The organism is Flavobacterium ginsengiterrae, assembly GCF_039539785.1.
Lineage (GTDB): Bacteria > Bacteroidota > Bacteroidia > Flavobacteriales > Flavobacteriaceae > Flavobacterium > Flavobacterium ginsengiterrae.
The window spans coordinates 576,713-634,383 of sequence record NZ_BAABDU010000006.1; the positions used below are offsets into that span (position 1 = coordinate 576,713).

39 protein-coding genes and 1 other RNA gene (1 of these 40 cut by a window edge) are annotated in these 57,671 nt (G+C 33.8%); 28 read left to right on the plus strand and 12 right to left on the minus strand.

Going from position 1 to position 57,671, the window contains the following annotated elements; all coding sequences use genetic code 11:
* Positions 1 to 91 carry the beginning of a tRNA (adenosine(37)-N6)-threonylcarbamoyltransferase complex transferase subunit TsaD gene (gene tsaD / locus ABD859_RS18740; RefSeq protein ID WP_345146156.1) on the minus strand. It extends 932 nt beyond the left edge of the window, so the window shows 91 of its 1,023 coding nt (coding positions 1–91); it begins with the start codon at positions 89 to 91; the stop codon falls past the left edge of the window.
* Positions 92 to 296: 205 nt separating this feature from the next.
* Between tsaD and ABD859_RS18745 the strand changes: the two genes are divergently transcribed.
* From ABD859_RS18745 to ABD859_RS18765, 5 genes are all read left to right on the plus strand, one after another.
* Positions 297 to 4,793: a translocation/assembly module TamB domain-containing protein gene (locus tag ABD859_RS18745; protein WP_345146158.1), complete on the plus strand. Its 4,497-nt coding sequence runs from the start codon at positions 297 to 299 to the stop codon at positions 4,791 to 4,793.
* A gap of 306 nt (positions 4,794 to 5,099) precedes the next feature.
* Positions 5,100 to 6,086, plus strand: a complete 987-nt coding sequence (pfkA, locus tag ABD859_RS18750; RefSeq protein ID WP_053470187.1) for a 6-phosphofructokinase — start codon at positions 5,100 to 5,102, stop codon at positions 6,084 to 6,086.
* A gap of 95 nt (positions 6,087 to 6,181) precedes the next feature.
* Positions 6,182 to 7,186, plus strand: a complete 1,005-nt coding sequence (gap, locus tag ABD859_RS18755; protein WP_276172977.1) for a type I glyceraldehyde-3-phosphate dehydrogenase — start codon at positions 6,182 to 6,184, stop codon at positions 7,184 to 7,186.
* A gap of 125 nt (positions 7,187 to 7,311) precedes the next feature.
* Positions 7,312 to 8,163 carry an N-acetylglucosamine kinase gene (locus ABD859_RS18760; protein ID WP_345146163.1) on the plus strand — a complete coding sequence of 284 codons (852 nt, stop codon included), beginning with the start codon at positions 7,312 to 7,314 and terminating at the stop codon, positions 8,161 to 8,163.
* Between the two features lie 10 nt (positions 8,164 to 8,173).
* The gene (locus ABD859_RS18765; protein WP_345146273.1) at positions 8,174 to 8,548 is read left to right on the plus strand and encodes a methylglyoxal synthase; all 375 of its coding nucleotides are present in this window, start codon (positions 8,174 to 8,176) and stop codon (positions 8,546 to 8,548) included.
* On the opposite strand, the gene ABD859_RS18770 is transcribed toward ABD859_RS18765, so the two are convergent.
* Positions 8,529 to 8,909 (minus strand): Rid family detoxifying hydrolase, encoded by a 381-nt coding sequence (locus tag ABD859_RS18770; RefSeq protein WP_345146164.1) that lies wholly within the window; start codon positions 8,907 to 8,909, stop codon positions 8,529 to 8,531. The two genes, ABD859_RS18765 and ABD859_RS18770, sit on opposite strands and share 20 nt — an antisense overlap.
* Before the next feature lie 29 nt (positions 8,910 to 8,938).
* Positions 8,939 to 11,671, minus strand: coding sequence for a putative LPS assembly protein LptD (locus ABD859_RS18775; RefSeq protein ID WP_425554260.1), 2,733 nt, complete (start codon positions 11,669 to 11,671; stop codon positions 8,939 to 8,941).
* An 82-nt stretch (positions 11,672 to 11,753) separates the two neighbouring features.
* Between ABD859_RS18775 and ABD859_RS18780 the strand changes: the two genes are divergently transcribed.
* The 7 genes from ABD859_RS18780 (at position 11,754) to ABD859_RS18810 (ending at position 18,533) form a co-directional block, all read left to right on the plus strand.
* Positions 11,754 to 12,872: an N-acetylmuramoyl-L-alanine amidase family protein gene (locus tag ABD859_RS18780; RefSeq protein ID WP_345146166.1), complete on the plus strand. Its 1,119-nt coding sequence runs from the start codon at positions 11,754 to 11,756 to the stop codon at positions 12,870 to 12,872.
* Between the two features lie 50 nt (positions 12,873 to 12,922).
* Positions 12,923 to 13,888 carry an MlaD family protein gene (locus ABD859_RS18785; protein ID WP_345146168.1) on the plus strand — a complete coding sequence of 322 codons (966 nt, stop codon included), beginning with the start codon at positions 12,923 to 12,925 and terminating at the stop codon, positions 13,886 to 13,888.
* A 5-nt stretch (positions 13,889 to 13,893) separates the two neighbouring features.
* Positions 13,894 to 15,231 carry a 4Fe-4S dicluster domain-containing protein gene (locus ABD859_RS18790; protein WP_345146169.1) on the plus strand — a complete coding sequence of 446 codons (1,338 nt, stop codon included), beginning with the start codon at positions 13,894 to 13,896 and terminating at the stop codon, positions 15,229 to 15,231.
* Between the two features lie 92 nt (positions 15,232 to 15,323).
* Complete coding sequence (locus ABD859_RS18795) at positions 15,324 to 16,115, plus strand: (Fe-S)-binding protein (RefSeq protein WP_345146170.1); 792 nt, start codon at positions 15,324 to 15,326, stop codon at positions 16,113 to 16,115.
* Between the two features lie 72 nt (positions 16,116 to 16,187).
* Positions 16,188 to 16,670, plus strand: a complete 483-nt coding sequence (locus ABD859_RS18800; RefSeq protein ID WP_345146171.1) for an ABC transporter ATPase — start codon at positions 16,188 to 16,190, stop codon at positions 16,668 to 16,670.
* A 273-nt stretch (positions 16,671 to 16,943) separates the two neighbouring features.
* Positions 16,944 to 18,080, plus strand: coding sequence for an N-acetyl-alpha-D-glucosaminyl L-malate synthase BshA (bshA, locus tag ABD859_RS18805; protein ID WP_345146172.1), 1,137 nt, complete (start codon positions 16,944 to 16,946; stop codon positions 18,078 to 18,080).
* Between the two features lie 27 nt (positions 18,081 to 18,107).
* Complete coding sequence (locus tag ABD859_RS18810) at positions 18,108 to 18,533, plus strand: protease complex subunit PrcB family protein (protein ID WP_345146173.1); 426 nt, start codon at positions 18,108 to 18,110, stop codon at positions 18,531 to 18,533.
* 212 nt (positions 18,534 to 18,745) lie between these two features.
* On the opposite strand, the gene ABD859_RS18815 is transcribed toward ABD859_RS18810, so the two are convergent.
* Together ABD859_RS18815 and ABD859_RS18820 are read right to left on the minus strand one after the other, a co-directional pair.
* Entirely contained in the window at positions 18,746 to 19,243 is a 498-nt protein-coding gene (locus ABD859_RS18815) for a hypothetical protein (RefSeq protein ID WP_073408371.1), read from the minus strand.
* A gap of 155 nt (positions 19,244 to 19,398) precedes the next feature.
* Positions 19,399 to 20,226: a UDP-2,3-diacylglucosamine diphosphatase gene (locus tag ABD859_RS18820; protein ID WP_345146174.1), complete on the minus strand. Its 828-nt coding sequence runs from the start codon at positions 20,224 to 20,226 to the stop codon at positions 19,399 to 19,401.
* Positions 20,227 to 20,414: 188 nt separating this feature from the next.
* Here ABD859_RS18820 and aroC point away from each other — a divergent pair, with 188 nt between their 5' ends.
* From aroC to ABD859_RS18835, 3 genes are all read left to right on the plus strand, one after another.
* Complete coding sequence (gene aroC, locus ABD859_RS18825) at positions 20,415 to 21,473, plus strand: chorismate synthase (protein WP_012026541.1); 1,059 nt, start codon at positions 20,415 to 20,417, stop codon at positions 21,471 to 21,473.
* A 51-nt stretch (positions 21,474 to 21,524) separates the two neighbouring features.
* Positions 21,525 to 22,805 carry a dicarboxylate/amino acid:cation symporter gene (locus tag ABD859_RS18830; protein ID WP_345146175.1) on the plus strand — a complete coding sequence of 427 codons (1,281 nt, stop codon included), beginning with the start codon at positions 21,525 to 21,527 and terminating at the stop codon, positions 22,803 to 22,805.
* 113 nt (positions 22,806 to 22,918) lie between these two features.
* Entirely contained in the window at positions 22,919 to 25,108 is a 2,190-nt protein-coding gene (locus ABD859_RS18835) for a response regulator (RefSeq protein WP_345146176.1), read from the plus strand.
* On the opposite strand, the gene ABD859_RS18840 is transcribed toward ABD859_RS18835, so the two are convergent.
* Together ABD859_RS18840 and ABD859_RS18845 are read right to left on the minus strand one after the other, a co-directional pair.
* Positions 25,105 to 26,352: a DEAD/DEAH box helicase gene (locus ABD859_RS18840; protein ID WP_345146177.1), complete on the minus strand. Its 1,248-nt coding sequence runs from the start codon at positions 26,350 to 26,352 to the stop codon at positions 25,105 to 25,107. The two genes, ABD859_RS18835 and ABD859_RS18840, sit on opposite strands and share 4 nt — an antisense overlap.
* Positions 26,353 to 26,476: 124 nt before the next feature.
* A complete protein-coding gene (locus ABD859_RS18845; protein ID WP_345146178.1) occupies positions 26,477 to 27,523 on the minus strand; it encodes a formimidoylglutamase in 1,047 nt (348 codons plus the stop codon).
* A 97-nt stretch (positions 27,524 to 27,620) separates the two neighbouring features.
* Between ABD859_RS18845 and ABD859_RS18850 the strand changes: the two genes are divergently transcribed.
* Entirely contained in the window at positions 27,621 to 28,502 is an 882-nt protein-coding gene (locus ABD859_RS18850) for a hypothetical protein (protein WP_345146179.1), read from the plus strand.
* A gap of 105 nt (positions 28,503 to 28,607) precedes the next feature.
* Here ABD859_RS18850 and hutI read toward each other — a convergent pair whose 3' ends face one another.
* Positions 28,608 to 29,843 (minus strand): imidazolonepropionase, encoded by a 1,236-nt coding sequence (gene hutI / locus ABD859_RS18855; RefSeq protein ID WP_345146180.1) that lies wholly within the window; start codon positions 29,841 to 29,843, stop codon positions 28,608 to 28,610.
* A gap of 94 nt (positions 29,844 to 29,937) precedes the next feature.
* Positions 29,938 to 30,987, minus strand: a complete 1,050-nt coding sequence (locus ABD859_RS18860) for a glutaminyl-peptide cyclotransferase (protein WP_345146181.1) — start codon at positions 30,985 to 30,987, stop codon at positions 29,938 to 29,940.
* An 88-nt stretch (positions 30,988 to 31,075) separates the two neighbouring features.
* On the opposite strand from ABD859_RS18860, the gene ffs reads away from it, so the two are divergent.
* The 4 genes from ffs to ABD859_RS18880 all read left to right on the plus strand — a co-directional run bounded on the left by ffs (position 31,076) and on the right by ABD859_RS18880 (position 33,610).
* Positions 31,076 to 31,173, plus strand: an RNA gene (gene ffs, locus ABD859_RS18865) — signal recognition particle sRNA small type.
* A gap of 170 nt (positions 31,174 to 31,343) precedes the next feature.
* Positions 31,344 to 32,147: an SDR family oxidoreductase gene (locus ABD859_RS18870; RefSeq protein WP_345146182.1), complete on the plus strand. Its 804-nt coding sequence runs from the start codon at positions 31,344 to 31,346 to the stop codon at positions 32,145 to 32,147.
* A gap of 217 nt (positions 32,148 to 32,364) precedes the next feature.
* A complete protein-coding gene (gene fsa / locus ABD859_RS18875) occupies positions 32,365 to 33,021 on the plus strand; it encodes a fructose-6-phosphate aldolase (RefSeq protein ID WP_345146183.1) in 657 nt (218 codons plus the stop codon).
* Positions 33,022 to 33,112: 91 nt separating this feature from the next.
* The gene (locus ABD859_RS18880; RefSeq protein WP_345146184.1) at positions 33,113 to 33,610 is read left to right on the plus strand and encodes a hypothetical protein; all 498 of its coding nucleotides are present in this window, start codon (positions 33,113 to 33,115) and stop codon (positions 33,608 to 33,610) included.
* A gap of 150 nt (positions 33,611 to 33,760) precedes the next feature.
* Here the strand turns inward: ABD859_RS18880 and ABD859_RS18885 are convergent, their stop codons facing one another.
* From ABD859_RS18885 to ABD859_RS18895, 3 genes are all read right to left on the minus strand, one after another.
* The gene (locus ABD859_RS18885) at positions 33,761 to 35,230 is read right to left on the minus strand and encodes an MFS transporter (protein WP_345146185.1); all 1,470 of its coding nucleotides are present in this window, start codon (positions 35,228 to 35,230) and stop codon (positions 33,761 to 33,763) included.
* 169 nt (positions 35,231 to 35,399) lie between these two features.
* Entirely contained in the window at positions 35,400 to 36,101 is a 702-nt protein-coding gene (locus ABD859_RS18890) for a LytR/AlgR family response regulator transcription factor (protein WP_012026529.1), read from the minus strand.
* On the minus strand, positions 36,091 to 37,143 hold the full coding sequence (locus ABD859_RS18895) for a sensor histidine kinase (protein ID WP_345146186.1): 1,053 nt from the start codon (positions 37,141 to 37,143) through the stop codon (positions 36,091 to 36,093). The genes ABD859_RS18890 and ABD859_RS18895 overlap by 11 nt, the downstream gene beginning before the upstream one ends.
* A 271-nt stretch (positions 37,144 to 37,414) precedes the next feature.
* Between ABD859_RS18895 and ABD859_RS18900 the strand changes: the two genes are divergently transcribed.
* The 8 genes from ABD859_RS18900 (at position 37,415) to chiA (ending at position 57,652) form a co-directional block, all read left to right on the plus strand.
* Positions 37,415 to 40,603, plus strand: a complete 3,189-nt coding sequence (locus tag ABD859_RS18900; protein ID WP_345146187.1) for a SusC/RagA family TonB-linked outer membrane protein — start codon at positions 37,415 to 37,417, stop codon at positions 40,601 to 40,603.
* Between the two features lie 10 nt (positions 40,604 to 40,613).
* Entirely contained in the window at positions 40,614 to 42,131 is a 1,518-nt protein-coding gene (locus tag ABD859_RS18905) for a SusD/RagB family nutrient-binding outer membrane lipoprotein (protein WP_345146188.1), read from the plus strand.
* 65 nt (positions 42,132 to 42,196) lie between these two features.
* A complete protein-coding gene (locus ABD859_RS18910) occupies positions 42,197 to 43,216 on the plus strand; it encodes a glycosyl hydrolase family 18 protein (protein WP_345146189.1) in 1,020 nt (339 codons plus the stop codon).
* Between the two features lie 329 nt (positions 43,217 to 43,545).
* The gene (locus tag ABD859_RS18915) at positions 43,546 to 46,578 is read left to right on the plus strand and encodes a SusC/RagA family TonB-linked outer membrane protein (protein ID WP_345146190.1); all 3,033 of its coding nucleotides are present in this window, start codon (positions 43,546 to 43,548) and stop codon (positions 46,576 to 46,578) included.
* A 10-nt stretch (positions 46,579 to 46,588) separates the two neighbouring features.
* Entirely contained in the window at positions 46,589 to 48,169 is a 1,581-nt protein-coding gene (locus ABD859_RS18920; protein ID WP_345146191.1) for a RagB/SusD family nutrient uptake outer membrane protein, read from the plus strand.
* A 117-nt stretch (positions 48,170 to 48,286) separates the two neighbouring features.
* Complete coding sequence (nagB, locus tag ABD859_RS18925) at positions 48,287 to 50,227, plus strand: glucosamine-6-phosphate deaminase (RefSeq protein ID WP_345146192.1); 1,941 nt, start codon at positions 48,287 to 48,289, stop codon at positions 50,225 to 50,227.
* Positions 50,228 to 50,380: 153 nt separating this feature from the next.
* Positions 50,381 to 52,447, plus strand: a complete 2,067-nt coding sequence (locus ABD859_RS18930; protein ID WP_345146193.1) for a beta-N-acetylhexosaminidase — start codon at positions 50,381 to 50,383, stop codon at positions 52,445 to 52,447.
* Between the two features lie 468 nt (positions 52,448 to 52,915).
* Complete coding sequence (chiA, locus tag ABD859_RS18935) at positions 52,916 to 57,652, plus strand: T9SS-translocated chitinase ChiA (protein WP_345146194.1); 4,737 nt, start codon at positions 52,916 to 52,918, stop codon at positions 57,650 to 57,652.
* Positions 57,653 to 57,671 lie beyond the last annotated feature (19 nt).

Genomic DNA, 57,671 nt, shown 5'->3' on the forward strand with positions numbered 1-57,671 from the left:
TTGAGAGTACTTTGTCGTTATGTAAAACCGCGGCGGCAGTATCATCGCATGAACTTTCGATGGCAAGAATAAAAACCTCTGAATTTTGCATATAAAGGCACGAATTTTGGATTATATTTGACAAATCAAATTTTGATTTTTATTTGATTGAAGCAGATGCCAAAATTAAAGAATTTTTATCAAAACAGTCGTCCTTTGTCTGTTCAAATTAAATTTATACAAAAACAATAATAATAGGAGTTATCAAAAGAGTTAAGAAAATAGTATCCAGAACCCTGATTGGCTTAATTTTACTTTTGCTGGTACTTGCTATCACTCTGTCTCTGCCTATTGTACAGACGAAAATTGCAAGATATATTACAGAAACGCTTAATACTGATTTTAAAACCAATATTAGTATTGATAAAGTAGCCATTAATATTTTTGGCGGTGTTAAGCTCAAAAAAGTACTCATTTTAGATCATCATAAAAAAACTTTAATCTACTCTGATATCATAAATACTGATATTTTGAGTGTTAAAAGATTGGTTGACGGCGATTTGATTTTTGGTGATGTTCGATTAACAGGTTTGATTTTTAATTTAAAAACCTACAAAAACGAAGAAGAAAACAATATTAATAAGTTTATTAAATTGTTTGAAACCGGAAAACAAACTCCCAAATCAGATAAACATTTTTTGCTTACAGCAAGAAACGCATACATTACCAACGGAAATTTTTCTGTTGTTGATGAGAATAAGAATACTCCAAGATTTTTGGATTTTAAAAAGCTGAATGCTTATATCAGCGATTTTAAATTATACGGCCCAAATGTAAATACAAACATTCACAGGTTTTCATTTTTAGATCATCGAGGCTTGTATATTTCTAATTTTACTGGAAAATTTAGTTATACCAAAAAACAGATTAAAGTTGAAAACTTAGCCATAAAAACAAAAAGATCCTGGATTTATGGAAAAGCAATTTTGAATTATAAAGTTCAGTATTTCCTTGAATTTACAGATAAAGTTCAGTTTGATGTAGCACTTGATTCATCTTCAATTGCTTCAAATGATATTCGCTTTTTTTATGACGGATTGGGTAAAAACCAACATTTTAAAGTTAAAACCAAGATTAAAGGCCCTTTAAATAATTTAAATCTAAATCATCTTAGATTAAGTGATGCAAATGGTACGAAAATCTTTGGAAACATCAACTTTAAAAATCTTTTAGGTACAAAAGAGCAGAAGTTTTCGATGGAAGGTAAGTTCGATAAGCTGATTGCAAGTTATGACAATCTGGTTTTTATACTTCCGGGGATTTTAGGAAAAAAACTTCCAAAGGAACTTAAGCGAATTGGTAAATTTAATATCGTTGGTAAAGCAAAAGTTTCGACAACGGCATTAGAAACCGATTTTAGAATGGCTACTGATTTAGGAGACGGTAAAGTTAATCTTCATATGAATAATATGGAATTTATCGATAAAGCTTCGTACTCAGGAAATATTATTTTGGATAATTTTAATATTGGCGCATTGTTAGGCCGGAAAGATCTGGGAAGAACGACTTTAAATTTAGACGTTGACGGCGTTGGTTTTACAGAGAAATATCTCAACACCATTATAAAAGGTGATATTAACAAATTAGACTACAATAAATATAGATATAGTAATATTGTTGTAAACGGTAATTTTAAACTGCCTTATTATAAAGGTGAGGTTTCTATAAACGATCCTAATTTAAGTTTAACTTTTGATGGATTAGTTGATTTAAGTAAAAAAGAAAGCCGTTATGATTTTCATATAAACGTTGAAAATTCTAATTTACAAAAACTACGCTTTATAAATGATTCTATTTCTCATTTTAAAGGAGATGCCGTTGTTCAGGTAACCGGAAATTCTATTGAAAATCTTCAGGGAAATATTTTCATTAAAGATGCCGAATATCAAAATCCAAAAGAAACGTATGTTTTTGATGATGTTACAATAAGTTCCAATTTTGATGCCGACAAACTTAGAACCATAACCATTAATTCTTCTGATATTGTTGAAGGAAGAATTGTAGGGAAATTTCAGTTTGCACAGCTGGATAAACTGGTTATGAATTCGGTAGGTAGTTTGTATACTAATTATAAGCCTTTTAAAGTTAAAAAAGGACAATTTCTTCGTTTCAATTTTCATGTATATAATAAGGTAGTAGAAATGCTGTATCCTGATATGAAAATTGACTCAAGCACTGTTGTTCGTGGTAAAATTGATGCCGATTTGCAAGAGTTTAAATTTGGTTTTAGATCTAAACAAATTACGGCAGCAAAAAATACGTTTGATAATATCAGAATTAGCATTGATAATAAAAACCCGCTTTACAATGCTTACGTTGAACTTGACAGTATTAAAACGCCTTACTATAAAATACGTGATTTTAATTTAATCAATGTAACTTCAAAAGATACCTTATTTGTTCGTTCTGAGTTTAAAGGCGGCGATAAAGGTCAGGATTATTTCAATCTCGATTTATTTCATACCATCGATAAAAAGAAAAACAATATTGTAGGTATCAAGAAATCTGAAATGAAGTTTAAAGACTATTTATGGTATTTAAATGAAGATGCAGCAAAGGATAATCAAATCGTTTTTGATCAGTATTTTAAAAACTTTACAATTGATAATATCGTTTTATCGCACGAAAATCAGAAAATTGATTTAAACGGAGTGATAAAAGGAAGTGATTATAAAGATATTGTCCTCAATTTTGAAGATGTAGACATTAATAAAATTACGCCTTATAATTCCAAGTTTGTTTTTAATGGTAATTTAAACGGAAATATCAATTATAAGCAAAATAAGAATGTTTATCAGCCCACGGCCAATATTAAAGTCGATCATCTTAATTTAAATAAAGTCGAATTAGGAACATTGAATTTTGATATTTCGGGCGATCAGAGTTTTAGAAAGTTTACTGTAAATTCTTCTATCATAAATGGTTTTGCAGAATCATTTAGAGCAAACGGAACTTTTGCAATCGAAAACAAAGAGACTTTTATGGATTTGAGTTTAAAACTCGAAGGATTTAATCTCGCGACTTTAGGAACCGTAGGAGGCGATGTTTTGTCGAACATAAGAGGATCTGTTTCCGGAAACGCGGCTGTTGTGGGTAATTTGAAAAAGCCTGAAATCAACGGACGTTTGTATGTTGAAAAAGCCGGTATGACAATTCCGTACCTAAATACTGATTATGAGTTGAGCGATAGAACGGTTATAGATTTGACTGATGAAAAGTTCTTGTTTAGAAATAATCAGTTAACCGATACTAAGTTTAAGACCAAAGGATTGTTGAATGGAACAATTGAGCATCATAATTTTGGCGACTGGAAACTGGATTTAAATATAACGTCAAAACGATTACTTGCTCTTGATACAAAAGACAGTGAAGATGCAGCGTATTTTGGTACAGCATTTATAAACGGAACAGCAAGCATAAAAGGACCAACAGAAAGCTTATTTATAAAGGTTGATGCAAAATCTGAAAAAGGAACAGAAGTTAAAATTCCTATTAGTAATGTTCAGAATTCCGGAGAAAGTAACTGGATTCATTTTGTAACACCAAAAGAGAAATACAATCTGTCTAAAGGTATTGTAGAAAGAACCAGAAATTATAATGGTCTGGAATTAGAATTTGATTTTGATATTACGCCAGATGCCGAAGTAGAGGTAATTCTTGACAGGAATTCCGGTCATGGTATGAAAGGAAAAGGATACGGATCGTTATTATTTAAAATTAACACGCTGGGTAAATTTAATATGTGGGGAGATTTCCAGGCATACGAAGGTACTTATAACTTTAAATACGGTGGTTTAATTGATAAAAAATTCGCGGTTAAAAAAGGCGGTTCTATTATTTGGGAAGGAAACCCGATGAAAGCCCAGCTGAATCTGGAAGCCGTTTACAGAACTTCGGCAAACCCTGCCGTATTGCTCGATAATTCATCTTTCAATAAAAAAGTACCTGTAGAAGTTGTGATTGGTTTAAGAGGAGATTTAACTAGTCCGGAACCTAATTTTGATATTCAGTTTCCATCGGTGAGCAGTGTGTTAAAATCAGAGATACAGTATAAGTTAGACGATAAAGATATCAGGCAGACACAAGCTTTATATTTGTTATCTACAGGTTCATTTATGAGTCAGGACGGATTTAACCAAAGCGACTTGTCGGGAACATTTGCAGAAACGGCTGCGAGTTTGTTAGGAGGGATTATTAAATCAGATAATGACCTTATTAATATTGACTTGAATTTTATTTCTGCTGACAGAAGATTAGGTCAGGAAGCCGACGGACAGTTTGTGGCTAATATTTCATCGCAGATTAATGAAAGAATTTCGATAAATGGTAAAGTTGGTGTCCCGGTAGGAGGTGTAAACGAATCTGCTATTGTGGGTGACATCGAAATTTTATATCGTGTAAACGAAGACGGATCTATGAACCTTCGTTTGTTTAATAAAGAAAATGACATTAATTATATAGGACAGGGAATAGGTTATACGCAGGGAGTTGGTATTTCTTATGAAGTTGATTTTGATACTTTCAGTGAACTTGTAAATAAACTATTCAAAAGCCATAAACTCGAAAGAGCAATTAAAAAATCAGATGACTTTCAGGATTCAAACCTAAATCCCGATTATTTGAACTTTAACAGCACTAAAAAGACTGATAAAGACAAAAAGAAACAGGAAAAGGAAAAAGAAAAAGAAGAGGAGAAAAAGCCAAAACCTGAAAACAATAATCAAGGGGTTATTCCTGATAATGATGACTTTTAAAATTGTTAAAAAGAGCATAAAAAAACCATTCGCAGCAACGAATGGTTTTTTTATGCTTAATTTTAAGATTTTGGTCGGTTTTTTCTAATAAACTCAAAATAAGATTTTTATAACAGTTCGTTTGGGTATTGTTAATTTTAAAGAATTAATTAAAAAACGACCTATTTATTATTTTAAATGAAATTTTTGGTATCAAAAAACTTATTAACGAAAACGTTTGAATTTAACAGATTTTATTAAATTATAATAAATATAACCAAAGAAGTGGTGAATGTTTGCTAAATTTACAACTTTAATACTTAAATAATGTCAAAAACAATAAAAAAAGTAGGTGTTCTTACCTCAGGAGGAGACTCACCAGGAATGAATGCTGCAATACGATCAGTTGTTCGAACATGTGCTTATCATAATATAGAATGCATAGGAATTTATAGAGGGTATCAAGGAATGATCGAAGGAGATTTTAAAGAAATGGGCCCTCGAAGCGTTAATAATATTGTAAACAAAGGAGGAACGATCTTAAAATCGGCTCGTTCTGTAGACTTTAGAACACCGGAAGGTAGAAAAAAAGCTCACGAAAACCTTTTAAAAGCTGGAATTGATGCTTTAGTGGTTATTGGAGGAGACGGAAGTTTTACCGGAGGATTAATTTTTAACTCAGAATATAACTTTCCTGTAATGGGAATTCCTGGTACAATCGATAATGATATTTACGGTACAAGTTTTACACTAGGGTATGATACTGCTTTAAACACTGTTGTTGACTGTATAGATAAAATTAGAGATACTGCAAGTTCACATAACCGTTTATTCTTCGTAGAGGTTATGGGTAGAGATGCAGGTCACATTGCACTTAATGCCGGAATTGGTGCCGGTGCAGAAGAAATCCTTATTCCTGAAGAAGATTTAGGTCTTGACAGATTGTTAGACTCTCTTCAAAAAAGTAAAGCTTCAGGAAAATCATCAAGTATAGTTGTTATTGCCGAAGGAGATAAAATTGGTAAAAACGTATTCGAATTAAAAGATTACGTAGAAGCTAATTTACCTGAATACGACGTAAGAGTATCTGTTTTAGGACACATGCAGCGCGGTGGTTCGCCATCTTGTTTTGACCGTGTTCTGGCAAGCCGTCTTGGTGTAAAAGCAGTAGAATCTTTAATTGAAGGAAAATCAAATTACATGGTTGGTCTTAAAGAAGACAAAGTGATTTTGACTCCTCTTGAGCAGGCAATTAAAGGAAAATCAGAAATTGATAGAGAATTATTGAGAGTGTCAGATATTATGTCTACATAATTATATAGTATAAAAGTTTAAAAGAGAAGAAGTTTATTGTGAGGAAATTAGACTTTGAATTAATATAATAAAAACAAAAGCAAAAATTTAGTAAAATGTCAAAAGTAAAATTAGGAATAAACGGATTTGGACGTATCGGAAGAATCGTTTTTAGAGAATCTTTCAATAGAGATAATGTAGAAGTTGTAGCAATCAACGATTTATTAGACGTAGATCACTTAGCTTACTTATTAAAATATGATTCAGTTCACGGTCGTTTCGACGGAACTGTAGAGGTTAAAGAAGGAAAATTGTATGTAAACGGAAGAAATATCCGTATTACTGCAGAAAGAAATCCTGCTGACTTAAAATGGAACGAAGTTGATGTTGATGTAGTAGCTGAATGTACTGGTATTTTCACAACTATCGAAACTGCAAGTGAGCACTTAAAAGGAGGAGCTAAAAAAGTTATTATTTCTGCTCCATCTGCTGATGCTCCAATGTTTGTAATGGGAGTAAACCACGAAACTGCAAAAGCTTCTGATTTAGTTGTTTCTAACGCTTCTTGTACTACAAACTGTTTAGCTCCACTAGCGAAAGTTATCAATGATAATTTCGGAATTGTTGAAGGTTTAATGACAACAGTTCACGCAACTACTTCAACTCAAATGACTGCTGACGGACCTTCTAGAAAAGACTGGAGAGGTGGACGTGCAGCTGCAATCAATATCATTCCTTCATCTACAGGTGCTGCAAAAGCAGTTGGAAAAGTTATTCCAGATTTGAATGGAAAATTAACTGGTATGGCTTTCCGTGTACCAACAGCTGACGTTTCTACAGTTGATTTAACTGTAAAATTAGCTAAAGAAACTTCATACGAAGAAATCATGGCTGTATTGAAAAAATCTTCTGAAAACGAATTAAAAGGTATCTTAGGTTATACTGAAGATGCAGTTGTTTCTCAGGATTTCATCTCAGACAAAAGAACTTCTATCGTTGATGCTACTGCAGGAATTGGATTAAACTCTACTTTCTTCAAATTAGTTTCTTGGTACGATAATGAGTACGGATACTCAAGCAAATTAATTGATTTGTCTGTGCATATCGCAGGTTTAAAATAATATTATATATTTTTGCAAAATCCCGTTATCACCAAAGTAACGGGATTTTCTTATTTTGTTACTTCTTTAATTAATGTATAAAACACACTTATTAAAGAATAACTAAACCAAAAACAAAAAATAAAATGAAATTAATAGTTGATAGTGGGTCTACTAAAGCCGATTGGATTGCAATTGATGATAATGGAAAAGTATTGTTTACCACACAAACCTTAGGATTAAATCCTGAAATTCTTGACGGACCTGAAATTGTTTCAAGACTAAACGACCGTTTTGATATTTTACAAAATAAAAAAGAAGCAACTCATTTATTCTTTTACGGTGCCGGATGTGGTACAGACAGAATGAAAGAGTACTTAAAACAAGTTTTTCAAGAATATTTTTCTAACGCTATTGTAGACGTTCAGGAAGATACTTATGCAGCTGTTTATGCTACAACTCCAAAAGGAGAAGAAGCAATTGTATCGATTTTAGGAACTGGTTCTAACTGCAGTTATTTTGATGGAAAAGTATTGCATCAAAAAGTTCAGTCATTAGGATATATCGTAATGGATGATTGCAGTGGAAACGTTTTTGGAAAAGAATTAATTAGAAAATACTATTTTAATAAAATGCCAAAAGAGATAGCGGCTGAATTCGAAAAAGAATACGACGTTGATCCTGATTTTATTAAAAATAAATTATACAAAGAACCAAATCCAAATGCTTATTTAGCAACTTTTGCTAAGTTTTTAATTAAACACAAAGACACAGAATTCTGCAGAAAAATCATTTTCAAAGGGATGAAATCTTTCGTTAAAAACTATATCAAGCAGTTTGACAACTGTCAGGAAGTTCCTGTGCATTTTGTAGGTTCTATTGCCTTTTATTTAAAAGACGAATTACAAGAAACTTTTGATAAATACGAGCTTAAATTAGGAAATGTATTAAGAAGACCTATCGATGGTTTAATTGCTTACCATGTCGCTAATCAATAGTTCTGGATTTATGGAAATTGCAATTATTGCGCACGACGGTAAAAAAGCCGATTTAATTGATTTTTTGATTAAAAATGAAGCAATTCTTCATAATGAAAAAATCAAATTAATTGGTACCGGAACAACTGGAGGAAAAGCCGAAGCAGCGGGATTTAAAACCCAAAGAATGCTTTCAGGACCTTTAGGGGGTGATGCTCAGATTGCAGGAAGAGTAGCGGAAGGGATTACACAAATGGTTTTCTTTTTTAAAGATCCATTATCAAGTCATCCGCATGAGGCTGATATTAATATGTTAATTCGTGTTTGCGATGTGCATAATGTGCCGCTGGCAACCAATGAAGCAACGGCACAATTATTATTAGATGCTATTGCACAGCAATTATAGAAATCTCAACATTCACATTTTTTGGCAGACATGCCACTTGAACCGTTTCACGTGCTGGAGCGGTTTTTTCGTTAAAATATGAGCCGTAAACTGTGTTTATTGCGCCAAAATTATTCATGTCCATAATGAAGATAGTCGCTTTTACCACATTCTCAAAAGTCATGTTCGCAGCTTCTAAAATAGCAGCAATATTTTCCATTACCTGAGTCGTTTCATTATTGATAGTATCAGTAATAAGTTCTCCAGAAGCAGGATTAATCGCAATCTGACCAGAAGCATAAAGAGTGTTTCCAGATAAAACAGCTTGATTATAAGGACCAATAGGAGCTGGAGCCTTTTCTGTAAAGATTATTTTTTTCATAATAAATTTATTTTAAGTCTGTCGACGAATTATCGATTTAAAGTACTTCTTTTATTCCACTTAATATCGCTCAACATGCCGGATTTAATACCAATAAAGAAATTCCAGTTTGAATTTGTTCCCATTGGCTGCCAGTTAAACGCCATTCTCCAGCTTAATAAATCTCTTTCAAAACGGAACTGGGTAAAAGTAACCCCCTTTTGAACAAAGTCAAAACCTGTAGAAACCCCGCCTTTCCATTTTGGTGTGATATCCATATTGGCAGAAATCATAATAGAGTTTCCGGTTATCTTATTTTCACGGTTAGCATTAGAATAAGTAAGTGAATATGCCATGGTCATATCCCACGGTATTTTTGAACTGAAAAATTCGGTTATAACATCTTCTTTACGATCAGGATCTTCATTAAACTGACTATTTCGGCTGTCATTCAAATCAGTATTGGTTCCAAATAAATCATCATTACGTCCACCATTTCGCTGACTCTGTGCGTTTTTTTCTTTACCGTTTCCTTTATTAGAAAATGAATAATTCATAGTGACATTGGCACTTGTCATTCTAAATAAACTTCCTCCGTTATCAATGTTGTAAATGTTCATTACATTACCGGCATTGTCAATGGCGTATGGGTTTAAAACGGCTCCAAAATTGACATTCATTTTATTGTCAAAGAACTGCGTTCCACCGCTTACAATAATTGGCTGCCATGCTAAAGTTTCTTTACCGTTTGCATTGAAATTATAACTCGTGCTGAAATTTAAGTTGTTTAACAGCATGATTTTCTTTGGTTCTGTTTTGGTGCTGTCACTGTCTCTTACTTTGGCTTCAAAAGTGTTGCTTAATGAAAAACCTACAATGTTGGAATTTTCTTTGCCAGGAGCGCCGTAAATACCGTTTTCGAACCTTGTATATTCATCTGTCGAAATTCTTCCGGCAGCATCTACAGTATAATGATCGTAATATCTTTCAAAACTTGGAGTATATGCATACGTAATACTCGGTCTCATGACGTGACGAATCGATTGAATTTTTTTATCAGTTCCAAAGTTAAACGTACCGTAAATTGTAGTTCCTAAGTTGGTGCTGAAATTATAAGTTCTAAAAGCATCAAAACCATTTACAGTAGTATTAGCAACTGCACCTGTACTGGCATTGTAATTTTTATCGATAGTTTTAGTTACCCAGGTTTCCTGATAATTAGTTGATGCCCCCGCACTAAAATATTTAAATAACTTAAAATTGGTGCTGATTGGAATACTGTGCTGCATACCAATTTGAGCATCTTTAAACATTTGCGGTTTAAAGAATAATGAATCAGTAGTTTTAAAATTGTTTTTACCGGTTACGTTATATTGTAAGTTAATATTTTTAAAGAAACCTTTTTTTACTCCATTTTTTCCAACAAAAGGATATACACGATCGATACTTCCCTGAAAGTTAGGAAGCGTCATTAAAATCTCTTCCGTTTGTGTATTTTGCTGATGCGTAGCTGAAAGCGATATACGAGATCCCGGAATGGTATTAAACGTTTTATTGTATGAAATAGAAGAACTTAAAGTGTTATTTAAGTTAGACCCAATATTGGCCTGATTAATCGATCGCTTAAAATATTTACTACTACCCATGTTAACAGAAGCAGAAAAAGTTGAATTTGGATTCGATTTAGTGTCTTTAGAGTGCGACCACTGAATATTATAAATATTTTGTTTTGAATAATCAGGATAACCTCTTTCACTATTTATCAGATTTTCAAAACGAATGTTGACATTTCCTCGATACTTATACCTCTGCGCATAGGCAGACTCAAAACGCATGGCATAACTTCCGTTGGTATAATAATCTCCTAAAACAGTTAAATCGTAATTATCGCTTAATGCAAAATAATATCCTCCATTTTGTAATGAGAATCCTCTTGTGTTAGAATCATTATAACTTGGAATAATGATACCCGAAACACTTTTTTCTTTACTTAAAGGGAAAAAACCATACGGAAGAGCAAGCGGAGTAGGAACATCGGCAATAACCATTTGCGTTAAACCTGCAACGATTTTTTTGCCCGGTACAAATTTAATTCGGCTTGTTTGAAAATAGTATTCAGGATTATCGATATCTTCTGCAGTTGTAATACGTGCTCCTTTTAAAAAGTAAACAGAATCATTTTCTTTTTTAGTAACAGAAGCCTTAATGTTTAATTCGCCTTGTTTGGTTCTTGAATTATAGATTAAAGCCTTTTTTGTTTTAAAATTAAAGCGAATAGAATCCGGCTGAACTTCATTAGAACCTTGTTTAAAATTTGGATATTGTACTAAAACGCCGGCAGAATCTTTTATTCTTCCCGCATACACTTCATCTTTTTCAAGATTTAAAATAATAATACCAGATTTTAGCTCTACATCTTTATAGTATAACTCAGCCTCATTATACAAAGTAAGCAATTTGTTCTTCTTGTCATATTTTGCGTAATCCTTAGCTTTATATTTTGTAGGTGCGTCAAGAAACTGTTTTTTAGGTTTTACCGTATCTAGTTTAATAGTGTCGACAACCGCTGTGGTCGCAGAAGCAGATGCTGCAGGAGTGGTTCCGGGCTTATTAGTTTGTTTTCCAGCAGGTAAAGATTTTTTTTTGGGTTTTATCTCTTGCGAATATGAATTACCACATCCTATTGTTAGGAAAAATGATATTAAAACGATATTAAATAAGTTTGTATGCAAAGGTTTAAATACTATTTTTGTAAAATTATGGCTTGTTTTTTGACATGTCAAACTTACATATAATTTTTTGGCAAAAATAATCAATTGTAAAAATTATAACAGCTGCATTTTATTAAAATTAACTTTTAGATTTATGAATGGTTTAAACAAAATTAAGGTAATCATTACTTTTTTTCTAACGATATTGTCATTTTGCTCTTATAGTCAGTCAAATGTTTTTAAAGTAACACTTGATGCCGGACACGGAGATCATGACTTTGGAGCAGTTTACAGCGGCCGGATCGAAAAAAATATTGCCTTAGCGATTGTTTTAAAAGTGGGGAAAATTTTAGAGCTTAATCCTAATGTAAATGTAATTTATACTCGTAAAACCGATGTTTTTATAGATTTGGTTGAAAGAGCAAATATTGCCAACAGAGCCAATTCTAATATTTTTGTTTCTATACACTGTAATGCTAATAAAAATACAGCTGCAGACGGAACAGAGACTTATGTAATGGGTTTGAGTAAAGTAGCATCGAACTTAGAAGCTGCAAAAAAAGAGAACTCGGTAATTACCCTTGAAAAAGATTATAAACGTAAGTATGAAGGTTTCGATCCAAATTCGCCGGAATCAATGATTGGAATGACTTTAATGCAGGAAGAATATTTAGACAACAGTATTTCATTAGCCACTAAAATTGAAGATAACTTTGAAAAACTAGGAAAAAAACTTAGACAAGGCGGTGTAAAGCAAGCACCTTTTATGGTACTTCACAAAGCATACATGCCTAGAGTTCTGGTTGAAACTGGATTTGTATCTAATCCTACAGAAGGAAATATTCTAAATTCTGAAGAAGGACAAGATGATATTGCAAAAGCTATTGCTGAGGCTATTTTGAGTTATAAAAGAGAATATTTTGGTTCTGGAAATACAGAAGCAACTGAAGCCAGACCTGTAAAAGATACTTCAACACCAAAGAAAACGACAGTTGTAGAACCAGCTAAAAGCGGCCCAAAAGGAACTTTCTTCAAAGTACAGCTTATCGCCAGCATTAAAAAAACACCATTAGAGCCTAAAAACTTCAAAGGCTTGAAAAATGTATCTATGATATACGAAAATAATATTTATAAATATTTCTATCAGGAAACTCCAGATTACGAAACTGCAAAAAAATATCTGGAAGAGGCTAAAAGTAAAGGATATGGCGCTTCCTTTTTAGTAGCAACCAAAGACGGAGAAAAGATCAGTATTCAGGACGCGATCAAATAATCGTCACAAGTTCGAATATTTATATTAATTTTGTAACAAACACTAAGATTTTGAAAGTAACAAGAGAAATTAAAACGGCTATTTTAGTCATCGCATCAATATTATTATTTATTTGGGGCTACAGTTTTTTAAAAGGTAAAGACCTTTTTACAAATTACCATACATTGTATGTTGAATATGACAACGTTGAAGATCTGTCGCCATCAGCTCCCGTTACTTTAAACGGACTTGCAATAGGGAAAGTAAGTAAAATTACAATCAACGAAAATACAGGGAAATTATTAGTAGAACTTCAGCTTAAAACCGATTTCCCAATTTCTAAAACCAGTAAAGCAGTTTTGTATGCTCCAAGTTTAATTGCAGGTAAACAAATTAAAATCCTCCCTAATCTTGCTGATAAAGATCCTTCTGAGGATGGTCAAAAAATAGAAAGTGCTGTAGAATTAGGATTAACTGAATCTTTAGGCGGTAAAATTCAGCCTATTGAGGAAAAATTAAATTTAATGCTTGCTAATATTAATACTTTAGTAGTAGGATTAAATAATGTTTTAGATAAAAAAGGACAAGAAGATATTAAGAAATCTTTAGCAGAATTAAGCCAGACAATGGAGCAGTTTCACAGAGCTTCGGGTACTCTTAATACTATTTTAGACAGCAATAAAGGACAAATTAACGGAGTTGTGACAAACTTTAATAAAATGTCAAGCAACTTTAATAAGATATCAGATTCTTTAAACAAAGCTGATTTAGGAAAAACAGTACGTAATCTTAATCAGACTTTGGCAAAAGTTGATGGACTTATGGCTAATTTAAATTCAGGAAAAGGTACGGCCGGAAAATTATTAAACGACGATGCTTTATATAATAATCTTGCCAAAACATCAAAAGAACTAGAATTGTTATTACAAGACGTTCGTTTGTATCCAACACGTTATGTAAACGTTTCGCTTTTCGGAAAGAAAAACAAACCTTATGTAGCACCTGCACAAGATGCTAATTCAACTGATAAAAAATAATTGTAATGAGTTATTTAGATAATATTTTGTTCGCCATACTTCTTATAGTAGGTTTCGGTTTTTTTGCAGTGAGCGTAAAAAAAATATACCGAAATATTAACTTAGGAGTAGATGTAAATCGAAAAGATAATTCTAAAGCGCGCTGGAAAAACATGGCATTGATTGCTCTTGGGCAGTCAAAAATGGTGAGACGCCCTGTAGCTGGAATACTTCATATTTTTGTATATGTAGGTTTCGTAATTATTAATATCGAATTACTGGAAATCATTATTGATGGGTTATTTGGAACCCATAGAATATTTGCGCCTTACTTAGGCGTTGTTTATGATGTGTTAATCGCTTCTTTTGAAATATTGGCAATCCTTGTAATTTTTGCCGTTACAGTATTTTGGCTGAGAAGAAACTTTATCAGATTAAAACGTTTTGTACATTCTGATTTAACTGGTTTCCCAAAAAGCGATGCCAATTATATTTTGTATTTCGAAACCGTTTTGATGATTTTGTTCTTACTGATGAATGCATCTGATTTTCATTTGCAGAATGTTCCGGGAGGATTTTCTCATTTTCATAAAGCAGGAAGCTACCCAATAAGCCAATTTATTGCGCCAATTTTCAACGGAATGTCAAACGAATTAGTTGCCATTTTATTTGAAGCTTTTTGGTGGTTACATATTGCAGGTATCTTAGTTTTTATGAACTATTTATACTTTTCAAAACATTTACACATTCTTTTGGCTTTCCCAAATACTTATTTTGCCAATTTAAATCCGGAAGGGCAGTTCGATAATTTAGCTTCAGTTACTAAAGAAGTTAAGTTAATGATGGATCCAAATGCAGATCCGTTTGCAGCAGCTCCGGCCGACGAAAATGCAGCTCCGGCAAAATTTGGTGCAAGTGATGTTCAGGATTTAAACTGGGTTCAGCTTTTAAACGCTTATACCTGTACAGAATGCGGACGTTGTACATCGGCATGTCCGGCAAACCAAACAGGAAAAAAATTGTCTCCGCGTAAAATTATGATGGATACGAGAGACCGTCTTCAGGAAGTAGGAAAAAATATAGATGCCAACAAAGGCGTTTTTGTTCCAGATAATAAAACATTATTAAACGATTACATTACACCGGAAGAATTATGGGCTTGTACATCTTGTAATGCATGTGTAGAAGAATGCCCGGTAAATATTAGTCCGTTATCTATTATTATGGATATGCGCCGCTACTTAGTAATGGAGCAGAGTGCTGCACCAATGTCGTTAAATGCCATGATGACTAATATTGAGAATAACGGTGCGCCTTGGCAGTACAGCCAGCAAGACCGTTTGAACTGGAAAAATGAAAATTAAGATTTATTGATTAATAGGTTTAATCGTTTAATCAATTTTTAAAATATATTGAGGTTTACTGTGAGCAAACCGATTTAATAAAAAATAGAGAGATGTCAGAAAGTTTAGTAGTACCAACAATGGCAGAAATGCTGGCCGAAGGAAAACAACCAGAAGTTTTGTTTTGGGTAGGTTGTGCAGGAAGTTTTGATGATAGAGCAAAAAAAATTACAAAAGCATTTGTGCGTATTTTAAATCGTACTAATGTTTCTTTTGCAGTTTTAGGTACAGAAGAGAGTTGTACCGGAGATCCTGCAAAAAGAGCCGGAAACGAGTTTTTGTTTCAAATGCAGGCCATGATGAATATTGAGGTCTTAAATGCTTATGAAGCAAAAAAAATAGTTACCGCTTGTCCGCATTGTTTCAATACCTTAAAAAATGAATATCCTGAATTAGGTGGAAACTATGAAGTTATTCATCATACAGAATTCCTTAAATCATTAATTAATGACGGAAGACTTACGGTTGAAGGCGGACAGTTTAAAGGTAAAAAAATTACTTTTCACGATCCTTGTTATTTAGGAAGAGCCAATAAAGTTTACGAAGCACCAAGAGATTTAATCGAAAAATTAGACGTTGAATTAGTAGAAATGAAACGTTCTAAAGCAAATGGATTATGCTGTGGTGCAGGAGGAGCGCAGATGTTTAAAGATGCTGAACCTGGAAACAAAGAAGTAAACGTATTACGTACAGAAGATGCTCTGGAAGTAAAACCAGACATTATCGCTGCAGGCTGTCCTTTTTGTAATACCATGTTAACAGACGGTATTAAACATGCACATAAAGAAGGAGAAGTTAAAGTAATGGACATTGCTGAGTTAATTGCAAACGCACAGGATTTATAATCTGAGATTCTAAGTTTTTTTAGCTTCAAACTTTTAATCTAAAATCTAAAATCAACAATCTAAAATTAAAAAATGTATATACCTTTTGAAAATTTACCAGGTGAATCAAGAGTATGGATTTACCAATCGAACAGAAAATTTTCTGAGGAAGAATTTTCTGAAATTGAAACCGATTTAAAAGCTTTTGTAGAAGAATGGGCTGCGCACGGCACAAGTCTTGAAGCATCATTTTTGCTTAAATACAATCGTTTTATAATATTAGCTGTAAATCAGGATGTGCAGGCAGCGACGGGCTGTTCTATCGATAGTTCTGTAGAATTTATTCAGGGATTAGAGAAAAAGTACGATGTTGATTTATTAGACAAAATGAATGTTACTTTTAAATTAGGAGAACATATTGCTCACAAACCATTAATTGATTTCAAAAAAATGGTGAAAGACAAAGCGGTAACGGCGAATACAATTGTTTTTAATAATCTTGTTACAAACATTGAAGAATTTAATGATGCTTGGGAAGTTCCCGCTGCTGACAGCTGGCACAGCAGATTTTTTTAAGCACATTTATAAAGATATTTAAAAGGCGTAAAACTCAATTTTTACGCCTTTTTTATTGCTCCATTTTTTGCTAAGTCTTAAGTTAGAAATCCGACAGGTTTTAAAACATGCCGGGTTTAATTAACGAATGTCAAAATTAAACTTAGACAAAGTCAGCCTTATAAAAGTTAAAACTCTAATAATCTGATATATCTAAGATTTACAAAAATCTAACAATTTAAACAGTCAATTCAACGCTATTTTTGAGTATTTTCGTAGAATTAAATTTAATCCATGAAAATAGCAATAGTTTGTTATCCAACATTTGGCGGTAGTGGTGTAGTTGCAACAGAACTAGGCCTGGAATTAGCCAGAAGAGGACACGAAATACATTTTATAACATACAGTCAGCCAGTACGATTGGCACTTTTAAATCCTAATGTTCATTATCACGAAGTAAACGTTCCAGAATATCCTTTATTTCATTATCAACCCTACGAATTAGCTTTGTCAAGCAAATTGGTAGATATGGTAAAATTATATAAAATAGAAGTTCTTCACGTACATTACGCCATTCCGCACGCTTATGCAGGGTATATGGCAAAACAAATGCTTAAGAATGAAGGAATTAATCTTCCAATGATTACAACACTTCACGGAACTGATATTACACTGGTAGGAAATCACCCGTTTTATAAGCCGGCAGTAACTTTCAGTATCAATAAATCAGATTATGTAACATCTGTATCACAGAGTTTAAAAGATGATACTTTAAAGTTGTTTAAAATCAAAAATAAAATTAAAGTAATTCCAAACTTTATCGAATTAGATAAGGTTAAAAAAGATCCTTCTGCGCCATGTCACAGATATGTTATGGCAAAAGAAGATGAAAGAATTGTTACTCATATAAGTAATTTTAGAAAGGTAAAACGTATTCCGGATATTATTAAGATTTTCTATAATATTCAAAAGGAAATGCCGGCTAAATTAATGATGGTGGGTGACGGTCCTGAAAAGGAAAAAGCGGAGGTTTTGTGTATGGAATTAGGAATTTACGACAAAGTGATTTTCTTTGGAAACAGTAATGAAATCGATAAGATTTTATGTATGACCGATTTATTTTTGCTTCCATCAGAAACAGAAAGTTTCGGGTTAGCGGCTTTAGAAGCTATGGCTTGTGGTGTTCCTGTTATTTCAAGTAATTCCGGAGGTTTGCCAGAGGTTAATTTTGATGGTGTTTCCGGTTATTTAAGCGATGTTGGAAATGTCGATGAAATGGCGGCAAACGCTATTAAAATTTTAAAAGATGATAAAATACTGCAGGAATTTAAAACTAATGCGCTTGAAGTAGCTAAGAATTTTGACATTAAAAACATTCTGCCTAAATACGAAGCTTTGTATCAAAAAGCAATTGACGATTATAAAGATTAAAAACATCGATTTAAAAATTTGAACGTAATGAGAAAAGTAATTTCAGTTTTAGTAATTTTTGTTTTGATTTCCTGCGGCGCATCAAAAACGACAGGTTCATCAACCGCACTTTATGAGATTTTAACCGAGCAGTCAAGTGGAGGCGGTAATATTCGATTTTTTGAGATTTTGACAGAACCAAACGAAATCAAAATGCTTCAGAATGATCCGCTTTTGGCTCATAAAATGAAAGATACCGATATTGATAACTCAAATTATGTTATTTTGAATATGGGAGAGAAAAATACCAGCGGTTATTCGATTGGTGTTGAAAAGGTTGAAGAAACAGATAAAAATATCATTATAACGGTAAAAGAAAATAGCCCTGCAAAAGACGCGATGACGATGCAGGTAATTTCATATCCTTATACTGTTGTAAAAATTCATTCTAAGAAAGAAATTATAATTAAATAATTGCAGGTATGATTTTAACCGCAAAGAGCGCAAAGTTTTTATATAAAACTTCGTAAGACATTAAGTTCGCAAAGTTATAAATTGATAAGCTTTGCGAACTTTCTGTTTTGAAAAGAAAGTATTTAAAAACTTTGCGCTCTTTGCGGTTACATAAAAAAAACCTGCCGCATTTTAACGACAGGTTTCTTCTTACAATTATTTTTTATTTTAATTTAGAATCTGAATTTAACTCCTAATCCAACGTCAAATCCAAAATTGTCATCGTCATAGTATCCAGAACCAATTTCAGGTCTTGCATCTAATGACAGTGTAATAGGCACTTCTTTAAATCTATATTCGATACCGATATCTCCGGCTGCAAAAACATAAGTTCCGCTGTCGTTGTATCTGTAATTATTGTTGTAGTAATCGTGATCCCAAGCGGCTAAACCACCCCCAACACCAGCGTACCAGTTAAATCCGCCGTCAATGTTCCAAACCCATTGGTAAAGGGCAACTCCTTTTATAGCGTCAACATCACTGCTGTTTCTCCAGCCTAAATCAAATTCAAGTCTGTTTTTTTGGTTTAATCCTAATTGGTATGATACTTCACCTCCAAATCCGTTGTTGTCTCCTAAACGAATACCTAAAGCGTGTTTTGAAATTTCTTGTGATTGTGCCGTAAATGCAAAACCAAAAAGCATAATGGCAGATACTATAATCTTCTTCATAAAAATGGTTAATTAATTTTTGTCAAATTTAGATTTCCTTGTTTATGAAGAACGTATAATATTTTTAGAAATTGTTATATAATTCACATTTTTTTGAATTTTTGCAATATCCAAAAGTTAAAAACAACGTCTACAGGGCTTTAAAAGCAGGTTTTCTATTTTTTCAAAATTATATTTGATAACATTTGTGAAGTTAAAATGTCTTCCATTTCAAATAAATTTTCTTCCTCCGTAAAGTTAGTGTGAGTATATGAATATAATTTCCATCGCTTTTTGTGATATTCAAGAGCAGTTAAATTTTCGACCCAGTCACCGGAGTTTAAATATAAAGTAGAACCATGTTTGTTTTCTTTAGTAAGGATTTTTGGCTCATGAATATGGCCGCATATTACATAATCGTAATTTTTTTCAATTGCCAGATCAGTTGCGGTAGTTTCAAAGTCAGAAATAAATTTAACGGCTTTTTTAACGCTGGCTTTTATTTTTTTAGAAAACGAATACGGTTCTCTGCCTAATTTTGCCAGACACCAGTTTGCAAAACGATTCATTAAAATAAGATAATCGTACCCTAAACCGCCTAGTTTGGCAATCCATTTTGAATGCTGTACAGAAGCATCAAAAACATCACCGTGAAAAATCCACGCTTTTTTGTCGTCGTCTAATTCCAAAACTAATTTATCGACCAAAGAAAAATTACCCATCGTCATATCACTGAATTTACGAAGAATTTCATCGTGATTTCCTGTTATGTAATATACTTTTGTGCCTTTTGAAGCCATGCCAATAATTCGCTGAATGACTCTTAAATGTGCTTTTGGAAAATAGGATTTTCTAAATTGCCAGGCATCAATAATATCGCCGTTTAGGACTAAAGTTTTGGGTTTAATAGTTGACAAGTAGTTGTTTAGCTCTTTGGCGTGACTTCCGTAAGTTCCCAAATGGACATCAGAAATAATGACCAGCTCGACATTTCGTTTTTTCAATTTTTCTTGATTTGAAGTTCCACAAATGAAAGAAATTATAAGAGGAATTATTTTATGAAAAGGTTACTAATTCTGGGTCAATTTTAATAAATTGTGATTTTTAAACTGTTTAATCTTTAATTAATATTACCAATTTTTAATTTTTTAATTTAATTCATAAAACTTACATTTGCTCAAAACTAAATACAATGGCAGGAAACAGCTACGGCACCCTATATAAAGTTACTACATTTGGAGAATCTCATGGCGAAGCTTTAGGCGGAATTATAGATGGTTGTCCATCAGGAATAGAACTTGATTTCGAAGCAATTGAAGTTGAAATGTCACGCAGAAAGCCAGGACAGTCGGCTATCGTGACACAAAGAAAAGAACCAGATGCAGTTCAGTTTTTATCTGGAATATTCGAAGGAAAAACGACCGGAACTCCAATTGGTTTTATTATTCCAAATACCAATCAAAAATCAGACGATTATTCACATATAAAAGATAATTACAGACCAAGTCATGCTGATTATGTGTATGACCAAAAATACGGTTTTCGTGATTATCGCGGAGGCGGGAGAAGTTCTGCGCGCGAAACAGCAAGCAGGGTAGTAGCCGGAGCTATTGCAAAACAAATGCTTCCTGAAATTAAAATTAATGCTTACGTATCGTCTGTTGGTCCAATTCATTTAGATACACCGTATCAGGATTTGGATTTTTCTAAAATTGAAAGTAATCCTGTTCGTTGTCCTGATGAAAAATCAGCTGCAATTATGGAAGAATATATTCGTGACATTCGTAAACAGGGAGATACTGTAGGCGGTGTAGTTTCATGCGTAATTCAAAATGTTCCGGTTGGTTTAGGCGAGCCTGTTTTTGATAAACTTCATGCCGAATTAGGAAAAGCAATGCTTTCTATTAATGCCGTAAAGGGTTTTGAATACGGAAGCGGTTTCTCTGGTTCTGAAATGAAAGGCAGTGAACACAACGATTTATACAATCCTGACGGAACTACAAAAACAAATCTTTCCGGAGGAATTCAGGGCGGAATAAGCAACGGAATGGATATCTATTTTAGAGTAGCATTTAAACCTGTTGCAACGATTATGCAGACTCAGGATTCTTTAGACAATAAAGGAAACATTACACCAATGACCGGAAAAGGACGTCATGATCCGTGCGTTGTGCCTCGTGCAGTACCAATCGTAGAAGCGATGGCTGCAATTGTTTTGGCTGATTTTTATTTAATCAACAAAACATATTAGTAAAGTTAAGACAGTGAGGGTCTTATATTTTAATAATTAAAAAATAAATTAATGCAAGTAACAGAAACGAAGAAAAAATCATTTTTAACAGGACTTACAGGTCAGATTTTAATAGCAATGGTTCTTGGAGCAACGCTCGGAATCATACTGCATAATTCAATTTCGCCTGAAGCAGCGCAGTCATTCAGCACAAAAATTAAAATGCTTGCGACTATCTTTATCCGATTAGTGCAAATGATTATTTCTCCTTTGGTTTTTACCACTTTAATCGTGGGAATTGCAAAATTAGGAGATATAAAAACAGTAGGGAGAATTGGAGGAAAAGCGCTTGGATGGTTTTTTACAGCTTCTTTTATCTCATTATTAATAGGATTGTTTTATGTTAATATTTTAGAGCCCGGAGTAGGTTTAAAATTAAGTCATGTAGATATGGCTTCGGCTTCTGAAGTAACAGCTAAAACACAAAATTTATCTTTCGAAAACTTCGTAGAGCATATTGTTCCCAAAAGTATTATTGAAGCAATGGCAACCAATGAGATTTTACAAATTGTAATTTTCTCTATTTTCTTCGGATTAGCTGCAGCATCTTTAGGAAGTACTGTAAAGCCTGTAATTGGCGCTTTAGATAAAATTTCGCACATCGTTTTAAAAATGGTAAACTATGTAATGAACTTTGCTCCAATTGGAGTTTTTGGTGCCATTGCAGCAGTTTTTGCTATTCGCGATGCCGAAGAATTATTAATCACTTACTTCAAATTTTTTGGATCATTCCTTTTAGGAATTGGTACTTTATGGGTTGTTTTAATTGCAGTTGGTTTTATTTTCTTAAGAGGAAGAATGGTTGAGCTTTTAAGACGAATCATTGGCCCTTTGGCAATTGCTTTTGGAACAACAAGTTCAGAAGCTGTTTTTCCTAAATTAACAGAAGAATTAGAGAGTTTTGGTGTAAAAGATAAAATTGTGTCGTTTATGCTGCCGCTTGGTTATTCGTTTAACCTTGACGGAAGTATGATGTACATGACTTTTGCCAGTATTTTTATCGCACAGTTTTATAATGTACATTTAGATTTAGGAACACAAATGGCAATGCTTTTAGTATTAATGCTTACCAGTAAAGGAATTGCAGGTGTACCAAGAGCAAGTTTAGTTGTAGTTGCTGCAACCTGCGGTATGTTTGATATTCCGGTGGAAGGTATTGCATTGATTTTGCCAATAGACCATTTTTGCGACATGTTTAGAAGTGCAACCAATGTTTTAGGAAATGCACTTGCAACTTCAGTTGTAGGGCAGTGGGAAGGAAATGATACTACAGAAAATGTATTAGAAAATTAATCGTTTTTACAAGAGAAAACGATACTAAATAAACAAAAAGAAAAGCTGTATTTTTTAAGTAAATACAGCTTTTTTTTATTTTTAAGTGTATATTTGGTAAAATTAGCCGATTGATGCCCCACATACGGATTTTTTTATTTTTACTTCTTTTTCTGAATTTTTTCAGCAATTCGGTCGTTGGACAATCTGAGCCTGTTTCTGAGGCCCGGATTAATAAATTAATTAAACAAGCCTGGAACGATTTTAAAGAATCTAATTTTGAAAAATCACTTATAACTTCGCGTGTTGCACTAAATTATGCTACTGCAGTAAAAGACAATAATTTAATTGCAAAATCCTATAAAGTCATTGCCGGTAATTACAATGAATTATCAGAGATTGATAAAGCTCTTTTCTTTTACAATAAAGGTTTGTATTATGCCAATAAAACAGATAACGATTCGTTAAAATACAGTCTTCATAACAACATTGGTAATATTTACTGTTTTGAAAAAAAACAGTTTGATAAAGGAATTGATTATTATCAAAAATCAATTGCTTACAGTTTAAAGACCAATAATACAGATCAAATTTATTTTACAAACGTCAATATTGCCTGGGCTTATTTTGATATTGGAAAGTTTGATGCAGGATATCCGTATTTAAAATTTGTTGGAGATCATGTAGAAAAGTACGGTGATGCTTCAACAGAAATTATCGTGTATATGCTGAACGGAATGTATTCCAGCTATAAAAACGAAAATAGTGCGGCTAATTCTTATTTTATAAAAGCAATTGCAGCAGGACAAAATACTGATGAACAATCAGATTTGTCGTATACGCATTTAGAATATTCGAAATTTCTAACCAAAATAAAAAATTACAAAGATGCTTATAAACATCTAATAAAGTTTAATGAAATTACCGAAGAACTCTATAATCAGGAGAAGCTTAAAAAAGCCTCAATTGCAGGATTTAATTTAGAACTTGACGAATATAAAAGACAGATTGATAAAATTGAAAATGAGAAAACGTCGCAGTCACAAAGTCTTAAAAAATCCCGAATTATTGTAATTCTGTTTATTCTGACTTCTCTAATTCTGCTTTTCTTAATTGTTACACTGATTAAGAATATAGGATTTAAGAAAAAACACAATTTAGAGCTTCTGGAAGCAAAAGAAATTGCAGAAGAAGCCTCACTGCTCAAAACACAATTTATTTCGACTATAAGCCATGAATTGCGTACTCCTTTGTATGGTGTTGTAGGGATAACAAATATGCTTTTGGAAGAACATAAAGAATTATCGCAAAGCCAGCATTTAAGCGCTTTAAAATTTTCAGCGAGATATTTACTTTCTTTAGTGAATGATATTCTTCAAATAAATAAAATTGAAGAAAATAAAGTGGTTTTAGAAAGTTTGACATTTAATATTTCTGATGAAATTACAATGATCAAAAATTCACTTTCCTTTCTCTCTCAAAAAAACAACAACAAAATCAATGTTGATATAGATGATAGTATTCCGGAGTATTTAATTGGAGATAAACTTCGTTTGGGGCAGATTTTGATGAATTTAGTCAGCAATGCTTTGAAGTTTACTAAAGATGGAGAAGTTGACATTATTGTAAAATTAGACAGGATTGAAGGGAAACTGCATTATCTGGATTTCCTGATAAAAGATAACGGAGTTGGAATTGCTGCAGTCGATCAAAATAAAATATTTGAAAAGTTCGTTCAAGTAGGAAGAAAAGACGAAGATTATCAGGGAACAGGATTAGGTTTAAGCATTGTAAAGCGATTATTAGGCCTTTTTGGAAGTACAATTACATTAGAAAGTGATTTAGGAGCGGGAACTTCATTTTCATTTGTCATTCCGTTTGAACACGACCCGCTGAAAACAAAAAAAATAATTGAAGATATCGAAGTGGATTTGACATCAAGTGAAATATATAAAATTTTGATTGTAGAAGATAATTTAATTAACCAGCTGGTTACGAAGAAAATTATCGAAAAAAATAATTTTATCTGCAAGGTTGTAGATGACGGTTTTGGAGCGCTTTCAATATTAGAAAAAGAAAGATTTGATCTTATTTTAATGGATATTAATATGCCGTTAATGAACGGTTTTGAAGCTACAAAACGAATTCGTCTGCTGGGAATTAAAACGCCTATTGTGGCATTAACAGCGTTTGATAAAGATGAAATTACAGATGAGGCACTTTCATCCGGAATGAACGATATTATCGTTAAGCCTTTTGAGCCTGTAAAATTGTTTAAAATTATGAACTACTTAATACTAGAAGCGAAAAACGCCGGTTTTTAATACCAGCGTTTTTTATTTTGTTTTGAAGCACTTGATTTTCTAGATTTATGAGCACCGCCGCTTCTGTTTGAGTTTTTAGGTTTTTCTCCGGCTTCCGGACTTCCGGCATGCCATTGATACGGATGATCTGTAATGGTTTTTACATCAACTTTTATTAATTTTTGAATGTCTTTCCAGTACGGATGTTCATCTTTTCCGCAAAAAGAAATAGCAATTCCTCCATTTCCAGCACGTCCAGTACGTCCAATTCTGTGTACATAAGTTTCGGGAATATTTGGTAAATCAAAATTGATAACATAAGGAAGTTGTTCAATATCAATTCCTCTTGCCGCAATATCTGTAGCAACAAGAACGCCTACTTCTTTATTTTTAAAAGCATCCAGAACACGCTGTCTAGCATTTTGAGATTTATCTCCGTGAATTGCTTCTGCCGGAATATCTTTTTTGCGAAGTGCTTTTACAACATTATCGGCTCCGTGTTTGGTTCTTGAAAAAACAAGTACGTTCGATAAATTTTGTTCTTTTATTAAATGATAAAGCAGGTTTCTTTTTTCTGTTTTGTCTACAAAATAAATACGCTGTTCTACATTTTCGGCAGTTGATGAAACCGGAGAAACTTCCACTTTTTCAGGATCCTGCAAAAACATTTCTGCCAATTCGCGAATAGCAAGAGGCATTGTTGCAGAGAATAATAAAGTTTGTCTGTTTTTTGGCGTAAGCTTTACAATCTTTTTTACATCGTTTATAAAGCCCATATCCAGCATTTGGTCAGCTTCGTCTAAAACCAAAGTGTGCAGATGATTAAAATCAAGAAAACCTTGTTTGTGTAAATCCAATAATCTTCCCGGAGTTGCCACTAAAACATCGACACCGTTTTTTAAAGCATCAACCTGAGGATTTTGAGAAACGCCGCCAAAAATCGTCAATTGTGTTAAATTGGTATATTTAGAATATGTGTCAAAACTCTGTCCAATCTGAACCGCTAATTCGCGTGTTGGCGTAACAATAAGCGCACGAATTTGTTTGGCTTTTTTTGATGATCCTACAATTCTATGCAGTTGATGGATAATAGGAATTGCAAATGCAGCCGTTTTTCCCGTTCCTGTCTGCGCACAGCCAATTAAATCCCTTCCGGCTAAAACAATCGGAATAGATTTTTCCTGAATAGGAGTGGGATTTGTATAGCCTTCTTCAAATACGGCTTTTTGTATACTTTTTGAAAGTGATAAATCTTCGAATAACATATCTTAGTAATTAAGAATTTTAGTTTTAAGTACTAAATTCTGTGCAAAGATAGTTTTATTCAGTCAATCGGCTGTTTGAATCTTGTATTATTTGGGAAATGTGTGGTTTTAAGCCACTTGCTCTTCATTGAGTTTTCTCTTTTTCGTTATTGGCTTTAATAAAATCAGTTACGAGATACCCAATTAATTTCCCAATTAAATTATTGTTTGGAGAATCAGCCAGATCTGGTGCGCCTTCACAAATATGTAGATATGCCGCATTTTTATGCTGTCCAAAAAACGAAATAAACTGTCTTAATTCTTCTACCGAAAATCCGCTGATTGTCATAGCACTGCTGGCAATGTTAGGAATAGCATCTAAGTCAATTTCAATTCCAAATGCATCTGATTTTATAAATTCTAAAGCCAGAGCCATTTCTCTGGTAAAATCTTTTTCTTTTCGAATATTAACGCTGTCGTATGTATTATAACGAACGCGGTCTTCCAGTTTTTTTATAAGATCTAAAACGCTTTTTGAAGTATAGTTTTCGTGAAGCCCAAAAATAAAATACTTTTTAAGGAACCCTTCTTCATATGCATACGAAAAGCCATTACCGCTGTGACGGCCTTCAAGAATTCTAAAATCAGAATGAGCGTCAAAATTTACAGCGTTAATAGGTTTTCCTTTGGCTAAAGCCGAACCTTTAATATTTCCGTAAGCATTATTATGTCCGCCACCTATAATAATAGGTGTTTTGCCCGCTTTCATTATCGTAAAAATAATATGCGAAACTTCTTTGTCTATTTTTTCAACCAGCTGGCTTAATTTTGAGCGGTCGTCGATATCGTTAAAATCTAAATTTTCGACATCACGCATTTCTGCAGAAACATCTAATTGTCCTAAAACAATAATCTGACTTCCTTTAGAAAATCGGTTATGTTGAATATTAGCAATGCTTTTAATAGCGTTTTCCCAAGCTGAAGCAGTTCCGGGCCTTCCATAATTCGCACGCACACCAATGTCTTCAGGAATTCCCAAAAGAACATATTTCGCCTCAGATTCTTCTAAAAATTTGACTTTATCTGCTCCTTTAGGAAGCACAATCATTTTTTCTCCGAATTTTATTTCACCACTACGATGATTTGTGACTTTTGCCAAATCATTGACAGTAAAAGGAATCAATTTCTCCATGAAAAAAATTTATTTTCCAAAAATAATATAATTGTATCAACTTACGTTATTAAGATATATTAATTCTTAAATTTGTTTTTAAAGAAAATTATTAAATATGGAAAACCCAAAGAACAACAACAATTCAAGTCTAAAAGCGGTAATAGCGGTTTTAGCAGTCCTACTGATTGGTAGCTTAGTGTATATTTTTAAATTATCTTCTGATACTGATGTAGTTAAGACAGAGCTTACAACTACAATGACAGAAAAAGAATCTGTAATGAAAGATTTACAGGAATTGAAAGCAACTTACGATGCTGCAATTGCTGAAAATACATCAATGTCAGACGAATTAATTCAGGAAAGAGATAAAGTTGTCGCTTTGATGGATGATTTAAATAAATCTAAAGGTGATGTTTCTAAATACAGAAGCCAGGTTCAGGCAATGCAGGGTAAAATGAAAACTCTTGTTGCAGAAAATGACGAATTGAAAAAACAAAATGGTGTTTTAACAGTTCAAAGAGACAGCACAATTACGGTTTTAGGAGAGTCTAAAAAATACAACGAAGTACTTGTAGGACAAAATGAAGAGCTTGCAAAAACAGTTGAAAAAGGTTCTAAGTTATCAATTTTGAACACTAAAACTTCTGCATACAAATTAAAAAGCTCTGGAAAACAAATTGAAACAGATAAAGCAAGTCGTGCTGATATCTTAAAAGTAAGTTTTACGATTGCTGAAAACCAAATTGCTAAATCTGGAGATAAAACATATTATGTTCAGGTTATCGATGCAAAAAACAACGTTTTAGGCGAGAAAAAAACAGAAAGTTTTGGAGACAACTCTCTAACTTACAGCTTTAAAACAACTGTGAAATATGAGAACAAATCTGTAAATGTAACAGAAGATCTTCCTGGAAAAGATTTCGCAAAAGGAACTTATTTTATCAATGTTTTTGATAATGACGAATTAGTTTCTAAAACAAGTTTCAGCTTGAGATAATTTAAATCTCGCAAAATAAATACCACATAAAAAAGGTCTGTGATTTGTTATCACAGACCTTTTTTCTTTTTAAATCTTTAGATTTCTGCTTAAATGCAATTTTATTTAGATAATTTTTCCTTCGATAAAAACGTTTTCAATTAAATTACTTCCAAAAGCATACGGGATTTGGTAATAAGATGAAATACGTTTGGTAAGGATTAAATTGGCCTTTTTTCCTTTAGTAATACTTCCGTGAGTTTCTGAAAGTCCCATTGCGTATGCTCCGTTAATAGTAGCGGCGTTTATAGCTTCTTCGGGAGTCATTTTCATTTTGATGCAGGCTGTCGCAACAACAAAATTCATATTTCCGGATGGAGTAGAACCAGGATTAAAATCAGTTGCTAATGCCAAAGGTAATCCGGCTTTAATCATTTCGCGTGCCGGCGTGTACGGAATGCTTAAAAAATAAGAACATGAAGGAAGTGCGACCGGCATTGTTTCGGTGTTTTTTAAAGCTTCAATATCTTCCGGATTCATAACTTCAAGATGATCTACAGAAAGCGCATTAAATTTAACTCCTGATTGAATGCCTCCAATAGAATTAAACTGATTAACGTGAATTTTTGGCTTTAAGCCGAATTCAATTCCGGCCTGCATGATTTTTTCAGTTTCTTCTACAGAAAAATAACCGCTTTCGCAGAAAACATCGACATAATCAGCTAATTTGTTCTGAGCTATTTCAGGAAGCATTTTGGTTATGATTTCATCGATATAACCGGCTTTGTTTTCTTTGTAATGTGTTGGAAAAGCGTGTGCTCCTAAAAAAGTAGCTTTTATAGAAACGGGATAATTTTCTGCCAGTTTTTTAATTACATGAAGCATTTTTAACTCACCTTCGATGGTTAATCCGTAACCCGATTTTATTTCAACAGCTCCGGTTCCTAAACTCATTACTTCTTCTAAGCGAATTTTAGACTGCTCGTAGATTTCTTCTTCAGAAGTTTCATTTAATTTTTTAGCCGAATTTAGGATGCCGCCGCCACGATTGGCGATTTCTTCATAAGTAAATCCATTTATGCGGTCTACAAATTCCTGCTCACGGTTTCCGGCATAAACAATATGTGTGTGACTGTCGCACCAAGTTGGAAGAACTACTTTTCCAGTGGCATCGATGATTTTGTCTGCATTGATTTTCGGAAGATTTTCCATTGATCCAAAATCTTCAATTGAATTGTCTTTTATAATTAAAAAGGCATTTTTTATTGTTGGAAGCTCTGCCATTTCAGAACCCGAAACTTTTAAAACAGATGTTTCGCGTACTTGAAGCAGTTCTTGTATGTTTTTTATTAATGTTATCATTTTTGTGAATGTATTATAAAACACAAATTTCACAAATTAGCACGTATTAAAGGGTGAAAACTTGTGAAATTCGTAAAAATGTTTTGTGTTTGACTTATTCTGAAACTGTTATTTCGAACATTTTATCCCAGTATTTTCCTGTAACAAAAATAGTTTTGGTAACAGGATTATAAGCAATACCATTCAAAACTTCGGCATTTTTACCTTTTAGTGTTTTGCGTAGATCTGCCAGATTTAAAATTCCTTCAACTGCTCCTGATTTTGGATCAACTATAGCAATGGCGTCTTTTTGCCACACATTTGCATAGAATTTTCCATTTATTAATTCCAGCTCATTTATGGCTTTAATTTTTGAAGTACCAGAATATACATTTATATAATCTAATAATTTTTGAGTTGCCGGATCCATTTTCCAGATTTTCTCAGTTCCGTCAGAATGATAAATATATTTGTCATCATGTGTCATTCCCCATCCTTCAATATCTTTATCATATTTAAAAGTTTTTTCTAATTTAAATGTATTTGCATCATAGATAAAACCAGTTTTTTCCTGCCATGAAAGCTGGTATATTTTACCATTAAAAAAAGTAATTCCTTCTCCAAAATATTCTTTTGGAAGATCAACCTGCTTAATTACTTTTCCTGTTTTGTAATCGACTTCTCTAAAATAAGAATCTTCTTTTTGACCTGTACTTTCAAAAAGTCTTCCATCATGAAACTCCAAACCTTCTGTAAATGCTGTAGTGTCATGAACAAAAGTATTTACGATTTTATATTTCAATAATTTTGGTTCGATATCCGAAACGACTTCAATTCTTTTTGTAGCATCCGATGAATCTCCGCCAAAATAAACTTTAGCTTTTATGTATTGATAACCTAATTTTTGATCTAATAATTCAAATCTAAAGTTTTCAGTGCCTTTTGTACCTCCAACTCTTTTGTCATTTACAAAGTAGGCGATGCTGTCAATTTCTTTCGATTTTGGGTTTAAAATTCCAATATTCAAGGCTTCTTTTTGCGTAAGATGTGCCGGAAAAGCAGAATCATCGATAGTAAATAAAGAATTTTCACCTTTATTTTTTTCTCCACATCCAATTAATGTGATTCCTAATAAAATGACAGCTAGGAAGTTATATTTTTTCATAGTTTAAAATTTGAATAAGCCAATATACGACGATATTTTTATTGCTGCAAAGGTCTTGCAAAAATATAAAAAGGTTGTATATTTGCACCGGCAAGTCCTACACGACCAGCTCCTGCAGACTCCCCCAGGATGGGAACATAGCAAGGGTACGTGGTTGAGCGGTGCGATGTAGGTCGCTTGCCATTTTTTATTTTTTAGAATTTGTATAAAAGTAGTCTTCCTTCGGGAGGATTTTTTTATTTTTGGACTTTTGTGAAATTAAAAGTTTTGGCTAAAAGCAAGAAGCTTTTAGCTGTTAGAGTAACTTTTAAATATTAGATTCATTTAACTTATAACATTTAACATCTAACTTAAAAATGAGTAAAGTCGTTTTAATTACTGGAGGATCATCTGGGATTGGTAAATCTATTGGTGAATTTTTGCATAAAAAAGGTTTTGTCGTATACGGAACAAGCAGAAATCCCGAAAAAGTATTAAATTCTGTTTTCCCTCTTGTAGCCCTAGATGTTCGAAATGCTGATTCGATTAAAACTGCAGTGTCGAAAATTATTGAAACTTCCGGACGTTTAGATATTGTAATTAATAATGCAGGAGTTGGAATTACGGGGCCTCTTGAGGAAATTCCGATGGAGGAAATTAAGAATAATTTTGAAACGAATTTTTTTGGACCAATTGAGGTTATGAAAAGCGTTTTACCACAGATGCGTGAGCAAAAATCAGGTTTAATTATTAATATTACTTCGATTGCTGCTTATATGGGACTTCCTTACAGAAGTGTTTATTCGGCATCAAAAGGGGCTTTGGAATTGATTACTGAGGCTTTAAGAATGGAAGTAAAACAATTTGGAATCGAAATTACGAATGTTGCTCCAGGAGATTTTGCTACCAATATTGCTTCTGGTCGTTACCATGCTCCGGTTGTAAAAGGTTCTGCTTATGAAAAAGTATATGGCGACACACTTGCAACTATGAATGAACATGTTGATGCAGGAAGTAATCCTAACGAAATGGCGGAAGCAATTTTTAAAATTATTCAAAAAGATAAGCCAAAAGTACACTACAAAGTAGGCGTGTTTATGCAAAAGTTTTCGATTGTTTTAAAACGTGCGCTTCCGGATAAGATGTACGAAAAGATGCTGATGAATCACTATAAGTTGTAAAAGCGGTTAATTAACCTTATTTGTAACATATAATTTGAAAATGGTTTTGTTTTTGAAATTGTTATTGATATTGATTTCGTAATTTTGCTGCGGGATTTGCGTGAGGGATAGAGGCGGCATCCTTTTGTGAAGAGAAACGGAACAAAAGATACAGCCGAAAGCCCGACCCTTGTGGTCACGCTCAAAATAAAATCAACACATTTAAATATAATAGATTATGAAATTTTTTATTGATACAGCTAATTTAGCTCAAATTAAAGAAGCACAAGCTTTAGGTGTTTTAGATGGTGTAACAACGAATCCGTCATTAATGGCGAAAGAGGGGATTACAGGAAAAAACAACATTTTGAAGCATTATGTTGACATTTGCAATCTTGTAGAAGGTGATGTAAGTGCTGAAGTTAATGCGCTTGACTTTGACGGAATGGTTAAAGAAGGTGAGGAGCTGGCTGAATTACATGACCAAATTGTTGTAAAACTGCCTATGACTAAGGAAGGTGTTATGGCTGCAAAATATTTTTCTGATAAAGGAATTAAAACGAATGTAACTCTTGTTTTCTCTGTTGGTCAGGCTATTTTGGCTGCTAAAGCTGGAGCTACTTATGTTTCTCCGTTTGTGGGTCGTTTAGATGATATTTCTACAGATGGTTTAAACTTAATTCAGGAAATTAGAGAGGTTTATGACAACTACGGTTATGAAACTCAAATTCTTGCTGCTTCTGTACGTCACACAATGCACATTGTAAACTGCGCTAAAATTGGTGCTGATGTTATGACAGGACCTCTTTCTGCAATTTACGGATTGTTGAAACACCCGTTAACTGATATTGGTTTAGCTCAATTCGTAGCTGACTTCGAAAAAGGAAACAAGTAATCCTTAGATAGTTATAAAATTAAAATCGCCTTTTCTTGAAATAGAAAAGGCGATTTTTTTTTACTTTTATATTAAACTTAAATTGTTGAATATGAAAGTTATAGTAATTATTCTGTCTTTTTTTGCTTTTAATGTGTCGGTTTATGCACAAACGGCGAAAGTATTGAAAAATGTAAATGATGCTGGTGATGTGGCAACTTTTGAGCTGGATTGTACGGTAAAATTTCAAAGCTTGGCAAAAGGACTTAGGTATAATATTACCCGACATGAATTTAAAGGGCCGGAAATGAAAAATACTTACAGACTGCTTTTGGTTATGGATGGTTTTTATTCGAAAACGCTGAATAACGAAATGACTATTTCTGCAGTTTTGAGTGATGGGACTGTTTTAGAAGCCAGAAAGATTATTGAAGATGATGGCTTTTTTGACGGTGCGTGTACCTTAAAAATTAAAGATCCAAAAGCGCTTTTGGAGGCGAATATAGACAAAGTTATTGTTCATGCTGATAAAGATGTTATATATCCAATTTCGGTGCAGAATAAAGCTGTTTTCAAGAAGAATCTGGAGAATATTATTAATGCTAAATAAAGGTTCTAAGCTACTAAGGGTCTAAAGTGTTAAGTTTTTTTGAAATCTTTCACTTCTCCCTTCGGTCGAAATGATAAATTGTATTATATGTTTAAATCAAAAAGCCGTTTTACTATTGTAAAACGGCTTTTTGATTTTTTGAAAGAAATATTAATGTCCTCCGCCTTCGCTTTCTACGTGGCTGATTCCTTGTTTTTTCAAGATTTTAGGGCAGTAGAAACCGTAAAAACCTAAATATGCAAAACCAAGAAGCGGAATGATATAAGAGAAATGTGTCCATGAAATACCAAAAATTCCTTCTGGTTTAGTAAGATCTAAATCGCAGATACTTCCTTGAACTAGAGGAATAACTCCTCCTCCAAGAATCATCATGATTAAGAATGAAGAGGCTTTTCCTGTGTTTTTTCCTAAACCTGCAATAGCTAAATCGAAGATTGAAGGCCACATGATAGATAAGAATAATCCGCCAGAGATAAAGAAGAATTTAGCAATTGATGGATCTGGCCAAACTAATCCGGCAACCATCATTGTGATTCCTGATAATCCAAAAAGCATTAAAGTTTTTCCGGCATTTTTTCCTCCTACGAAACTTACTCCAATAAAAACTAAAATCCAGATTGGGTAAATGTAGAATGAAGATACGTCGTGTGCTGCAAAAATGTTAGCTCCAATAATTACTCCAAAAGCAATTGCAGGAACGATGAATTTTAAAGCTGTATTTACAAGTTTTGAAGTGTCAAAAACGTTTACACCGCCATTCCAGCGTCCAATCATTAAACTTCCCCAGTAAAGAGCGATAAATGGTGCTACAGCATCTTCGAGAATATTTCCAAACTCGTGTGTATGTAATAAAGCCGGTAGGTTACTAATGATAGTTACCTCTGTACCAACATAAATGAAGATTCCTAACATTCCAAGATAAAGCTGTGGATAATCCCAGATGTTAAATTTACTGTGTGCGTCTTTTATAATAGCTTCTTCTTCTTTTTCCGGATCTTCAATTTTAGAGAAGTTCATGAAAATTGCTACGGCAATAAAAGCAAGTCCAAGTATGATGAATGGTAATTTGATGTCTTCTAATGAAAGAGCTGTTTTTTTGTTATCACCCATTCCAAATAAAGCAATACCTAATAAGATAGCTCCAATTGTTGTTCCGAATGAGTTAATTCCTCCTGCTAATGTTAAACGGTGAGCTCCAGTGTTTGGACTTCCCATTTTAATAGCTAAAGGGTTTGCTACAATTTGCTGAATTGAAAAACCTAAACCAACAGTAAACAAAGCGGTTAAGAAGAAAGGGAAACTTTCCATTGTTGCAGCAGGAACGAATAAAAATGATCCAACAGCAGAAAGAACTAAACCAGCTGAAAGTGTTTTTTTGTATCCAAATTTTTGAAGTACGTCTAATTTTAAAGAAACTAAAAAGAAGATTATTGAGCCTACAAAATACGCAGCATAAAATGCCCAAGCAACTAGTTGTGATTGTACTTGAGATAAAGTAAATACTTTTTTGAATACTGGAATCAGGATGTCATTGGCAGACCCAACAAAACCCCAAAAGAAGAAGACGATTATCAATGAGATAAACTGTCCCCATTTGGTTTGAACATTTTCTGAACTCATAATTGTAATAAGGTTAATTTTTTAATAAATTGTTTTTTGAAGACCGTAAATATATTTGTTACGTAAGTCAAAAAAAAATTATTGATTGAAAATAATGTTAAATTTAAACGAACTACCTTATTTATTCAACAATGTGTTAATTTATATATAGTTAGAAATGTTAAAGTTTTTATTCCAGAATTCGGTTTTTTACATCTTTGCTGTAATTTCTTCCAATTGGAATGGTGTATGACTGTATTTGAATGCGGTTTCCTTCTATAGATTTTACCTTATTTAAGGCAATTACATAGGATTTATGGATGCGCAAAAAGCGATCTGCCGGCAATTCTTCAGATAAAGAAGTAAGGGATTTGTGGGTAATATAGGTTTTATCAGGAGTAACAACTTTGATGTATTCTTTCATTCCTTCGATAAAAAGAATTTCTTCAATATTAATTTTCATCATCTTTTTATCGACTTTAATAAAAATATGAGAATCGCCTTTTGTGGTGTCGATTTTAATATTGTTTTTTAAATTGTATTCGGTTGTGATTTTATTAATGCATTTTATGAATCTTGGCAGCGGAATAGGTTTTACTAAATAATCTAAAACATCAAGATCATAACTTTCTGCGGCAAATTCTCTAAACGCGGTTGTAATAATAACTTTTGTTTTGTTTTCAATTAAGCTGATTAATTCAAAACCGGTCATCATAGGCATATTGATGTCTAGAAAAACAGCATCTACAGAAGTACTGTTTATAAAATCCAGTGCTTCCAGCGAGTTGTTAAATGTTCCTATAACTTCAAAATCTGTAAAATTGTTAAAGTAATTTTGCAGCACTTTAATTGCTAAAGGTTCATCATCGATCAATACACATTTAATCTTCATTCTGAATAGGTATTTGCAAGCGGATTATATAGTAATTAAGTTTTGTTGTGCCTTTTAAGCTGAAATGATTTTTGTAAATTAACTTAAGTCTTTTCTTTGTATTTACTAAACCAATACCACCTTTAGATTTATGATTTGGTGAAATTACAAAATTATTTAAGATTTCAAAGTCTAACATATTGTTGTTTGTAACTTTACAATTGATCTTAATTTTTAGATTATTATTGTTAATTCCGCCGTGCTTAAAAGCATTTTCTACCAACGAAATAAAGATTAGAGGCGGTACAACAATATCTTCGATATTTGATTCTAAATTTATTGTAACTTCTACATTTTCAAAGCGTAATTTTTCGATTTCAATATAATTCTGTATGTAATCTATCTCTTTAATAAGCGGAACAAATTTGGTTCCTTTTACATCATACAAAACATATTCCATCAAGTTTGAAAGTTTGATGATCACATCCGGCACTTTATCTGAAGATTCTAAAGATAAAGCATATAGATTGTTTAAGGTGTTAAAAAAGAAATGCGGCTGAATTTGGTTTTCGAGATATTTAAGTTTGATTTTAAACTGATTTTCTCTCAAAGATCTATTACGTTCTCTTTCTCTAAGCCAGGTCAGAGTTAGATATACAGAAGAAGCCATTGCGAGAACATACAATTCTCCAATACACACGGCCAGAATATGGTTAATGTCAAACGGGTGATACTCGCGATTTGCCTCCGGCCAGATGTTTTCGGATATTATATAGTACGTTAAAACGGTTTTAAGTAAATAAATTCCAAACAAGCTTGCGATTAAAGCAGCGGTATAGGTAATATACTTTTGCTTTAAAACATATTTTGGGACTAGAATAAATAGGTTAAAATATACCAGGGGTATGTGTAATGAAAACTCAATTAAGTTCGATTTAAACGAATAAGGATAATCGTTAAAGTAAGCTCCCCATCGTAAAAAGTTGAGAGTGAAATAGCTTCCCCAAAACCAAATGTGATTTTTAAGCTTGATATCAAATTTCAATTTTCGGATTTCGTTCAACTTGTTATTTAACGTTTTGTTATTAAGGATGCGCGCATAGTAATAGTAGTGCAACTTTACATAATTATGTGCAAAATCGCAATTCTTTTGAAAAATATTTTGTAAAAAAAGCTTATTAATATTTTATTTAAATAGTATAACGTTTTCGTGCAACATAATGTTGAATGTTTTATGTCGTTTGTTTAAAAAATTTGACTGTTTGTATAAATTATTTTTTTTAACAGTACGTTAACAATAAATTTATCGACAACTAATCAAAACCATGATAAAAATGAAACAAATTATGTTAGCCCTTATGATGGTTTTTACAGCGCAGGTTTCTCTTGCACAAGTAAAAACGATCAAAGGTTTGGTAAGCGATCAAAACGGATTGCCGCTGCCTGGAGTAAGTATTATTATTCAAGGTACAAAAACGGCAACTCAAAGTGATTATGACGGTATGTATACGATTCAGGCATCTGCAGGAGATGTTTTGGCATTTTCGTATATTGGAATTAAGACTAAAACTGTAACAGTAGGCACTTCGCCAACTGTAAATGTAGTATTAGCTCAGGATACTCAAAATTTAAATGAAGTTGTTGTTACGGCCTTAGGTATTAAGAGACAGAAAAAAGAATTGGGTTATGCTGTTCAGGATGTTAAAGGAGATCAATTGAGCAAAGTAATTACAACTAATGTGGCTACAGCACTTTCTGGCCGAGTTGCTGGGGTTGATGTTTCCATACCTGCAACTGGTGTAGGAGGTAGTGCAAGGGTTATTATTAGAGGTATATCCAGTATAGGCGAGAGTAACCAGCCGCTTTATATTGTAGATGGGGTTCCAATTGATAACTCGGGGTTGAATAACGATAGTGCTGCAGCCAGCAAATGGTTTGACGGAAGAGACAGTGGAGACGGAATTTCAAGCATCAATCCAAATAATATAGAAAGTCTTACGGTATTAAAAGGAGCAGCGGCATCAGCTTTATATGGTTCCAGAGCGTTAAATGGTGTAATCTTAATTACAACTAAAAAAGGAAGCAAAGGAAAATTACAAGTAGAGTTTACGAGCGGTGTTAGTTTTGACAGGGTGAATGCTAAATATGATCATTTTCAATCTGATTATGGTAGTGGAAGCCGTGGAGCTTTACCAGATCCTTCAAAGGCTCCGGATGAATTATACGGATACACTACAAGTTCGTGGGGACCTAAATTTTCTGAAACAGTTGGACAGCAGATTAAAATATTTGATGGTTCTATGAAACCTTATGCTAAAGTTGACAATAATATTCAGGGATTCTTCAAAACCGGAGTTACAACCACTAACGGAATTGCATTATCTGGAGGTAGTGAAAACGCTTATGTTCGTTTTGGATATAATAACCTGAAAAATGAAGACGTTGTTCCGGGTTCAGGTTTAGAAAGAAATGACGCTAGTTTAAATGCAACTTTAAAATCAGATAAATTTACTTTGGATGCCAATGTAAATTACATGGTAGAAAATACAGAAAACAGACCTGGTTTAGGAGATTCGCCAAATAATGTTGGATATTCTTTAACTGGTCTGGCACCTAATATTGATCAGGCTTGGCTGAAAAATTATAAGAATGAAGAAACGGGTGAAATTTATAAATGGAATAATAATATTTATCAATTGAATCCTTATTTTACGGTAGATGCAAATCATAACTCTTCTAAGAAAAATCGTTTTATGGGAAATGCAGCCGGAACTTATCAGTTTAAAAAATGGGTTGGATTAACTTTTAGAACAGGTTTAGATACTTATGTTTTTAGCTCTAAAGATTTTATGGCGCCTGGAGGTACCTGGCCGGCGAGAGAAACTGGATATCTGGGCTTAGATGATATAACGGTTTCTGAAATGAATACAGATATCATCGCTAATTTTAGTGAAATTAAACTGGTTTCTGATCTTACATTGTCTGGAATTTTAGGAACAAGCAGAAGAGATTTTAGAAGAACGCAAAATTCTAGTTTTGGAACTAATATTATTGAACCGGGAACAGAATATATTAGTAATTTCTCTAATCAAACGATAAATGCGCCATCAGAGACTAAAACAAGAACAAATTCTGTTTACGGATCTGCTAAACTTGATTATAAAGGATATTTATATGCGGAGTTTACAGGAAGAAACGACTGGTTCAGCGTTATTAATAAAGATGCTTTTTATCCGGGAGCTTCATTAGGTTTTGTTTTTTCAGATGCATTTAATATCAAAAGCGATGCCTTTTCATATGGAAAATTCAGAGCTTCATGGGCAAAAGTTTCGAATGCACCGGGAGCTTATAAAAATGCATTAAATTACACTACTTATTCAGCTTATGATGGACAAAGTGTTGTAAATGTTAAGAATACAGCGGCACCAAATGCTAATTTAACGTATCAAACAAAAAAAGGAATTGAGTTTGGATTGGAAACGGCCTTTTTTAAAAACAGGTTAAGAGCAGATATTACGGTTTATCGTGAAGATACTTCAGATCAAACACTTGATTTAGCATCTTCGGCAACATCAGGATATGAATTTCTTTCAGTAAATGCAGGTGAATTGCGTAATGAAGGAATCGAGATATTTTTATCGGGAACGCCAATTAAAACTAAAGATTTTGAATGGGGAATTGACTTAAACTTTTCTAAGAATAAAAACTCAATTCTTTCTTTACATCCGGATATTAATACGTACACTATTTCTGAAGCTCGCTGGGCTGGAGCAGCAATTGTTGCACAAGTTGGCGGACAATACGGAACTATTATTGGAAAAGATTTTCAAAAAACACCTTCTGGGGAAATGATTGTTGATGCAAACGGACTTCCATTATACACAGATACTAAAGTTGCTTTAGGAAAAGGTCTTCCGGATTGGGCAGCTGGTTTAACTAATAGATTTTCATACAAAGGAATTACACTTCAATTTTTATTGGATATGAAGTTTGGTATGGATGTATATTCTATGACTAATGCTGTTGCAGCAGGAAAAGGACTTTTGGATGTTACAACAGAAGGACGTGATGCTTATAACGCAGCAAGAGCGCAGGCAGCAGCAACTGATCCTAATTTTAATCCGTCGACTTATGTTGCTACAGCGGGTTATGTAGCAAATGGAGTAGTAAATACAGGAACTGCTGAAAATCCGGTTTATGTTAAAAATACAAAACCTGTAGATCCTCAGGCATATTGGGGCAGTGTTTTTGATAATACTCCGGCACCTTTTATTTACGATGCCTCGTATGTTAAATTAAGAGAGGTAAGTTTAGGATACACTATACCGAAAAGTGTTTTTAACGGTGCAAAAATCAATTCAATTTATATTTCTGCTTTTGCAAGAAACTTGTTAACATTTAATAAAGATTTGCCAAACATTGACCCAGAATCAATGTATACTTCAGGAAACGGACAAGGATTTGAGTATGGCTCACTGCCATCAAGAAGATCGTATGGTTTTAATATTAAGGTTACATTCTAAATAGTAAATTATGAAAATTAAACATATAATAATAGCCGTAGCGGCAGTATTTACGACGGCAGGCTGTACAGAGAACTTTGACGAATTAATGAAAGACCCCGTTGCGTTATCTCCAAATCCGGCTGGTCAGCTTACATTTACTCAGTTATGTATGTCGGGTAATGGTTTTTATCAGCATAGAACGAATTTAATTTATTCAGGAGGTTTTGTACAGCATTATTCGGGTTCATGGGCTGTAACAGAGTATGGAGGTAAGTTTAAGAAAAACGATGAGTACGCAACCGCTTTATGGAGAAGTGCGTATTCTAACGAAATGAAAAGCGTTGTAGATATTCTTGATAAAACCAGTAAAGATCCGGTTGCATCTAATATGAATGCAGTAGCTAAAATTATGAAAGTAATGATTGGACAGCGTTTAACAGATATTTATGGTGATGTTCCTTACTCAGAAGCCGGATTAGGTTTTTCTGCAGGGATTGTAACACCAAAGTACGATAAACAGCAAGATATTTACAATTCATTTTTTGCAGAACTAGAAGAAGCTTTTGTTCAGTTAAATTCAGGAGGAGGTTCAGTAAAAGGAGATTTATTTTATGATGGCGATATCACAAAGTGGAAAAAATTAGCCAATACATTACGTTTGCGTCTGGCTATGAGAATTTCTGAGGTTAGTCCGGCAGAAGCTGAAAAGCAGGCAAAAATTGCTTTTCAAAACGGAGTTTTTGAAAGTAATGATGACAACTGTATTATGCGTCATTTAAATTTTCCTTTTAACGATGATCCTGCGAAACTGGATTTTAGAGGAAATGGATTGTCTTATGGTTTTATTTCAGATCAGGGAGGCGATCATTTTAGTTCTTTGTTAATTAATTTCTTGAGAGATAATGGAGATCCAAGGTTAACTATGCTGGCGACACCAAAAACAGTAAGTTCAACTGGAGGAGCGCCAAAACCTGGTGAAAGTTTATATGAAGGAGTAGTGCCTGGAAGTTTTATATGGGAGGTTAGTGCAGGTTCTGAATCAGTATCAGATATTCAGCCTTACTATCAACAATTAACAACGCCTTTTCTGCATGTGAGTTATTCTGAATCACAATTGTTATTAGCAGAAGCAGCTTATAGAGGCTGGGTTTCAGGTTCGGCTGCAGATTATTATAAAAAAGGAGTTGAGGCTGGGGTAAAACAGTTAGAAATTTATGGAGCACCTGCTGCAAGTCAGGCAAGTATCAATACTTATCTTTCTGCGAAACCTTTAGTTGCAGGAACAGAAAAAGAACAGATAGGAACACAGCTTTGGGTTACTTATTTATTCAACAGTATCGAAGCATATTCAAACTGGAGAAGAACTGGGTATCCTCATTTAGTACCTATTACAAGTCCGGAATCTCAAACAGGAGGAGTAACACCTACACGTTTGTATTATCCAAATGACGAAATGCAGAAAAATGAGAAAAATTATTTAGAAGCTGTAGCAAGAATGGGAGGTAAAAACGACTGGACCGGTAAAGTCTGGTGGGATGTAAACTAAAAAAATCCTAAAATATGGTTATGCCTAATAAGGTATTATTTCAATCAAAGTTTAAATTTAAAATTATGATAAAAAATAAAGCCTTATTAGGCATCCTTTTTTTTATTAGTTCAATTTCAATGTACAGTTGTACAAACGAAAAAGATAATAATTCAGAAGAGTTAAAAAGAAAAACAGCAAGAGTTGTCGGGTATTTGTCTTCAGATAGTTTCAGTAAAATAAATTCTATTCAGTTTTGCAAACTCACACATTTGAATATTGCATTTGCTAATCCGGATAAAGATGGAAATCTAATTTTTAACGGAGATATTGATGTAGTAACTAAATATGTACGATCTGTTAATCCAAAAATCAGTATTAGTATTTCGCTGGCTGGTGGTGTAATTTCTGAAGAACAAGCCGCAAATTGGTCTTCGCTGATTGATACACCACAAAACCGGCCGGCATTTATACAAAATATTCTAAAATTTGTTACAGAGCATAATCTAGATGGGGTCGATGTAGATCTTGAATGGAATGCAGTAACATCTGGATACAGCGGATTTGTAGTTGAATTAAAAAAAGAACTAACCAATAGTAAAAAACTCCTGACAGCAGCGCTCCCAAACAATACCCGATTTGTAAATATAAATGCAGATGCGCTAAATGCTTTCGATTTTATAAATATAATGGCGTATGACAGTACTGGTCCGTGGAGTCCAAATAAAGCCGAACAGCACAGCTCTTTTGAATTTGCAAAAGAAGGGGTGGAGTTTTGGCGTAAGCAAAATGTATCAAGTGATAAACTCACATTAGGAGTTCCTTTTTACGGATATAATTTTACTTATCCAGCTGTAACAAGCTCGACTTTTGGTGAAATAGTGTTAACAGGAACACAATTTGCAGATCAGGATGAAATAGGTAAAATTTATTATAACGGAAGACCTACTATTCTGAAAAAAGTTGAATATGCGGCCCATAATACAGGAGGCATTATGATTTGGGAATTAGCTCAGGATTCTTTTGATGATTATTCTCTTTTAGATGTCATTCATAGAAAATATACCGATCTAAAATTTAGAACATCTTCTATGTGCGGTAATTAGATGTGATTCTTACACATAGATTTAATTAATAAGTTTTTCGCTTCTTTTTATTCTCTTGAATTAAACGAAGCGTTACTTTTTTATATAAATAACAGATTTATAGATAATTGATAATTTTAAATATTTTTTAGTAAAATTTAAGTTTTACAGCATATAATTGTTGTAAATGGGAATAATTCTGCTTTTTATAGAAATGAAAACGTTTTCGAGCAGCAGATTATTGATTGTTTTATGTCGTTCGTTTAAAATTTATAGTAGTTTGTATAAATTATTTTTTTTAACAATCCCTTAAGAATAATTTTACGTCATAACTAACAAAATAAATTAACATGAAAAAAATTTTCTTAATCTTTATGATTGTTTTTACGGCGCAGGTTACGCTTGCTCAGGTAAAAAATGTTAAAGGTGTGATTACAGATTCTGATGGGATGCCTTTACCAGGTGCATCTGTTGCTGTACAGGGAGGTCAAAAAGGAGCTACTACCGATTTTGACGGATTGTACTCAATTGAGGTTCAAAAAGGACAGACATTAGTTTTTAGCTATGTAGGTCTTGAGACGCAAAACATAGTTGTAGGCGATGCTGCTACAATTAATGTAAAAATGCTACAAGCAGCTTCAAATGCATTAAGTGAAGTAGTTGTGACTTCATTAGGTATCAAGAAAACAAGAAAATCACTTACTTACGCAGCTCAAGAGCTTAAAGGAGAAGAGTTGACACGCGTTAAGGATGCTAACGTAATTAATACAATTGCAGGTAAAATTGCCGGTGTTGCTGTAACGAAAAGTTCTGGTGGTACTGGAGGTTCAACAAAAGTAATTATTCGTGGAAATTCTTCTGTAGTAAATAGCCAGCCTTTATACGTTATAGACGGTATTCCAATGCTGAACTCAGGATCTGGACAACCGAATGAATCATTTGGTAGTTTAGCAGGTGGTAACCGTGACGGAGGAGATGTTGTTTCTTTAATTAATCCGGATGACTATGAAGGAATGACTGTACTTAAAGGTGCTGCAGCTTCTGTGTTATATGGTTCTCAAGGTGCTAATGGAGTTATTTTACTTTCTTCTAAAAAGGCTAAAACAGGAAAAGCAAATATTACAGCTTCTTCTGTAACAACATTTGAAGAGGCTGCTTACATGCCTAAATTCCAAACTGATTATGTTGCAGCTCCTGGAGCAGATGAAACTTGGGGTCCTGCAGGAAAAACAAGAGATCATGTAAAAGATTTTTTTACAACTGGTACTACTCAAATAACTTCATTAGGCTATTCAATTGGATCTGAAAATTCTTCTACAGCTTTTTCTTACGCTAATACTTCTGCAACGGGAGTTATTCCTGAAAATAGTTTAAAGAAAAATAACTTTGGAGTTAGACAAACTGCTAAATTTTTTGATGAAAAATTAATTTTCGCGGCTAATGCAAACTATACTTCACAAACTATTATTAATAAACCTGTAAATGGTTTTTATTTTAATCCTCTTACGGGAGTTTATTTAATGCCAAGAGGTTATGATTTTAATGCTTACAAGGATGAATATGAAGTTTTTGATCCTTCAAGAAACTTAATGGCGCAAAACTGGATGACTAATAGAGATATTATGCAAAATCCGTATTGGGCTGTTAACAGAAACAAATCTGAAGATAAAAATGATTTCTTTAATGGTGCATTATCATTAACATACAAAGTAAATAACTGGTTAAGCATTGCTTCAAGATATAGTTATAACAGAGTAACAAGTATTTATGATAAAAGAATTTATGCTACAACACAAGGTACTCTTTCTCATATTAACGGGCGTTATATCAACGAAAATTCTTTAAGTACACAACGTTACGGTGATTTAATTGCAACAATTAATACCAAATTTGCTTCTAATTTTAGTTTTACAGCCAATGTTGGTGCAAGTATAAATAACACGATGACGAATCAAAAAACAATTTTGGATTCTGGAATTGGAGGGGGTCTAAAATATGCTAACTGGTTTACTCTGCACAATTTTAACAATAATGATGGAAATTATCAAACAATTGATTCACACAGAGAGATTCAGTCTGTTTTTGCTGCAACAACATTTGGTTACAAAGACATGTTATTCTTGGATCTTACAGGAAGAAATGACTGGTCATCTACTTTAGTAAATACTGGTACTCAAAGTTATTTTTATCCATCAGTTGGATTAACTGCTTTGATCAGCGAAATGGCTACACTGCCAGAATGGATCAATTATGGTAAAGTTCGTGGTACATATGCACAAGTTGGTAATGATATTTATCCGTTTATTTCAAGTCCGGCTAACTATTATCCAAATGGCAGCGGTAGTAAATTTAATCCGTTAGTTGCTCCAAAACCTGGAACTACACTAAAACCAGAATTAAAATCAGAGTTTGAATTTGGTACAGAATGGAGAATGTTTAATAATAGATTAGGCTTTGAGGTTTCTTACTATAATTCAGAAACAAAAAATCAATATTTACAAGTAGTTGCTCCTGTTGGAAACGTTTATGGAGTTGATTTTTATGGAATTAATGCAGGAAGTATAGAAAATAAAGGTTTTGAGGTTGTATTAAATGCAGGAATTATTAGAAATGATAAATTCTCTTGGGATTCAGCAGTTAACTTTTCACAAAATAAAAATAAAGTAAAAGAAATACCTGAAGAATTAGGAGGAAAAGTAAATTTAACAGACCCTGGAGTTAATGGATACAAATATACTTTAACAGAAGGAAGACCTTTTGGTGTTATTGAAGGTTATAAAATGTTGAAAGATGATCAGGGAAGAATTTTATTAAATAGTGATGGCAAAATTCAGAAAACTGAATTCGTTGAATTAGGTAATTCAAATCCTGATTTTATGTTAGGTTTTTCTAACTCTTTCAAATTAGGATCTTTCTTTGCAAACGTTTTAATCGATGGACGTTTTGGAGGTGATGTTATGAGCTTAACAGAAGCACAAAATGATGCATTTGGAGTTTCAAAAGCAACAGGAGATGCAAGAAATGCAGGAGGTGTTAAAATAAACGCTGTAATGCCAGACGGTACAGCTGTAACAACTATGGATGCTCAGGCTTATTATACACAAGTGGGTGGAAGAGCAGGTATTACAGGTGAATATATGTATGATGCAACGAATGTAAGTGTTAGAGAGGTTTCTATAGGATATAACTTTAATCCAAAATCATTACCATTTATTCAGTCTGCAAGTATTTCATTAATTGCAAGAAACTTATTCTTTATTTATAAAGATGCACCATTCGATCCTAATATTGCATTGAGTACAGGACAAGGTTTACAAGGAGTAGATATTTATGGCTTACCATCTACCAGAAGTATTGGTCTTAATTTAAATGTAACTTTCTAATTCTAAAATCATGAAACTAAATAAAATAACAACAGCAGCTATCTGCAGCTTATTGCTCGCATCAGTGGGTTGTACAGATAACTTCGAAGATATAAATTCAAATCCGAATGGTATTTCGCTTCCGGATTTTGAGCAGGATTTTAATCATATTAAAGGTGGATTCGCTCCAATGTTTAATAATATTCAGGTTCTGACTCCTGAATGGGTTTACCAGTTACAGCAAGGACTTAATTCTGATATATGGTCAGGATATATGGCAACTCCAACTGGTTTTGAAGGAGGTATAAATAACACGACATATTCATTGTTAGACAACTGGAATGGATTTATCTGGGATTATGGATATAAAAACGTAATGTTTAATGCGTTTGATATTGCTAATAAATCAAAAGGGAAATACGATCAGTTTTATGCCTTATCGTTAATTCTTAAAGTAGAGGGAATGCACAGAATGACCGATACTTTTGGACCCATAATTTACTCTAAATTCGGTTCAACAGATGCGACAATCGCCTACGATTCACAAGAAGAAGTTTATACTCAAATGTTTGCTGAATTGGATACAGCTGTTGCAGAATTAACGAAAAGAGTAGATGCCGGAGAAGCTTCAACTTTTGCGACTACTGATATGACAGGTTATGGCGGGAAATATGAATCATGGGTTAGATTTGCAAATACATTACGTTTAAGACTGGCTATGCGTATTGTTAAAATTAAACCTGCTTTAGCAAAAACAGAAGCAGAAAAAGCTATTGCCCAGAAATTTGGTGTCATGATGGTTAACGATGACTCTTTTAAAATTGTTTCACCAGTATATTCAAATCCTATTGCGACACTTAGTGGTTCATGGTTAGATATTCGCATGTCTGCAGATATGGAGTCAATTATGAAAGGTTATCAAGACCCTAGAATTTCTGCATATTTTGATACTTCAAAACAATTTCCTGGACAGTATAAAGGAGTAAGAACTGGAATTGCAATTAGTGGAAAATCAGATCATCAGGATTTCTCTGGAATTGGTGCTGTTGTAAGATCAAAAGAAATTTATCTTATGAATGCTGCCGAAGCTTATTTCTTAAGAGCAGAGGGTGCTTTACGAGGATGGAATATGGGTGGTACAGCGCAAGAATTATATGAAGCTGGTATTAAAGTTTCATTCGATCAAAGAGGGGCATCTGGTGCTGCTGCTTATATAGCTGATAATACAAAAACTCCTGCTGCATATGTAGATCCAAATTTCCCTGAAAACAATTCACCAGCTGTAAATAATGTTACAGTTGCTTGGGATGCTGCTGCTACAAATGAAGTTAAACTTCAAAAAATTATCACTCAAAAATGGATCGCAGGTTTTCCTGAAGGACAAGAGGCATGGTCTGATTACAGAAGAACTGGCTATCCTAAATTATTCCCTGTTTTGAAAAATTACAGCGGAGGAGCAATTACTACGGAATTTGGTGTAAGGAGAGTAAATTTTGTACAATCTGAAAAAGCAGGAAATTCAGGAGGAGTTGCAACGGGTGTAGCAAAATTAAACGGACCTGACAATGGAGGAACCAGAACTTGGTGGGATGTAAATGCTCCTAACTTCTAAAAAAAATAAACAAAATACATTACAGATTTTAAGTTTGGTTAGAAAATGGTGCAGGCAGTGCAAACTGCCTGTGCCATTTCAAAAACCAAAATTGTATATACCAAAAAAAGAAAAGAAATGAAAAGTGCTTTAGAAATAAAACCTGATATCAGTTATAAGAGCGCCGGTAAATTTGAAGAAACAAGATTTGAAAAAATCCACAACGAAATCTTCAAAAGTTCTGCTGAAGCTTCAGTAATTGTAGCACAGGAAATTGCTCAATTGATTAGATCTAAGCAGGAAAAGAATAAATCTTGTGTATTAGGTCTGGCAACAGGCTCGTCTCCTATAAAAGTATATGAAGAATTAGTAAGAATGCACAAAGAAGAAGGACTGAGCTTTAGCAATGTAATCACTTTCAACCTGGATGAATATTATCCAATGAACAAAGAGAATAATCAGAGCTATCATTATTTCATGCATCAGCATCTTTTTAATCATATTGATATCAAACCTGAAAATGTTAATATTCCTGATGGAACAGTTTCGATTGAAGAACTTAATCAATACTGCATCGACTATGAAATGAATATTAAACAAGCCGGCGGACTTGACTTTCAATTATTAGGAATTGGGCGTACGGGACACGTTGGTTTCAACGAACCGGGATCGCACATTAACTCGGGAACCAGAATCATTACTTTAGATCACATTACAAGAGTTGATGCTTCATCTGACTTTAATGGAATTGACAATGTTCCTAAAAGAGCCATTACAATGGGAGTTTCAACCATCATGAGATCTAAAAGAATTGTACTGATGGCCTGGGGACAAAATAAAGCCGACATTATTAAAAGAACTATTCAGGGCGATATAAGCTCAGAAGTTCCGGCTACATTTCTGCAGAATCATCCCAACGCTACTTTCGTTCTGGATCAGTCTGCAGCATCAGAATTAACACGATTTAAAACACCTTGGCTGGTTGGAGAATGCATTTGGACACAAGAATTAAAAAGTAAAGCTATTGTATGGTTATGCCAGAAAACCAAACAATCTATTTTAAAATTAACAGACCGTGATTACAACAACAACGGAATGTCTGATTTACTGGCACAGGAAGGTTCTGCGTACGATATGAACATCAATATGTTTAATATTTTACAGCACACCATAACAGGATGGCCTGGAGGAAAACCAAATACAGACGATTCACATCGTCCGGAAAGAGCCAATCCTGCAAAAAAACGAGTAATCCTTTTCAGTCCGCATCCAGATGATGACGTGATTTCAATGGGAGGAACTTTTTCAAAACTGATAAAACAAGGCCACGATGTACATGTTGTATATCAAACCTCCGGAAATATTGCCGTAACTGATGATGAGGCATTGAAATTTGCCGAAGTATGCAACGATTTTGTTGGTGCAGATCTTCCAAAAGACATCAACTTTAAATCAGTAATTGAATTTTTGAACAACAAATCAGAAAATCAGATTGATTCACTTGAAGTCCGCAAATTAAAAGGACTTATTAGAAGAAGAGAATCGTATGCAGCAACAAGATACATTGGCTTAAAAGATGAAAACACGCACTTTTTAGACCTTCCGTTTTACGAAACAGGACAGGTAAAAAAGAATCCGCTTGGAGCCGAAGATATTGCCATTGTAAAAGAAATCATTGCCAGAATCAAACCGCATCAGGTATTTGCTGCAGGAGATTTAGCCGATCCGCACGGCACACATGAAGTCTGCCTGAATGCTATTTTCGCTGCAATGAAAGAGCTGAAACCCGAGAAATACATGGACGACTGCTGGTTATGGCTTTACAGAGGAGCTTGGCATGAGTGGGATATTCACGAAATCGACATGGCAGTACCGCTTTCTCCATCAGAAGTATTGTTGAAACGCCACGCTATTTTATATCACCAGTCTCAAAAAGACCGAGTAATGTTCCAGGGTAATGACTCAAGAGAATTTTGGGTTAGGGCAGAAGACCGAAATAAAAATACAGCAGTTCTATACGATGAATTAGGACTGGCAGAATATGAAGCTATTGAAGCTTTTAAACGTTTTGATTATTAAAGTTGTTTTAAAACCGATTCGGGTGAGAGCGAATCAAAATTTCAAAATTCAGTTTGACCTTGCGAGTGTGAGGTAAGCAGAAGTCATTCTGAGTTTTGTTTTTTTTCTAATTTCTAAAGATACTTGATGAGTATCGAACCAAAAAAAAATAAAATGAAATATCTATTTGTACTACTATTAGCGGGCGTAACGGCAAACTCTCAAATTCAAAAAGAGCAGTTAAACCTTATGCCTTGGCCTCAAAATGTTGTTGTAAACGACGGAAATTTTACATTAACTAAAAACTTTAAAGTAAATATTTCCGGAAATCCCAATTCAAGGATTTTTGGAGGCGTAACTCGTTTCTTACGACGATTAGATGGTAGAACAGGTATTTTTTTTGAACAAGGTTACATTACTAAACTTAATGAATTTCCAAATGCTGAATTACAGATTAACTGTACCAAAAGCGGAAAAATAGGTTTGTATGAAGACGAGAGCTACAGCTTAGATGTAAAAGCAAACAAAATTACAATTAATGCAACCAGCGATTTAGGTGCTTTACACGGATTAGAAACTTTATTGCAATTGCTTCAAAATGACAGTAAATCATTTTATTTTCCAGTTTCTCAAATTTCAGATTTTCCAAGATTTACATGGAGAGGTTTAATGCTAGATGCATCAAGACATTTTCAGCCGGTTGATGTGGTTAAAAGAAATTTAGATGCATTAGCAGCAATGAAAATGAATGTTTTTCACTGGCATTTGGTTGATGATCAAGGCTGGAGAATAGAAACTAAAAAACATCCAAAATTAATCGAATTAGCTTCGGATGGATTATATTACACACAAGAGGAAATTAGAAATATCGTAAAATATGCCGATGAGCGCGGTATTTTAATTGTTCCAGAAATAGATGTTCCGGGTCATGGATCTGCAATACTTACGGCTTACCCAGAAATTGGAAGCAAAGTGATCACACTGACTGGTGGAACTTCCGAAAAAAATATTCAAGGTACAGCAATTACTACCTATGGAATTGAAAGAAATGCGGGTATATTTTCGCCAACATTAGATCCTTCAAATCCTAAAACGTATAAAATATTAAATGAACTTTTTGATGAAATATGCCCATTATTTCCCGGAGATTATTTTCACATTGGGGGTGACGAGAATGAAGGGAAAGACTGGGATGCCAATCCAAAAATTCAGGAATTTAAAAAGAAACATAATCTAAAAACAAATCACGAATTACAAACCTATTTTACCATGCAATTGGCGCCGATGTTGAAAAAACACGGAAAACAATTAATGGGTTGGGAAGAAATTTTAACCAAAGATCTTTCAAAAGAAGCAATTGTACATTCTTGGAGAGGACCAAATGAAGGAGTAGTTGCCGGACAGTCATTAGTAGATGCTGTTAAAAAAGGATACAAAACAGTATTGTCAAATGGTTTTTATATTGACTTAATGTATCCAATTGCAAGTCATTATTTAAATGATCCAATGCCAAAAGGTGCCAATTTATCTGCTGAAGAAAAAGCAAGAATTCTGGGAGGTGAAGCTACAATGTGGACAGAACTTGCAACAGAAACAACTTTTGATTCGAGAGTTTGGCCAAGAACCGCAGCAATTGCAGAACGTTTATGGTCTGCAGAAAACATTACAGATGTAGCCAATATGCGCAAACGTCTTGAAACCGTATCATTTAGGCTCGAAGAATTAGGATTAACCCATATTAGAAACAAAGCGGTTATTCTTAGAAATATAGCTAATAATCAGAATATCAAATCTGTTAATGAGTTTTCAAATGTCTGCGAACCATTAAAAGGATATACAAGAAATAAAGGTGGAACAGAATATCAAATGTATTCCCCGTTTACACTTTTTGCTGATGCTTGTACGCCGGATGCTAAAGATTCTCTGGCTTTTGATGAAGCTGTGAGCCAGTATCTTGCCAATAAATCAGCTGATAACAAAGCAAAAGTAGCCGCATTTTTCAATAAATGGATTGCAGTTAATAAAGGATTAGTTGAGCTTAGTGCCAATGCGCCTTTAGTACAGCCTATTTTACCTTTATCTAAAAAGCTAAGTGATGCATCACAAGAACTGCTTCTTGTACTGGATAATAAATCGACTTTAAAAACAGCTGACTTGAAAAATCTAGTAGAGCAGTGTAATACAAAAGATCATGCTGATGTTGAACTGTCAGTATACGAAAGTTTAAAGAAATTAATTTAAGATTTGGTTTGAATTAGTATTTAGTAAGTTTAAGTTACAGTGTTTTAAGAGTGCTGATTATCTCTGCCAAAACTATTTGGCAGAGGTAATTATAGTTAAACTTTCAAATTCCAAGTCAAATTAAAAAGCATTAAAAAAAATAACCATTAAAGGAGTATTAACATTTAAAAAACCAAATAAAAAGAATACAACAAAACATGACAAAAACGAGAGTATAGATCGATGATTAGTCCCAAATTTATCATTTGTATTTAAGATTAATTTTTAAAATTATAAATAAATATCAATCACTGCTATTTGCTAATGATTATGAATGAATCAGAAATAGTAATATTTATCTATAGAATGTAATTTGAGTTTATTTCCAATCGACAGCAGCCTTCCAACCTGCAGTTGAGTGAAACCCGGAAGCTTTTTTAGTTTCTGCGGCCCAAGTATTTATTTTCTATTAACCAATATTTATTAATTATGAAACATTATTACAGATTACTCTTTTTGTTATTGTTTCCCTTACTCGCGTTAGCCCAGCCGGCTCACGGAAAAAAAGTAGTGGGGTATTATGCGCAATGGTCTATCTATGCCCGGGATTTTAACGTTCCGAAGATTGACGGAAGTAAATTGACGCATTTAAATTATTCTTTTTACGGGACAACCTTTGATCCCGCGCATCCTGAAAATACAAAATTGAAATGTTTAGACACTTATGCCGATTTTGAGCACATGGAAGGCGGAATTCCATGGGATGCACCAGTTAAAGGAAACTTTTATGATTTGAAAAAATTAAAAGAAAAGTATCCTCATCTTAAAATTTTAATATCTGTAGGAGGCTGGACAAAAGGCCAGGATCTTTCTCCAATTGCTGCCAGTCCGCTTGCAAGAGCTGCTTTGGCTGCAGATATGGCAAACTTCATTGTAACTTATCCGTTTATTGATGGTTTCGACATCGATTGGGAATATCCTCTTTCTGGTGGAACTGACGGAACGGAAATTGTGAACGGAATGCCTGTGCCTCCGCAAAAATATAGTCCTGATGACAATAAAAATTTGGTGCTTTTATTAAAAGCTATGCGTCAGGCAATGCCAAATAAACTGGTTACAATTGCTGCAGGAAACAATGTTAGAAACGTTTCTAAACAGTATTTAGGACCAAACAACAGAGCACAATATGGTATGAGCGAAGATATTTCTACTTATTGTGACTATATTACTTATTTCGGATATGATTTTGGAGGAAACTGGTACGACAAAACGTGCTACAATGCTCCATTGTATGCAAGCGGAAATCCAAACGATCCATTGTATGGCGCAGCACAATCAGAATCATTGGACGAATTAACAAATCAATACTTGAATGTAATTGGTTTTCCTGCCAATAAATTAATCATGGGATTACCTTTTTACGGGAAAAAATTTGATAATGTTGCAGCAAATTCAACTAACGGATTATTTGTTTCGGCGCCACGATATGTTGTTCCCGGATGTACCAATCCGCAAAATCCAACAGGAACCTGGGATGGTTCTGGTGCTTGTGAAAAATCAGGAAGTATAGAAATCTGTGATTTAGTGGGGAATCCGGTAACAAATTCACACGCTTATCTTGATCCAAATACTATGATGGTAACATCGTCTGCAGCTTCGGCAGGATGGGTTCGCTATTTTGATAACACTACAAAAGTTCCTTACTTATACAATTCGACTACAAAAGAGTTTATTTCTTATGAAGATAAACAGTCGATGGATTTAAAAGTACAGTATATAAAATCAAGAAATTTAGCTGGAGGTATGATTTGGGAATTATCTCAGGATACAAGAGGCTCAATTCCAAATTCATTATTAAATCAAGTTGACACATCTTTCGGAAGTGTTGTTCCGGGAACGGTAAGTATTTCCGGTTCTGCAAAAAATGGATCAGCATTAGTTACAGATGTTACAGTTGAGTTACGCAATGCTTCAAACGCAGTTCTACAAACAGTAGTTTCAGCAACAGGAAACTTTTCGTTCAACAATTTAACTTCAGGACAAAACTATACGCTGACAGCCTTAAAGGCGACTTATACATTTATTCCTGTAACGCTAACAAATGTTACGACAAACCAAACGGCAGTTGTAATCAACGGAAGCCAGCCAACTTACACCATAAGCGGAACTGTTCTTGACGGAACAACGCCAGTTTCAGGTGTAACCGTTACGGCAGTTTCTGGCAGTACAACTTTAACAGCGGTTTCAAATGCAAGCGGTGCTTATAGTGTTGCAGGTTTAACAGCTGGATTAAATTTTACAGTTACAGCTGCAAAATCAGGTTTTTCATATACTCCGGCATCAACGGTTTATAATGCCATTAGCAGCAATAAAACGTTGAATTTTACACAAGGACCAGCTGTTGTTAATTATACAGTTAGCGGAACAGTTCTAAACGGAACAACTCCAGTTTCTGGTGTAACCGTTACAGCATCTTCTACAGCAGGAAATGTTACGGCTGTTACAAATGCAAGTGGAGCTTATTCTCTAAGTTTAGCTTCTGGCGGCAATTATACAGTAACTGCAACTTTAACAGGACAGACATTTACTCCGGCTTCTACAGTTTATTCTAATTTGAATGCCAACAAAACATTGAATTTTTCACAAGATGTTGTTTCAACTTCAAGCAAAATCAGCGGAACAGTTAAAAACGGAACAAATCCGGTTGCTGGTGCAAAAGTAGAATTGGTTTTGCCTTGGACAGACAATACACACAACTGGAAAAGCGTTTTAGCAACCACAGACGCACAAGGGAAATATAGCTTTCCTAACTCAGTGACTGACGGATATACACAAGCTTTAAGTTTAAAATTAAACTCTTGGGAAAATGGAGAAGTAGCCTATTACCCAAATAATCTGGCGAACTTTGCTATTCCTGCAAATCCAACAGTTTATAATTTTAATACAAATTCAACTGCAAAAACGGCTTTAGCTGCAGCTGCAAACTTAATCAGCGGAACAGTTAAAAACGGAACAACTCCGGTTGCTGGTGCAAAAGTAGAAATCGTTTTACCTTGGACAGATAATACACATAACTGGAAAAGTGTTTTAGCAACAACAGATGCATCAGGAAATTACGCCTTTGATGATTCAGTTGTAGCAGGTTATACACAAATTTTAAGTTTGAAATTAAATTCATGGGAAAATGGTGAAGCGACATATTATCCAAATAACTTAGCCAACTTTGCGGTTCCAACTACGCCAACGGTTTATAATTTTAACAGACAAGCGGTGGTTACGACTAAACCAGTAGTTACCATTACAGCGCCAACAGCTTCTGCAATTTCTATAAATTTAGGATCTGCAATTAGTTTTGTTGCAAGCGTTGGATTAAGTGCTGCAGATGCCACTACAATCTCATCAGTTGTATTTAGTTTAGACGGACAAAGTTTGAGTGCTTCAAATTCTTCTGGAACTTATACAGCGAGCTGGACGCCGGCAGCCAATCAATTTTCGGCTAGTCATACGCTAACTGTTACGGCTACAGCTTCAAACGGAACAACAGAATCAAAAACATATAGTTTTACATTAAATTGTTCAGGTTCAAACTGTCCTAATTCATTACCTGTAATTACTTGGAATTCACCATCGAATACTACGATATATCAAAATTCTTTCCAAGTTGTACCAATTTCCGTTACAGCTGTCGATAGTGATGGTACTGTTTCTGGCGTTACAATTACAATTAATGGAGGCACATTTAACATGACAGCAGGTACAAATAATACTTACACGTATAATTTTACACCATCTGCATATCAGGATTATCCAGTTGTAATCAAAGCTACGGATAACAAGTCTGGCGTAACGACATTAAACAATACTATTAAAATTGCTACGGTTGGTACTAATAGATTCATTCCGCTTCCTTCAAAAGTAATTTTAGGATATGCTCATTCTTGGGAAAATGCTGGTGCTCCGTTTTTATATTTTTCTCAAATGGTGGGAAGCAAATTTAATGTAGTTGATTATGCTTTCGTAGAAACAGTTAATCGAGATGGTTACACACCAATATTAACTACAAATGATACCAGATATTTGACTAACGGTGTTTTCAATAAACAATTGTTGAAAAATGATATCAAATCCTTAAGAGACAGCGGTGTTCCTGTTATTGTTTCTATTGGAGGTCAAAACGGTCATGTTGTTTTAGAAAATGTAACGCAAAAAAATATTTTTGTTAACGGTCTAAAAGCAATTATCGACGAGTATCAATTTGATGGTGTTGATATTGATTTTGAAGGTGGATCGATGAATTTTAGCGCAGGAAATTTAAGAGATATTTCGTATGCGGGAATCTCTGCTTATCCAAGATTAAAAAATGTAGTAGATGCTTTCAAAGAATTAAAAGCATACTATGGTCCTGGATTTTTATTAACTGCAGCTCCGGAAACACAATATGTACAAGGAGGGTATTCTACTTATACAGATACATTTGGTTCTTTCCTGCCAATCATTCAAAACTTACGTAATGAATTAGATTTGTTAGCCGTACAATTGTATAATACTGGAGGAGAAAACGGATTAGATGGCCAATATTATGGTACAGCTAAGAAATCAAACATGGTAACAGCTCTGACTGACATGGTAATAAAAGGATATAATATCGCCTCAACAGGAATGCGTTTTGACGGTTTGCCGGCTTCTAAAGTTCTTATTGCATTACCAGCTTGTCCAAGTGCAGCAGGAAGCGGTTATTTGACTCCTACTGAAGGAATTAATGCGATGCATTATTTAAGAACCGGAACTACGTTTTCTGGAAGAACATACACAATGCAGCCAGGCGGACCTTATCCTAATTTGAGAGGTTTAATGACTTGGTCTGTAAACTGGGATGCTTCTTCTTGTGGTAATTCATCTGAATTATCGAAAGCTTATGCAGCGTATTTCGCATCACAGTCGGCAGCAAAAACATTGGCGCTTGACGATATTTCTGCAAAAAGCAACGCTACAATAGCCTATTTTAGAAACAATGCATTATCTGTTACAAACGAAAACGAAGACATTGCACAAGTAGATGTATTCAACGTTTTAGGACAAAATTTAGTAAGTCACAGAAATGTTCAGAACAATAAAGAAGTACTGCTTCAAAACCAAAGTTTCTCATCTAAACAATTGTTTTTGGTAGTTGTAACAGACAAAGCAGGAAATAAAAAATCATTCAAAGTAATGAACTTTTTAAACTAAACAGAATGATTTGAAAACT

What these genes read in the sequence shown, in the direction of transcription:
- pfkA (WP_053470187.1), top strand. Translation starts at nt 5,100, where the DNA reads ATGTCAAAAACAATAAAAAAAGTAGGTGTTCTTACCTCAGGAGGAGAC.
- gap (WP_276172977.1), top strand. Translation starts at nt 6,182, where the DNA reads ATGTCAAAAGTAAAATTAGGAATAAACGGATTTGGACGTATCGGAAGA.
- ABD859_RS18760 (WP_345146163.1), top strand. Translation starts at nt 7,312, where the DNA reads ATGAAATTAATAGTTGATAGTGGGTCTACTAAAGCCGATTGGATTGCA.
- ABD859_RS18765 (WP_345146273.1), top strand. Translation starts at nt 8,174, where the DNA reads ATGGAAATTGCAATTATTGCGCACGACGGTAAAAAAGCCGATTTAATT.
- ABD859_RS18770 (WP_345146164.1), bottom strand. Translation starts at nt 8,909, where the DNA reads ATGAAAAAAATAATCTTTACAGAAAAGGCTCCAGCTCCTATTGGTCCT.
- ABD859_RS18780 (WP_345146166.1), top strand. Translation starts at nt 11,754, where the DNA reads ATGAATGGTTTAAACAAAATTAAGGTAATCATTACTTTTTTTCTAACG.
- ABD859_RS18790 (WP_345146169.1), top strand. Translation starts at nt 13,894, where the DNA reads ATGAGTTATTTAGATAATATTTTGTTCGCCATACTTCTTATAGTAGGT.
- ABD859_RS18795 (WP_345146170.1), top strand. Translation starts at nt 15,324, where the DNA reads ATGTCAGAAAGTTTAGTAGTACCAACAATGGCAGAAATGCTGGCCGAA.
- ABD859_RS18800 (WP_345146171.1), top strand. Translation starts at nt 16,188, where the DNA reads ATGTATATACCTTTTGAAAATTTACCAGGTGAATCAAGAGTATGGATT.
- bshA (WP_345146172.1), top strand. Translation starts at nt 16,944, where the DNA reads ATGAAAATAGCAATAGTTTGTTATCCAACATTTGGCGGTAGTGGTGTA.
- ABD859_RS18810 (WP_345146173.1), top strand. Translation starts at nt 18,108, where the DNA reads ATGAGAAAAGTAATTTCAGTTTTAGTAATTTTTGTTTTGATTTCCTGC.
- ABD859_RS18815 (WP_073408371.1), bottom strand. Translation starts at nt 19,243, where the DNA reads ATGAAGAAGATTATAGTATCTGCCATTATGCTTTTTGGTTTTGCATTT.
- aroC (WP_012026541.1), top strand. Translation starts at nt 20,415, where the DNA reads ATGGCAGGAAACAGCTACGGCACCCTATATAAAGTTACTACATTTGGA.
- ABD859_RS18830 (WP_345146175.1), top strand. Translation starts at nt 21,525, where the DNA reads ATGCAAGTAACAGAAACGAAGAAAAAATCATTTTTAACAGGACTTACA.
- ABD859_RS18835 (WP_345146176.1), top strand. Translation starts at nt 22,919, where the DNA reads ATGCCCCACATACGGATTTTTTTATTTTTACTTCTTTTTCTGAATTTT.
- ABD859_RS18840 (WP_345146177.1), bottom strand. Translation starts at nt 26,352, where the DNA reads ATGTTATTCGAAGATTTATCACTTTCAAAAAGTATACAAAAAGCCGTA.
- ABD859_RS18845 (WP_345146178.1), bottom strand. Translation starts at nt 27,523, where the DNA reads ATGGAGAAATTGATTCCTTTTACTGTCAATGATTTGGCAAAAGTCACA.
- ABD859_RS18850 (WP_345146179.1), top strand. Translation starts at nt 27,621, where the DNA reads ATGGAAAACCCAAAGAACAACAACAATTCAAGTCTAAAAGCGGTAATA.
- hutI (WP_345146180.1), bottom strand. Translation starts at nt 29,843, where the DNA reads ATGATAACATTAATAAAAAACATACAAGAACTGCTTCAAGTACGCGAA.
- ABD859_RS18860 (WP_345146181.1), bottom strand. Translation starts at nt 30,987, where the DNA reads ATGAAAAAATATAACTTCCTAGCTGTCATTTTATTAGGAATCACATTA.
- ABD859_RS18870 (WP_345146182.1), top strand. Translation starts at nt 31,344, where the DNA reads ATGAGTAAAGTCGTTTTAATTACTGGAGGATCATCTGGGATTGGTAAA.
- fsa (WP_345146183.1), top strand. Translation starts at nt 32,365, where the DNA reads ATGAAATTTTTTATTGATACAGCTAATTTAGCTCAAATTAAAGAAGCA.
- ABD859_RS18880 (WP_345146184.1), top strand. Translation starts at nt 33,113, where the DNA reads ATGAAAGTTATAGTAATTATTCTGTCTTTTTTTGCTTTTAATGTGTCG.
- ABD859_RS18885 (WP_345146185.1), bottom strand. Translation starts at nt 35,230, where the DNA reads ATGAGTTCAGAAAATGTTCAAACCAAATGGGGACAGTTTATCTCATTG.
- ABD859_RS18890 (WP_012026529.1), bottom strand. Translation starts at nt 36,101, where the DNA reads ATGAAGATTAAATGTGTATTGATCGATGATGAACCTTTAGCAATTAAA.
- ABD859_RS18900 (WP_345146187.1), top strand. Translation starts at nt 37,415, where the DNA reads ATGAAACAAATTATGTTAGCCCTTATGATGGTTTTTACAGCGCAGGTT.
- ABD859_RS18905 (WP_345146188.1), top strand. Translation starts at nt 40,614, where the DNA reads ATGAAAATTAAACATATAATAATAGCCGTAGCGGCAGTATTTACGACG.
- ABD859_RS18910 (WP_345146189.1), top strand. Translation starts at nt 42,197, where the DNA reads ATGATAAAAAATAAAGCCTTATTAGGCATCCTTTTTTTTATTAGTTCA.
- ABD859_RS18915 (WP_345146190.1), top strand. Translation starts at nt 43,546, where the DNA reads ATGAAAAAAATTTTCTTAATCTTTATGATTGTTTTTACGGCGCAGGTT.
- ABD859_RS18920 (WP_345146191.1), top strand. Translation starts at nt 46,589, where the DNA reads ATGAAACTAAATAAAATAACAACAGCAGCTATCTGCAGCTTATTGCTC.
- nagB (WP_345146192.1), top strand. Translation starts at nt 48,287, where the DNA reads ATGAAAAGTGCTTTAGAAATAAAACCTGATATCAGTTATAAGAGCGCC.
- ABD859_RS18930 (WP_345146193.1), top strand. Translation starts at nt 50,381, where the DNA reads ATGAAATATCTATTTGTACTACTATTAGCGGGCGTAACGGCAAACTCT.
- chiA (WP_345146194.1), top strand. Translation starts at nt 52,916, where the DNA reads ATGAAACATTATTACAGATTACTCTTTTTGTTATTGTTTCCCTTACTC.